Origin of the sequence: Hymenobacter sp. DG25B (assembly GCF_000801315.1) — a bacterium.
In the GTDB taxonomy this organism is placed as follows: domain Bacteria; phylum Bacteroidota; class Bacteroidia; order Cytophagales; family Hymenobacteraceae; genus Hymenobacter.
This window is the reverse complement of the sequence record NZ_CP010054.1, coordinates 228996-286040: the sequence shown is the minus strand read 5'-3', so window position 1 is coordinate 286040 and position 57045 is coordinate 228996. Positions and strand designations below refer to the sequence as shown.

The 57045-nt window shown below is 57.2% G+C and carries 50 protein-coding genes and 1 tRNA gene (2 of these 51 running past the window's edge); 27 read left to right on the top strand and 24 right to left on the bottom strand.

Translation table 11 applies throughout. The features are described 5' to 3' along the window. From PK28_RS01220 to PK28_RS18750, 5 genes are all read left to right on the top strand, one after another. Positions 1 to 796 carry the end of a M13 family metallopeptidase gene (locus tag PK28_RS01220; RefSeq protein ID WP_044510573.1) on the top strand. Its footprint begins 1307 nt before the window's first position, so only the last 796 of its 2103 coding nucleotides appear in the window; its start codon lies off the left edge, out of view; it ends in the stop codon at positions 794 to 796. A 59-nt stretch (positions 797 to 855) separates the two neighbouring features. After that, a complete protein-coding gene (locus tag PK28_RS01215) occupies positions 856 to 2979 on the top strand; it encodes a M13 family metallopeptidase (RefSeq protein ID WP_044510568.1) in 2124 nt (707 codons plus the stop codon). A 425-nt stretch (positions 2980 to 3404) separates the two neighbouring features. After that, on the top strand, positions 3405 to 5213 hold the full coding sequence (locus PK28_RS01210; protein ID WP_082016899.1) for an alpha-amylase domain-containing protein: 1809 nt from the start codon (positions 3405 to 3407) through the stop codon (positions 5211 to 5213). Positions 5214 to 5350: 137 nt separating this feature from the next. Then, positions 5351 to 5722: a BlaI/MecI/CopY family transcriptional regulator gene (locus PK28_RS01205; protein WP_044510566.1), complete on the top strand. Its 372-nt coding sequence runs from the start codon at positions 5351 to 5353 to the stop codon at positions 5720 to 5722. After that, positions 5719 to 7314 (top strand): M56 family metallopeptidase, encoded by a 1596-nt coding sequence (locus tag PK28_RS18750; RefSeq protein ID WP_048825411.1) that lies wholly within the window; start codon positions 5719 to 5721, stop codon positions 7312 to 7314. The genes PK28_RS01205 and PK28_RS18750 overlap by 4 nt, the downstream gene beginning before the upstream one ends. Positions 7315 to 7468: 154 nt before the next feature. Here the strand turns inward: PK28_RS18750 and PK28_RS01195 are convergent, their stop codons facing one another. Beyond that, positions 7469 to 7828, bottom strand: coding sequence for a VOC family protein (locus PK28_RS01195; protein ID WP_044510564.1), 360 nt, complete (start codon positions 7826 to 7828; stop codon positions 7469 to 7471). 203 nt (positions 7829 to 8031) lie between these two features. On the opposite strand from PK28_RS01195, the gene PK28_RS01190 reads away from it, so the two are divergent. Together PK28_RS01190 and PK28_RS01185 are read left to right on the top strand one after the other, a co-directional pair. Beyond that, entirely contained in the window at positions 8032 to 9669 is a 1638-nt protein-coding gene (locus PK28_RS01190) for an MFS transporter (protein ID WP_048825409.1), read from the top strand. Between the two features lie 149 nt (positions 9670 to 9818). Further along, positions 9819 to 10154, top strand: a complete 336-nt coding sequence (locus PK28_RS01185) for a hypothetical protein (RefSeq protein ID WP_044510562.1) — start codon at positions 9819 to 9821, stop codon at positions 10152 to 10154. Positions 10155 to 10260: 106 nt separating this feature from the next. Here the strand turns inward: PK28_RS01185 and PK28_RS01180 are convergent, their stop codons facing one another. Further along, complete coding sequence (locus PK28_RS01180) at positions 10261 to 10539, bottom strand: hypothetical protein (RefSeq protein ID WP_044510560.1); 279 nt, start codon at positions 10537 to 10539, stop codon at positions 10261 to 10263. Positions 10540 to 10709: 170 nt separating this feature from the next. On the opposite strand from PK28_RS01180, the gene PK28_RS01175 reads away from it, so the two are divergent. After that, positions 10710 to 11144 (top strand): SpoIIAA family protein, encoded by a 435-nt coding sequence (locus PK28_RS01175; RefSeq protein ID WP_044510557.1) that lies wholly within the window; start codon positions 10710 to 10712, stop codon positions 11142 to 11144. Positions 11145 to 11163: 19 nt separating this feature from the next. On the opposite strand, the gene PK28_RS01170 is transcribed toward PK28_RS01175, so the two are convergent. After that, on the bottom strand, positions 11164 to 12051 hold the full coding sequence (locus PK28_RS01170; protein WP_156126188.1) for a DUF5694 domain-containing protein: 888 nt from the start codon (positions 12049 to 12051) through the stop codon (positions 11164 to 11166). A gap of 264 nt (positions 12052 to 12315) precedes the next feature. Next, positions 12316 to 12717: a hypothetical protein gene (locus PK28_RS01165; protein WP_044510555.1), complete on the bottom strand. Its 402-nt coding sequence runs from the start codon at positions 12715 to 12717 to the stop codon at positions 12316 to 12318. A 508-nt stretch (positions 12718 to 13225) separates the two neighbouring features. Here PK28_RS01165 and PK28_RS01160 point away from each other — a divergent pair. Further along, the gene (locus PK28_RS01160; protein WP_044510553.1) at positions 13226 to 14356 is read left to right on the top strand and encodes a T9SS type A sorting domain-containing protein; all 1131 of its coding nucleotides are present in this window, start codon (positions 13226 to 13228) and stop codon (positions 14354 to 14356) included. Between the two features lie 150 nt (positions 14357 to 14506). On the opposite strand, the gene PK28_RS01155 is transcribed toward PK28_RS01160, so the two are convergent. After that, on the bottom strand, positions 14507 to 14911 hold the full coding sequence (locus PK28_RS01155; protein ID WP_044510551.1) for a hypothetical protein: 405 nt from the start codon (positions 14909 to 14911) through the stop codon (positions 14507 to 14509). Positions 14912 to 15925: 1014 nt separating this feature from the next. Between PK28_RS01155 and PK28_RS19480 the strand changes: the two genes are divergently transcribed. Both PK28_RS19480 and PK28_RS01145 read left to right on the top strand, forming a co-directional pair. Beyond that, positions 15926 to 16216: a hypothetical protein gene (locus tag PK28_RS19480; protein WP_052430506.1), complete on the top strand. Its 291-nt coding sequence runs from the start codon at positions 15926 to 15928 to the stop codon at positions 16214 to 16216. A 225-nt stretch (positions 16217 to 16441) separates the two neighbouring features. After that, on the top strand, positions 16442 to 17092 hold the full coding sequence (locus tag PK28_RS01145; RefSeq protein ID WP_044510549.1) for a hypothetical protein: 651 nt from the start codon (positions 16442 to 16444) through the stop codon (positions 17090 to 17092). Positions 17093 to 17161: 69 nt separating this feature from the next. Here the strand turns inward: PK28_RS01145 and PK28_RS19795 are convergent, their stop codons facing one another. After that, positions 17162 to 18988, bottom strand: coding sequence for an AAA family ATPase (locus tag PK28_RS19795; RefSeq protein ID WP_071885030.1), 1827 nt, complete (start codon positions 18986 to 18988; stop codon positions 17162 to 17164). Positions 18989 to 19090: 102 nt separating this feature from the next. Further along, complete coding sequence (locus PK28_RS01135) at positions 19091 to 21466, bottom strand: ribonucleoside-diphosphate reductase subunit alpha (protein ID WP_044510545.1); 2376 nt, start codon at positions 21464 to 21466, stop codon at positions 19091 to 19093. Positions 21467 to 21860: 394 nt separating this feature from the next. Between PK28_RS01135 and PK28_RS01130 the strand changes: the two genes are divergently transcribed. Next, positions 21861 to 22289, top strand: a complete 429-nt coding sequence (locus PK28_RS01130; RefSeq protein WP_044510543.1) for an endonuclease domain-containing protein — start codon at positions 21861 to 21863, stop codon at positions 22287 to 22289. A gap of 89 nt (positions 22290 to 22378) precedes the next feature. Here PK28_RS01130 and PK28_RS01125 read toward each other — a convergent pair whose 3' ends face one another. Next, positions 22379 to 23341 carry a ribonucleoside-diphosphate reductase small subunit gene (locus tag PK28_RS01125; RefSeq protein ID WP_071885029.1) on the bottom strand — a complete coding sequence of 321 codons (963 nt, stop codon included), beginning with the start codon at positions 23339 to 23341 and terminating at the stop codon, positions 22379 to 22381. Between the two features lie 460 nt (positions 23342 to 23801). Between PK28_RS01125 and rplU the strand changes: the two genes are divergently transcribed. Next, positions 23802 to 24107 carry a 50S ribosomal protein L21 gene (rplU, locus tag PK28_RS01120; protein ID WP_044510541.1) on the top strand — a complete coding sequence of 102 codons (306 nt, stop codon included), beginning with the start codon at positions 23802 to 23804 and terminating at the stop codon, positions 24105 to 24107. Positions 24108 to 24217: 110 nt separating this feature from the next. Beyond that, a complete protein-coding gene (gene rpmA, locus PK28_RS01115; RefSeq protein ID WP_044510540.1) occupies positions 24218 to 24529 on the top strand; it encodes a 50S ribosomal protein L27 in 312 nt (103 codons plus the stop codon). Between the two features lie 243 nt (positions 24530 to 24772). Here the strand turns inward: rpmA and PK28_RS01110 are convergent, their stop codons facing one another. The 6 genes from PK28_RS01110 to PK28_RS20050 all read right to left on the bottom strand — a co-directional run bounded on the left by PK28_RS01110 (position 24773) and on the right by PK28_RS20050 (position 29536). Further along, positions 24773 to 25552, bottom strand: a complete 780-nt coding sequence (locus PK28_RS01110; protein WP_044510538.1) for a cyclase family protein — start codon at positions 25550 to 25552, stop codon at positions 24773 to 24775. Between the two features lie 296 nt (positions 25553 to 25848). Next, on the bottom strand, positions 25849 to 26535 hold the full coding sequence (locus tag PK28_RS01105; RefSeq protein WP_044510536.1) for an alpha/beta fold hydrolase: 687 nt from the start codon (positions 26533 to 26535) through the stop codon (positions 25849 to 25851). A gap of 10 nt (positions 26536 to 26545) precedes the next feature. Then, the gene (locus tag PK28_RS01100) at positions 26546 to 26965 is read right to left on the bottom strand and encodes a hypothetical protein (protein ID WP_156126187.1); all 420 of its coding nucleotides are present in this window, start codon (positions 26963 to 26965) and stop codon (positions 26546 to 26548) included. An 80-nt stretch (positions 26966 to 27045) separates the two neighbouring features. After that, a complete protein-coding gene (gene hemW / locus PK28_RS01095) occupies positions 27046 to 28179 on the bottom strand; it encodes a radical SAM family heme chaperone HemW (RefSeq protein WP_044510533.1) in 1134 nt (377 codons plus the stop codon). Positions 28180 to 28283: 104 nt separating this feature from the next. Next, a complete protein-coding gene (locus tag PK28_RS01090) occupies positions 28284 to 28913 on the bottom strand; it encodes a class I SAM-dependent methyltransferase (RefSeq protein ID WP_044510531.1) in 630 nt (209 codons plus the stop codon). A gap of 71 nt (positions 28914 to 28984) precedes the next feature. Further along, a complete protein-coding gene (locus PK28_RS20050; RefSeq protein ID WP_082016898.1) occupies positions 28985 to 29536 on the bottom strand; it encodes a hypothetical protein in 552 nt (183 codons plus the stop codon). A gap of 150 nt (positions 29537 to 29686) precedes the next feature. Here PK28_RS20050 and PK28_RS01080 point away from each other — a divergent pair, with 150 nt between their 5' ends. Further along, positions 29687 to 30688, top strand: a complete 1002-nt coding sequence (locus PK28_RS01080) for a POTRA domain-containing protein (RefSeq protein WP_156126186.1) — start codon at positions 29687 to 29689, stop codon at positions 30686 to 30688. Then, the gene (locus tag PK28_RS01075) at positions 30664 to 31545 is read left to right on the top strand and encodes a BamA/TamA family outer membrane protein (RefSeq protein WP_082016897.1); all 882 of its coding nucleotides are present in this window, start codon (positions 30664 to 30666) and stop codon (positions 31543 to 31545) included. The genes PK28_RS01080 and PK28_RS01075 overlap by 25 nt, the downstream gene beginning before the upstream one ends. An 80-nt stretch (positions 31546 to 31625) precedes the next feature. On the opposite strand, the gene PK28_RS01070 is transcribed toward PK28_RS01075, so the two are convergent. Next, positions 31626 to 32789 (bottom strand): alpha/beta hydrolase, encoded by a 1164-nt coding sequence (locus PK28_RS01070; RefSeq protein ID WP_044510525.1) that lies wholly within the window; start codon positions 32787 to 32789, stop codon positions 31626 to 31628. A gap of 219 nt (positions 32790 to 33008) precedes the next feature. On the opposite strand from PK28_RS01070, the gene PK28_RS01065 reads away from it, so the two are divergent. Beyond that, positions 33009 to 33081, top strand: a tRNA-Met gene (locus PK28_RS01065). Between the two features lie 72 nt (positions 33082 to 33153). On the opposite strand, the gene PK28_RS01060 is transcribed toward PK28_RS01065, so the two are convergent. The 3 genes from PK28_RS01060 to PK28_RS01050 all read right to left on the bottom strand — a co-directional run bounded on the left by PK28_RS01060 (position 33154) and on the right by PK28_RS01050 (position 36373). Then, entirely contained in the window at positions 33154 to 34200 is a 1047-nt protein-coding gene (locus tag PK28_RS01060; protein WP_156126185.1) for a hypothetical protein, read from the bottom strand. Between the two features lie 17 nt (positions 34201 to 34217). Beyond that, entirely contained in the window at positions 34218 to 35462 is a 1245-nt protein-coding gene (locus PK28_RS19475) for an ABC transporter ATP-binding protein (RefSeq protein WP_082016896.1), read from the bottom strand. Between the two features lie 80 nt (positions 35463 to 35542). Beyond that, positions 35543 to 36373 (bottom strand): ABC transporter permease, encoded by an 831-nt coding sequence (locus PK28_RS01050; RefSeq protein WP_044510521.1) that lies wholly within the window; start codon positions 36371 to 36373, stop codon positions 35543 to 35545. A 42-nt stretch (positions 36374 to 36415) separates the two neighbouring features. Between PK28_RS01050 and PK28_RS01045 the strand changes: the two genes are divergently transcribed. After that, on the top strand, positions 36416 to 37477 hold the full coding sequence (locus PK28_RS01045) for a UbiA family prenyltransferase (RefSeq protein WP_044510519.1): 1062 nt from the start codon (positions 36416 to 36418) through the stop codon (positions 37475 to 37477). Between the two features lie 2 nt (positions 37478 to 37479). On the opposite strand, the gene PK28_RS19470 is transcribed toward PK28_RS01045, so the two are convergent. The 4 genes from PK28_RS19470 to PK28_RS20245 all read right to left on the bottom strand — a co-directional run bounded on the left by PK28_RS19470 (position 37480) and on the right by PK28_RS20245 (position 48157). Next, positions 37480 to 38436, bottom strand: a complete 957-nt coding sequence (locus PK28_RS19470; RefSeq protein WP_052430504.1) for a glycosyltransferase family 2 protein — start codon at positions 38434 to 38436, stop codon at positions 37480 to 37482. A gap of 12 nt (positions 38437 to 38448) precedes the next feature. Next, positions 38449 to 39657, bottom strand: a complete 1209-nt coding sequence (locus PK28_RS01035) for a glycosyltransferase family 4 protein (RefSeq protein ID WP_044510517.1) — start codon at positions 39655 to 39657, stop codon at positions 38449 to 38451. A gap of 263 nt (positions 39658 to 39920) precedes the next feature. Next, positions 39921 to 45431, bottom strand: a complete 5511-nt coding sequence (locus PK28_RS01030) for a YDG domain-containing protein (RefSeq protein WP_156126184.1) — start codon at positions 45429 to 45431, stop codon at positions 39921 to 39923. 182 nt (positions 45432 to 45613) lie between these two features. Next, on the bottom strand, positions 45614 to 48157 hold the full coding sequence (locus PK28_RS20245) for a beta strand repeat-containing protein (RefSeq protein WP_156126183.1): 2544 nt from the start codon (positions 48155 to 48157) through the stop codon (positions 45614 to 45616). Between the two features lie 309 nt (positions 48158 to 48466). Here PK28_RS20245 and PK28_RS01015 point away from each other — a divergent pair, with 309 nt between their 5' ends. Continuing rightward, positions 48467 to 49552: a glycerol-3-phosphate dehydrogenase/oxidase gene (locus PK28_RS01015; RefSeq protein WP_197070448.1), complete on the top strand. Its 1086-nt coding sequence runs from the start codon at positions 48467 to 48469 to the stop codon at positions 49550 to 49552. Further along, a complete protein-coding gene (locus PK28_RS20670) occupies positions 49468 to 50109 on the top strand; it encodes a glycerol-3-phosphate dehydrogenase C-terminal domain-containing protein (protein WP_197070447.1) in 642 nt (213 codons plus the stop codon). The genes PK28_RS01015 and PK28_RS20670 overlap by 85 nt, the downstream gene beginning before the upstream one ends. Here PK28_RS20670 and PK28_RS01010 read toward each other — a convergent pair. After that, complete coding sequence (locus PK28_RS01010) at positions 50106 to 50753, bottom strand: carbonic anhydrase (RefSeq protein ID WP_044510509.1); 648 nt, start codon at positions 50751 to 50753, stop codon at positions 50106 to 50108. The genes PK28_RS20670 and PK28_RS01010 overlap by 4 nt on opposite strands. Before the next feature lie 68 nt (positions 50754 to 50821). On the opposite strand from PK28_RS01010, the gene PK28_RS01005 reads away from it, so the two are divergent. The 5 genes from PK28_RS01005 to PK28_RS20665 all read left to right on the top strand — a co-directional run bounded on the left by PK28_RS01005 (position 50822) and on the right by PK28_RS20665 (position 54591). Continuing rightward, a complete protein-coding gene (locus PK28_RS01005) occupies positions 50822 to 51304 on the top strand; it encodes a tetratricopeptide repeat protein (protein ID WP_048825402.1) in 483 nt (160 codons plus the stop codon). A 282-nt stretch (positions 51305 to 51586) separates the two neighbouring features. Further along, positions 51587 to 52159 carry an energy transducer TonB gene (locus PK28_RS18745; protein WP_082016895.1) on the top strand — a complete coding sequence of 191 codons (573 nt, stop codon included), beginning with the start codon at positions 51587 to 51589 and terminating at the stop codon, positions 52157 to 52159. Between the two features lie 42 nt (positions 52160 to 52201). Beyond that, entirely contained in the window at positions 52202 to 52741 is a 540-nt protein-coding gene (locus tag PK28_RS00995; RefSeq protein ID WP_044510507.1) for a hypothetical protein, read from the top strand. Between the two features lie 259 nt (positions 52742 to 53000). Next, complete coding sequence (locus PK28_RS00990) at positions 53001 to 54401, top strand: L-lactate MFS transporter (protein ID WP_044510504.1); 1401 nt, start codon at positions 53001 to 53003, stop codon at positions 54399 to 54401. A 43-nt stretch (positions 54402 to 54444) separates the two neighbouring features. After that, complete coding sequence (locus PK28_RS20665) at positions 54445 to 54591, top strand: MFS transporter small subunit (protein ID WP_197070446.1); 147 nt, start codon at positions 54445 to 54447, stop codon at positions 54589 to 54591. 83 nt (positions 54592 to 54674) lie between these two features. On the opposite strand, the gene PK28_RS00985 is transcribed toward PK28_RS20665, so the two are convergent. Beyond that, positions 54675 to 55892 carry a molybdopterin molybdotransferase MoeA gene (locus PK28_RS00985; protein ID WP_044515958.1) on the bottom strand — a complete coding sequence of 406 codons (1218 nt, stop codon included), beginning with the start codon at positions 55890 to 55892 and terminating at the stop codon, positions 54675 to 54677. A 112-nt stretch (positions 55893 to 56004) separates the two neighbouring features. On the opposite strand from PK28_RS00985, the gene moaC reads away from it, so the two are divergent. Both moaC and PK28_RS20045 read left to right on the top strand, forming a co-directional pair. Beyond that, entirely contained in the window at positions 56005 to 56502 is a 498-nt protein-coding gene (gene moaC / locus PK28_RS00980; RefSeq protein ID WP_044510502.1) for a cyclic pyranopterin monophosphate synthase MoaC, read from the top strand. Next, positions 56495 to 57045: the 5' end (the start) of an NTP transferase domain-containing protein gene (locus tag PK28_RS20045; protein ID WP_231576193.1), read on the top strand. The gene runs 610 nt beyond the window's last position; the window shows 551 of its 1161 coding nt (coding positions 1–551); its start codon is at positions 56495 to 56497; the stop codon falls past the right edge of the window. Before moaC ends, PK28_RS20045 begins: the two co-directional genes overlap by 8 nt.

Sequence of the window (57045 nt, the reverse complement as noted above, 5' to 3'; positions counted from 1 at the left end):
AATCGGCTACCCCGATGAGTGGAAGGACTATTCGGCCCTCACCATCTCCCGCGACTCCTACCTGAAAAACCTGCTGGCCGCCCGCGAGTGGGACTACCGCCAGGAAGTGAAAAAGTACGGCGGCCCCATCGACCGCAACGAGTGGGGCATGACGCCCTCCACCATCAATGCCTATTACAACCCGCCGATGAACGAAATTGTGTTCCCGGCCGGGTACCTGCAGCCCCCGTTCTTCGACCCCAAGGCCGATGATGCGGTAAACTACGGTGCCATCGGGGGCGTTATCGGCCACGAAATCACGCACGGTTTCGACGACCAGGGCCGGCAGTACGACGCCGAGGGCAACCTGCGCGACTGGTGGACCAAGGAAGATGCTGAGAAGTTTACCCAGCGCGCTGAGGTAGTAGGCCGCCAGTATTCGGCCTTCTCGCCCCTGGATTCGGTATTCGTGAATGGCAAGCTGACCATGGGTGAAAATCTGGCCGACTTCGCCGGGCTCACGGTAGTGTATGGCGCTCTGCAAAAGCAGCTGCAGCAGCGCTACGGCAGCGGTCCGCGCCCTAAGTTCGATGGCTTCACGCCGGAGCAGCGCTTCTTCCTCTCCTGGGCCCAGCTGCGGCGCACCAACATCCGCCCCGAAGCCCTGCGCCAGCAGATCCTCACCGACCCCCACTCGCCGGGGCAATACCGCACTATTGGCCCGCTCATGAACATGCCCCAGTTCTATGAGGCCTTCGGCTGCCAGGAAGGCCAGAAAATGGTGCGCGCTCAGCAGGACCGCGCAAAGATCTGGTAACTATATTTAGCTCCTCATCACCTCTTCGTTCTTCACTTTCCTCTCTTCTTACCGTTCTTATGTTTCGTACTAGTGCTTTTCTTTTAACGCTGGGTACAGCTGCTGGCTTGGTGCTGTCGGGCTGTGCCAGCAGCACGCCGGTGGCCACGGCCACCGAACCCACAACGGCGCCGGCCACGGCTACCGCAGTTACGGCCTCGGCGGGCCCGGTGCTGCCCGGCGTGGGCCTCGACCCCGCCAACATCGACAAGTCGGTGTCGCCCTGCGACGACTTCTTCCAGTATGCTTCCGGCACCTGGCTGAAGAACAACCCTATTCCGGCCGCTGAGTCGCGCTGGAGCTCCTGGAATACGCTCATCAACCAGAATGAAGCCGTGATGCGCAGCATTCTGGAGGAATCGGCGGCCAATACCTCGGCTACCAAAGGCTCTAATCTGCAGAAGGTAGGCGACTACTACGCTTCTTCCATGGACTCCATGGCCATCGAGAAAGCCGGCCTGAAGTATCTGCAGCCCGAGCTGGCCCGTATTGCGGCCGTGAAGGATCTGAAAGGCCTGCAAACGGCTTTGGTACGGGCCCAGCGCCTGCAAACCCGTTCAGTATTTGGCCTGGGCGTGAACCAGGACCGCAAAAAGAGCGACGAGTACGCGCTGTACCTGAGCCAGGGCGGCCTCACGCTGCCCGACCGCGACTATTATCTGAAGGATGATGCCCGCTCCAAAGGCATCCGCACGGCTTACACCACTTACCTCACCAACACCTTCAAAATGTTGGGCGAGACGCCGGCTAACGCTGCCAAAAACGCGGCTACGGTACTGCGCATTGAGACGCGCCTGGCCAAAGCCAGCAAAGACCGGGTAGCCCTGCGCGACCCCTACGCCAACTACAACAAGATGACGGTGGCCGAGGCCAGCCGCCTGTATCCTAACCTGGGCCTCACGGCCATGCTGCCCTCTTTGGGCCTGAGCTCGGCTAAGGAAGTAATTGTGGGGCAGCCGGATTTCCTGAAAGAAGCCAATATGGCCCTCAAGCAGGAGTCCCTCGCCGACTGGAAAACCTATCTGCGCGCTCACCTCGTCAATTCGGTGTCTTCGGCCCTGCCCAAGGCATACGTGGATGAGTCGTTCCGCTTTCAGCAGGTGCTGAGCGGGGCCAAGGAGCAGCAGCCCCGCTGGAAGCGCATGCTGCGCGCTACGGATGGTGCCCTGGGCGAAGCCTTCGGCCAGCTGTACGTGGATAAGGCTTTTACCCCGGAAACCAAAGTGAAGGCCCAGGAAATGGTGGCCAACATCAAGGAAGCCATGGGTGAGCACATCCGTGGTCTGGAGTGGATGAGCGCCGCTACCAAGGAAGAAGCCCTGAAAAAGCTGAATGCCTTCACCGTAAAAATCGGCTACCCCGACAAGTGGAAGGACTATTCGGCCCTGAATATCTCGCGTGAGTCGTACCTGAAAAACATGCTGGCCGCCCGCGAGTGGGAGTCGAAAGACAACCTGAGCCGCTACGGCAAGCCCATCGACCGCTCCGTGTGGGGTATGACGCCGCCCACGGTGAATGCCTACTACAACTCGTCGCTGAATGAAATTGTGTTCCCCGCCGGCATCATGCAGCCGCCGTTCTTCGACCCCAAGGCCGACGACGCGGTAAACTACGGTGGTATGGGTGCCGTTATCGGCCACGAAATCACCCACGGCTTCGACGACCGTGGCCGGCAGTCGGATGCCCAGGGCAACCTGCGCGACTGGTGGACCAAGGAAGATGCCGACGAATTCACGAAGCGCGCCGACATGGTGGGCGCCCAGTATTCGGCCTTCCAGCCCCTGGATTCGGTGTTCGTGAACGGTAAGCTGACCATGGGCGAAAACCTGGCCGACTTCGGTGGCCTGGCCCTGGCGTACTCCGCTTTGGAAAAGCAGCTGCAGAAGCAGCACGGCAACGGCCCCCGTCCGCAGTACGACGGTTTCTCGCCTGAACAGCGTTTCTTCCTGGCCTGGGCGCAGGTGTGGCGCACCAATGCCCGCCCGGAGTACATCCGCCAGCAGGTACAGACGGACCCGCACTCGCCGGCGCAGTACCGTACCAACGGCCCGCTGATGAACATGCCCGAGTTCTACGAAGCCTTTGGCTGCAAAGACCAGGGTAAAATGGTGCGCGCTCAGAACGAGCGCGCCCGCATCTGGTAAACCGGCCCTAATAGGGTTCTGATTAGCAAAGCCGCCTGCAACTGCAGGCGGCTTTCTTTTTTCCGTTTAGTTCAAGTGAGGATGACTGTCAGTGGGAATAAAGGGGCTAATTAATTAAGCAGACGGTACTGCTGCAGGACCTTACTTTTTACTGCACTGAAAGAAGTTGCCTGGACATTAGAAAGAAGACAGAAATGCCCGTGGTAATTTGGTTTGCACATAAACCAGAATGGCGAATACTTTTTCAATAGCGAAATTTCGCATTTTATCCTAATTTCATAAAATATAAAACATTGATTTAAAAATAGTTAAAGAATTTATTGCTAATAAAAGCATATTAAAATTGGCCAAAATTCTATTTCATTTATAGTAAACTGACGAGCTAGTATTGTAACCATCTCTCTTACAACCAAACCCCCCCATTCATGAAAAAACTTGTTGCGGCGGCCCTACTAGGGCTGTCAGCCATGGGCACGCTTGTGTCCTCCTGCACCAAAGATGCGGCCGTACCAGCCGGGGCACCAGCGGTATTGGCAGCCCCCGGCACGCAGAATGCCGTAGCCACCAACGGCGTAATGCTGCAGGGCTTTTATTGGAACACGCCTACTACCACCGCAGCGGGCACATGGTGGCAAAACCTGGGCAGCAAAGCTCAGGAGCTGAGCGACGCCGGTATTACGGCCGTGTGGCTACCCCCGGCTTACAAAGGCGGCAGTGCCAGTGATGTGGGCTACGGGGTGTACGACCGGTACGACCTGGGCGAGTTCAACCAGAAAGGCACGGTGGCTACCCGCTACGGCACCATCAGCCAGCTACAATCAGCCATTACCTCCTTGCACGGCAAAGGAATTCAGGTGTACGAGGACATGGTGATGAACCACCTCACCTGGGCCGACGCGCAGGAAACGGTGAACGGCAACACCGTTTACACCAAGTTTAACTACCCGGGCCGTGGCGCTACCTACAGCTCCTATCGGTGGAGCTCGGCCAACTTTACCGGTACCCAGCAGGCCCCCAACAACGGCTGGTACCAGTGGAAAAGCTGGGACTTTCAGCCCTACGCCAATAACGATGCCTACGACAACCTGCTGGGCTCGGAAATTCAGTACAACGGCAACTCCGCCAACCAGACGGAAACCATCAACTGGGGTAATTGGATTACCACCAAGCTGAACCTGGACGGCTACCGCCTGGATGCCACCAAGCACATTTACACGCCCTACGTAAACCAGTGGCTGGATGCAGTGAAGGGTACCCGCTTTGCCGTGAGTGAGGCCTGGTTCCGCAACCTCACGGACCTGAACAACTACGCCGCCAGCACCGGCGGGCGCACCAGCCTCTTCGATGTGCCTCTGCACTACACGTTCCAGGACATGAGCAACGGTAATGGCGCCTGGGATATGCGCGGGCTGCAGTTTGCCGGTTTCACGGAGGCCAACGGGCCCCTGTCCGTATCCTTCGTGGATAACCATGATACCGACCAGCAGGGCGGCGCCCTGTACTCGCCGGTGGTGAACCTCAAGATGCTGGCCTATGCCTACATCCTGACCCGGGCCAAAGGCTACCCCTGCGTGTTCTACCGCGACTATTACGAGTACGGCCTGGGCGCCCAGATCAAAAAGCTCATCAGCATCCGCAAAGCCAACGCCTACGGGGCCGGCAATGAGTACACCAGCATCAACGATGCCGACCTTTATGCCTACTCCCGCGCCGGCGACGCCACGCACGCGGGCCTGCTGCTTCTGCTGAATGATGGCAGCGCCGCGCGCAGCAAAGGCATTACCACGCCCTTTAAAAGCGCCACCCTCACCGACAAAACCGGCAACAATACCAGCACTGTTACCACCGATGCCAATGGCTACGGCGTATTCCCGGTAAATGCCCGCAGCTACTCGGCCTGGGTACCCGGCACCGGCACCACCACGCCGCCCCCTACCAGCACTACCACGGCCGTTACTTTTAACGTGACCTACAGCAACACGGTAACGGGCCAGGACGTGTACATTATTGGCAGCACGGCCCAGCTGGGCAGCTGGAACACGGCTAACGCCATTAAGCTGAGCGGGGCCGCCTACCCCAAATGGAGCGGCACCGTAAACCTGACCAGCGGCACCGCCGTGCAGTATAAGTACATCCGGAAAGATGCCGCCGGCAACGTGTTGTGGGAAGGTGGCGCTAACCGCGCCTTCACGCCCTCGGGCACCAGCTTGACGCGTACCGACACCTGGCAATAGCCGGTTAATCATTAATTCTAAAAAGCCGTTTGCTGACCGCAAACGGCTTTTTTATTGCGGTTTACAAAAAAAATGAGATGGTGTAGCTTGGTTATTACGAAATTTTCGTAGAATTACGAAGAAATCGTAATCAGACTATGGAACGACTCACACAACCCGAAGAAGAAGCTATGCAGGTGCTCTGGCAGCTGGGCGGAGGCTTTATCAAGGACGTGCTAGAACGGCTGCCCGCGCCCCCGCCGCCTTACACCACGCTGGCTTCCACCATCCGCAACCTGGAGCGCAAAGGCTACCTGCAGAGCGAGAAGCTGGGCAACACCTACCGCTTCACGCCGCGTATTGCCGCCGAGGACTACCGCAAGCGGTTTATGAGCACGTTTGTGGGCGACTATTTCAAGAACTCCTACAAAGAACTGGTGTCGTTTTTTGCCCAGGACCAGAAAATCAGCGCCCAGGAGCTGCAGGAAATCATTGAGATGATTGAACGCCAAAAGCCCCCGCAGCCATGATGCCGGACGTGCTGGTTTATCTGCTGAAGGCCAACGCGGCCTTGCTGCTTCTGCTGGGCTTGTATTACGCGCTGCTCCGCCGCCTCACGTTTCACCAGCTTAACCGGGCGTATCTGCTGGGCGCGGGCGCATTTTCCCTATTTTACCCGCTGCTGGATGTTTCGGCGCTGCTGGTGCGGCCGGTGCAGCTGAGCGCGGTAGCACTGCCGGAATGGGCCCTGCTGGTGGGCGACGGTACCGCCAAGGCCATGCCCGCCGCTGCCGCGGGACCTGATTATGGGCTCTGGCTGCTGGGGCTGTACTGGGCGGGCGTAGCCTTCATGCTGTTGCGCCTGCTGCTGCAGGGTGCTTCGCTGGCCGGGGTGCACCGTGCCTCGCGCCCGGCCATGGCCGCCGGGGTGCCTTTCCGCCAGGTGGCTGCCGAGGTGAATCCGTTTTCCTTCTGGCAAACGATTTACCTGAACCCCGACCAGCACGGCGCTACAGAATTGCCGGCCATTCTGCTGCACGAGCAGGTGCACGTGCGCCAGTGGCACACGCTGGATGTGCTGCTGGCTCATCTGCAGCGTATTATGGGCTGGTTTAGCCCCGGCACGTGGCTGCTGCTGCGGGCCGTGCAGGAAAACCTGGAGTTCATTACGGATGAGGAAGTGCTGCGCGCCGGCCGCCTCGATGCCCGACAGTATCAATACAGCCTCGTGCGGCTGAGCACCCTGGCGCCGGGCCCGGCACTGGTAACGCCCTTCTCCTTTATCACTCTCAAAAACCGTATTCGCATGATGAATTCTCCCGCTTCTGCCCGCAAACAAGCCGCCCGCTATCTGCTGGCGCTGCCCCTGGCCCTGGGCCTGCTGAGCTTCTCAGCCCCGGAGGCTGCCTCTGCCATGCTCACGCCCACTGTGGCCGCGGCACCGGCCGGCGAGGATATTGAAAAGCCCACTACTATCAGTCACTTGCCCCCGGCGGCGCTGGCGCATATCGTAAAGGAATATCCCGGCTACCGTCTTATTGGCGTGTCGGAGTTGCGCGCGCCTGATGGGAGCAACCTGCGCTATAAGGCTGAAATTGCTGTTGGTCGTCGGCCCAAGCAACTGGTCTTTACGGAGAAGGGCGAGCCGGTAGCGGCCGTAGCGGCGCCGGAGCCCCTGTATTACGTGGATGGCAAGCTCATGCCCAAAAGCGAGGTGGATAAGCTGGATCCAAAAACTATCAGCAGCATGAATGTGCTAAAGGGCGAAACCGCCCGCAAAACCTTCGGCGACAAGGCCATTCATGGAGTAATCGTCATTATCACTAAAGAAAACATCAACTCCGCCGAAGTACAGCGTTTCATTAAAAAGCATAGCATAACGTTTAATCAGACTAATCCTGAAGATGAACAAATCCTAAATTCCATAGCGGAGGGCCGGGGTGTTCCTGCCGCAGTATTACGCGGTAAGCTGCTGATAATTAATGACCAGGAAGCTACGGCCGAGCAGGCCACCATGGGGAAAGAGAAGATAGAAATGGTGCTGTTGATGGATGCCGAGCAGGCCACGAAAAAGTATGGCCAAAAGGGCCGGCAAGGCGCTATCATCATTAAAACGAAATAGACTCCTTCCGGAATCCTATGCGAAAATCCCTCTGCCAACCAGTGGTAGAGGGATTTTTGGTGATTGGCGTCAGCGGCTTACGGCTTCTTAGGCAGACCAGACCAGAGAAGCTCTCAACATGCGGCTGGGAAGAGGCCGGAATACGGCCTGCCTACTACGGCAGCGCGAAATGCGGATTCTGAATAACACCCAGTAAGTTGGCAAATGGGTCCTGCACGGTGCCCAGCAGAATGCCGCCGCCCACGTCGTGCACGTCTTCGTGGGGCTGGGCGCCCAGCTCCACCAGCCGGGCAAAGGCCGCGGCGGCATCGGGCACGCCCCAGTAGGCTATGGGGCCCGCCTGCCCGGCTACAGGTGCGTCGGGCACCAGGCCCAGCTCGTAGCCGCCCACATTGAAGCCCACATAAAAGGGCTCGTCAAAATAGGGCTCCTGCCCCAGCGCGGCGCTATACCACGCTTTGGCTTTAGTCAGATTACCGACCGGATAGACAACGGTGCGTAAGCCTTGAAACATAGAAAAAGGGAAGTAGTGGAGCGTAAGCCCGTAAGATACCGGGTTTTTATGGCCTTCAGTAGGAAACCCACAGACCTGGCAAAGGGGTGCTCTGAACCCTTCCCGGGGCAGGCACCCCTTTGGTGGCGGCCTGCGTAGGAAAGCAATTCGCCCGTGAGCTGGTTCTGTACTGGAGCCGGTCGTCCTTGGCTCTCTGCTCTCCTATGCCTGCTTCGCTTTCCCCTTCTGTTGACGCGCCCAAAGCCACGCTCTGGACGCCCTTCACTTACTCGCTGTTTCGGGCCATCTGGATTGCCTCCGTGGTGTCCAACATTGGCACCTGGATGCAGAATGTGGCGGGCGTTTGGCTGGTGACTACCCTTACTACCTCGGCGCTGCTGGTAGCCCTCATGCAAACCGCCACCAGTCTGCCCTCCTTCCTGCTCAGCCTGCCCGCCGGTGCCATGGGCGACCTGATTGACCGGCGCAAGCTGCTGCTCTTCACCCAGGGTTTTATGGCGGTGGTGGCCCTGTGGCTGGGCACGCTGGCGCTTATGGGGGAGATATCGGCGCTGGGGGTGCTGGGCTTCACGTTTCTGCTGGGCATTGGGGCGGCCCTGAACGGCCCTATCTGGCAAACGGTAACCATTGAGCTGGTGCCCCGGCAGGCACTGCCTTTTGCCATCACGCTGAACGGAGTCAGCAATAACATTGCCCGGGCCGTGGGGCCTGCTATTGGCGGGGCCATTATTGCCTACTACTCGCCGGGGTGGGTGTTTCTGCTGAACGGGCTGTCGTTTCTGGGAACCTGGGCCGTGGTGTATAGCTGGAAGCGCAACCCCGAGGTAGCCACCGGGCCGGCCGAGAACTTTACGGGTGCGCTGCGGGCCGGGCTGCGCTACGTGCAGTACTCGCCGGCTATTTATGCCGTGCTGGTGCGCACATTTGCCTTTTCCTTCGGGGCCAGTGCCATGTGGGCCCTGCTCTCGGTGGTAGTGGCGCGCCGGCTGCACCTCAGCTCCGGGCACTACGGTATTATGCTCTCCTGGCTGGGTGCGGGCGCGGTGGCCGGGGCCTTTCTGATGGGCCGCGCGGGGCATCGGCTCAACTTCAACCAGCGGGTGCTGCTGGGCACGCTGGTTTTTGTGGGCACCAACGTGGCCCTGGCGCTGCTTACCTCGGTGTACCTGCTTTACCCGGTAATGTTCCTCTCCGGCATTGCCTGGCTGATGGTGATGACGAGCTTCAGTACCACCGTGCAGCTGCACGTGCCCAAGTGGGTGCAGGCGCGGGTGGTTAGTATTTACATGCTGCTGTTTCAGGCGGGGCTGGCGCTGGGCAGCGTGGCCTGGGGCGAGCTGGCCGACCGCACCAGCCTGGAGCTTTCCCTGCTGCTCACGGCCGGCTGGATGCTGGTGAGCATGCTGCTGGCGCTGCCCTTTCCCATGCGCTCAGCCGAGGGGCTGGACCTGGCCCCCGCCGAGCACTGGCCCGACCCCGAAGTGCAGGGCGACATTGACCCCGACGATGGTCCCGTGGTGGTCATGATAGAATACCACGTGCCGGCTGCCAGCTGGCCGGCGTTCCGGCAGGCCGCCACCCAGCTCACGCGCCTGCGCCTCCGCGACGGTGCCCTGCGCGCCGGCGTGTTTGCCGATGTGGCCCAACCTGAAAAGATTACCGAGTTCTTCTACGTGGCTACCTGGGGCGAGCATGAGCGCCAGCACCACCGCTTCACCCGCGAGGACGTGGCCGTGGAAGCCCGGGTGCGCCAGTTCCATACCGGTCCTGAGCCGCCCCGCGTCACCCACTTCCTGGCTTTCCCCAAAACTATAAATGTAGAAGTGGCTACGTCGGTGTAGGGGATGGGCCGGTGGCGTTTAAGCTCGACGAAAAAAAACATCAAATAACACTATAATTCACAGTTTGGTTCAAAAAGCAGGGGCGAAAACACACTTCCGGCATTAACTTTGTGACAGGAAGATCAACAGGTCTTCTACTCCCTTTCTATATGCCCAAACTCCTGCTTATTCTGCTCCTGGCTTTTCTGATGCTGGTAGAGCCGGGTCAGGTGGCGGCCGAGTCGGCCAGCGTTGCGCTGGCCGAAACGGCTCTGCTGTTAAGCCCTCCTAAAGTGCCGCGTCCTGTTTACCGACGCTACAAAGGCAATAGCCGCAGCAAGAAAAAGCGCCTGGGCGTGTTCCGCCGCTGGGCTGCTTACCGCAAAGCCAAACGCAAAAACAAGGGCGCACCAACCAGAAAAGCTGCTCCGGCCAAACGGGGTGTGATTCGGGTAGATGCCCCGGATATGAAGATGCCGGCGCCACCGCCTGCACCCAAGCCCTAAGCTTTACCGCTGGTAGCCATAAAAAAGAGCCGCCCTTCCCTTGAGAAGGGGCGGCTCTTTTTATGCGACGGCCGGGGTGGTACGCTGCTGGTAGCCAGGTAGGGCTTTACTCTGCGGCCGGCTGTTGGGAGGCCAGCACGGTTTCGGCCATGGCTTTCAGGTCCAGGTCATCTACCAGTCCATCACAGAGCGTGAGAATAGAAAACAGGTAGCGCTTTAGCTGTGCCGGGTCGGGGTGTGGTTGGCGCAGCGCGGCCTGCACCAGGTGCAACGATAAATCGGCGAGGAGAAGCTGCCGGCGGGCACCGGGAGCAGCCTCCTGGAGCGCGGCAGTTTCCGTGAGGGCGTGGGCCTGGTGAACCAGTTGCAGGATAGGCTCGTGCATGAGGAAAGGATAGTAATGGAGCCGGCAATTTTACCACCTGGCACCGGTTGTACCAAACCCTTTGTTCTGTTCCAGCCCAGCGGCAGCGCATGCTGGTTTTGCCGGTGGTCCGCCGCCGTAAGCTTCAGTCACTTGAAACCTTACCGGATTAGGTGATATTTTTGCCCCTCATGAGCAAGCTGAAGCCCGCCACTATCTATTTTGAGAATGCCGCCGGGCGCCTGCTGGAAGAGCCTGCTGGGTTTATGCGTACCATTTGGGGCAGCGGCCCCCGCCGGCCCGAAGATACCCGGGCTGTGTTTACGCACATGATGCTGGCCCTGCAGCGGCACGGCTGGAGCCGCATCCTGATTGACCAACGCCCGATGCAGCCCTTCACGGCGGAGGAGCAAACCTGGATAACCCAGGAGTGGATGCCCCGGGCGGTGTCCGAGGGCGGCTACCGCCACGGCGCGGTCATCGTTTCGCCCAATGTTATGGTGCGCCTGGCCACCGCCTATATTACCACCCAGGTAATGGGGCTGCCCCTGCAGTACCGCTCTTTCGAAACGGAGGCCGAGGCTCTGGCCTGGCTTCTGCAGCAGCCCGCCGCCCCGCAGCTGTAAGCTGCCCGCCCTGGGCCGGCTACTTGTGCCTGAGATACGCCGCCGGCACTACCCGGTAGGCGGGGTCCGTAGCGAAAATGCCTTTCAAAGACGCCACGTGCCGGCCCCCGATGATGGTAAGAATCCGGGCGCTGCCGGTAGCCAGCTGCGTGGTTACAATGTTGGAATACACCTTCAGGTCGCGGTTATAAAACACGGAAATGAACTCCGCCCCCACGTGGTGCGGGCTAATGAAGGCGGCATCTACCATGGGGTCGGGCTTTAGGGTGCCGTCGGTTACCCGGGCGGGGGTGCGGTACACCAGCGTGTGCAGCTGCTGCAGAAAAGCCGGACTGTTGAGAAAGGAGTACAGGCCGCCAAGCGTGATAGTGCCGCTTTCAAACTGCTCTACTACGGGCTTGTAAAACTGCCGGTGCTCTGCGGTGGCCTGCTCATACAGCGCCAGGTTAGTGCCCTGGTTTAGAATACTCTGCGAGGTGCCGCCCGGGGCGTTTACGCAATAAATGCGGCTGATGCCCAGGCGCTTGCCCAGCGCAAAGCCCAGCTGAAATACTTCCGAGCGCCCATCGGGGAGGCTATCCAGCATCAGCTGACCCTTCCGGTAGCGCTGGTACAGACTGTCGATGCGCGCCTGCTGCCCGGGTAGCTCTTCCACCATAATGGCATCGGGGCGGAAGCGCTGCAGCTGGTCCTGCAGGGCGCGCAACTCAGCCTGCCGCCGGGGCGTGAGCACATCCGTTTGGGGTTGATTTTGCTTGTAGAGTTGCCCCAGGTGGGGCGAGGCAAACAGCCATATTTCAGTGGGGCGCCCGGCAGTAGCCGTGGCGGGAGTAGGGGTGGGGGTATGCGCAGCCGTACAGCTAGCCAGGCCGGCCAAGCAGATCAAACCAGGTAATAATCGGGCCATAGGCAGGAATAGGGAAGGTGTATGGCCGGGAGGCGCTGCTTGCATCATCCGGTATCTACCCAGAGATGCTAAAAACGGACGGCAGGTTGCTAACTGCCCCGGAAATTTGCGGCCTCTTCCGCCTTTGCCTTGCTCTGCCAGCCGGCCTGCGCTACAGCTTCGTTCGAAACCCGCTTCCAGAACGGAAATAGCCCCCTCCCCGAGTTGTTGGGAAGGGGGCTATCAGCTACTTGGGCGTGCGCCGGTTAAGTGGGCGCCGGGCCGCTAGTCGGCCATGGCTGTCATCGATACGGAGCCCAGGCGGGCGGCGCGCTCCACCGTGGTGTGGATATCCAGGGTATAGCGGGTCACGTCTTTGCCCACTTTCACCACAAAGGCATATTCGCCATCGGGTAGCTCCTTCACGTTCAGCTTGCTCCCGAAGACGTGTTTGTTGGTGATCTTATCGTAGAGCACGGCGTTGTCGGCGAGGCGCACCACTTGCAGCTCGCCCTTTTGAAAGCGCGGGTTGCTCACGCGCACCAAGTAGGTAAAGTCGCCCACCTTATCCACGCAAACGGGCTGCGGACGGGCAGAGGACTGGGCCTGGGCGGCCTGGGCGAAACCCAGACTGGCGCAGGCGGCCACCAGAAGGAGGCGGGGAGCTTGTTTCAGGAGCGTTTTCATAGCGTGGTGTGGTAAAAAGGTTGGAAAAAACGGCTGCCCGCCCAACGGCGAAGCAGTATTTGTATGATGTATCATAGACACCGTTTTCCACACGCGGTTGCATATTATTTGTATATAATTCTCTGATTATAAGAAAGATGAATCAATAAAGGAACAATGCAATAAGGCGCCCGCCAACCCCGGTAGATGCCCTTTCAGCAGGCCGCTAAGCAACCGGCTGGGGTATCATGTTAAACACCAGTTATAAGTGAAAAACTCTCTTAATTATTGTATATTGAATATAATATTTATGATTAATACTTAGCTGGTTAGGGCCGGCTAAGGCCTGGGAAGTATTGTGCTGTTGCTATCCGCCGTTTCGCGCCTGCTCTGTTGAGCTTCTTTCTCTCTCCGTTCCCGGTTCGTGGTGTGCCTTTCCCCTCAGACCAGCCTGCGCTGGCTGCTGCGGGAGGCTTGTTGGCTGTCTTATTTCTATTTCTGCTTACCTAACCTGCTACGCCTATCCGCTATGAAAAACCTGTACTTACTTTTCCTGCTGGCTTTTGGAGTAGTTCCGCTGGCCTGGGGCCAGCAGCCTACTACTCCCGGCCCCGGGCAGCTGCTGCTGCACACTTGCCAGCCCGGCGGCGCCATGCAGCTGGTAGATATTCCCGCCACGTTTAAGTTTCCTCCCCGCACCGGCAGCGGGCGCGAGGCGCTTCCCCCGCAGGTGCGGATCATTTACCTAATCCCCACCGACCGGACCTACAACCCCACCTACGCCACGGCAATAGGCAACGCGGCCCTGCACGTGCAAAGCTTTTATCAGCAGCAAATGGGCAACACCAAAACCTTTACGCTGCGGGAGCCGGTGGTGGAAGTTTACCAGACCCCGCACGATGCGGCCTGGTACCAGACCAACCCCAATGGCAACAACTTTGCGCAGTTCTTCTATAATGTGGCCCAGGATGGGTTTGCGGCCGTGAACGGCATGTACTACGACCCGCAGAACGTGTACGTATTCTACATAGATGCCGAAGCGGCCTGCGGGCAGTGCGGTGGCTGCGGGGGTGGTGGAATAGTGGTGATGGATTCCAACGATTTCAAAGGCCTGCTCAACCTGCCTACCACCCGCTATTGCCCCACCGACCCCGAGCCGCCCCATTATGCGCCCTGCCTGTACGTGGGGCGCCTGGCGCACGAGATGGGCCATGCCTTTGGCCTGCCCCACCCTCCCGGCTGCGACGACGGCCTGCCCACCTGCGACTACAGCGACCTGCTGTATCTGGGCTATGTCGACTACCCCAACACCTACATTAGCCAGGCGGAGAAAGACACCCTCAACCAGAGCCCCTTCTTTACGCCGCAGCCTCTGAAAGTGCCGCCCACGGGCTGCGATGTGCTGACGAGTGCCCGCCGGCAGGCCGCTTCCATCATGCAGAGCATCAGCCCCAACCCGGCGCAGGGCACCGCCACGGTGCATTTGCGGGCCCTCAGCCGCAAAACCACGCTTACCCTAACCGATGCCCTGGGCCGGGAAGTGCGCCAATATCCGGTAGGTGCCCGGGCCACCGAGGCCACGCTGGACCTGCAGGGCTTAAACCCCGGGCTATACCTGCTGCGCACCGGCGCCAGCAGCCAACGCCTGCTGGTAAAATAAGTTGGGCCTGACGGGGCCGTGCGGCCGGTTTGCTGGTCACCTACTGGGAGTGAGTAGGTAGCACCCCTACAAAAACAAGGCAGGGTATCCGCTTTACGTGGATACCCTGCCTTGTTTTATGCCCATCCTGCTAAAGGAGTGGGAGGGAAGCTATTTGGTGTTCACAGCCGCTAGCGACACATTCTCCAGGTGTACTGTGCGCTCCGTTTCGGTTTGCAGGTTCAGCGAGTAGCGGGTTACGCCCTGGCCTACTTTCACCACCACGGCATATTCCCCATCCGTCAGCTGCTGCACGTTCAGCCGGCCGCCGAAGGTGGGCTTAAAGGTAGATTGGCTGTAGACAACGGCATTGTCGCTCAGCCGAACCACTTGCAGCCGGCTGCGTTGCCGCTGGGGGTTGCTGGCCCGCACTATATAAGTGAAGTCGTTTACTTTCAGCACACTGACGGCCGGCGCCTGGTTGGCAGTTTGGGCCTGAGCCGGCTGCGTAAAGCCAAGACCAGCGAAGGCGGCCACCAGCACCAGGCGGGAGGCTTTTTGGAGGAGTGTTTTCATAGCGTGGTAGGGTAAGGAGGTTGGATAAGGAAGCTGCGGCCCACGGCGTAGCGGGCAGCCCTTCCCGGTTGCCAGTAAGATTCGCAGCTCAGCTGAACGGTTGCCTGTGGGCTTATATATATTTTAATGATTATTGAAAAGATTCTATTAAAGCCGCTGTAAGCGGCTTTTTCACTGCCAACGCTCCCTCGCGGCCGCCCGGCCGCGGCCAGCCTCGAAAAAAAAATCACCAGTAAAAGCCGGATTTCTGCATTGCCCGGGTCAGGACTGTACGAAAACGGACAGTCTGCCTGATTACGGACGTTTTTTACGGAGTGGGTGTAGCTGATATTCGTTATAAATATGTGATAATCAATAACTTATAACATTGGCACGGGGCTTGGGTACTACTATACAGGTTCGCCGCAGTGATGTTCAGAAACGCACAGTACGGACCTGATCCAAACCAGCAATCATTCATCCACTCTCTTTCTCTTTTCAGCCATGTCACGCTTCACTTCCTCCTCCGCTCGTTCCCTGAAACCTTCTGCTTCGCTGTCGGCTGCTGCCCGCCGCCGTTTGGGACGCTTTGTTTACTAAGCGGCTCAGCGCCTGTCTTTTCTAAATCAAGTCAATTCACATTTTTCCTTTTTGAGTCATGAAACGTTTTGTTGCCTCCTCCGCCCTTTCTGTTCGTCCTGCTACTTCGCTTTCGGCTGCCGCCCGTCGTCGGTTGGGCCGGTTTGTTTACTAAGGCCAGGGTGGCTGCGGCCATGCGCCGCGCCGCGGCGCCTGCGTAGAACAGGAAATTACCAGATAGCCCCCTAAGGGGAATTAGCTCGGGTCTGATACCAACTTGGTTGGGTATCTGACCCGAACTGGTTTTAGGGCCGGGGCTAACCTATTCCGTTTTCCGGGGTGCTATGGGGGTTCCGGGAACTTTAGGGCGGGGACTGGCTAAAACGGCGGCGTTTTGGCGTGTTTTTTGAGCACTGTTGAGGTGCATTTTGCCTCCCTGTCCTTCACCGTTTGTGTATGCTGAAAATCTTCTCTCTCGCTGCCTTTTTGGTAGCAGCTATTCTGGGGCTTAGCGCTACGCCAGCCAGCGCCCAGGTTACCATCAACATTGGCCGCCCGGCGCCGCCCCCCGTCATTGTGGTGCGCGAAGTGCATCACCCCAAAAAGGCGAAAGGCCCTAAGCACTACTATTATCAGCCCCGCCCCGTGATGGTGGTGCCGGCCCGCCCCGTGTACTACGCCCCCCGCGGTGCCTACTATGGCGGCGGCCGTGGGCATGGAAAAGGGCACGGCAAGGGACGCCATTAGTAGCGGCCCGTTATCTATAAAAAAAAGGCTTCCACTGCGGTGGAGGTCTTTTTTGTTCCGGTATAGTGGCGGCTACGCGGCCTTGCTCAGCCTGGCAGCAGGTAGCCCCGGGCGGGCATCAGCCACCGCCACCCACCAGCCGGCAGGGCGCTTTGGTATTATATATTGATTTGATAATATCATCTTTTATCTTTCGCCAATACAACCTATTCCACACCACAAAACATGAAGAAATTCTATCTATCCGCGTTGCTCGCTCTGAGCATCTCATTCTCTTATGCGCAGGGCTTCGAAAGCGCGAAGCAAATCTTCGAAAGCCCCAAGTTGAAGACCGAAATTGCCAAGCACAAGACGGTAGCTATCCTGCCTTTCGAAACCAAAATCACCTACAAAAAGCAGCCGAAGAACTTCAGCGCCGAGGCAAACCGGGAGCAGGAGAAATCTATGTCGAAGTCCATCCAGGCTAGCTTGTACACCTTCCTGCTTCGCAAAGCCAACAACTACACCGTCACCTTCCAGGACGTAGACAAAACCAACATCCTGCTGAAGAAAGCCGGCGTAATGGATAAGCTGGATGAAATGACGCGCGACGAGCTGGCCAAAATCCTGGGCGTAGATGCCGTGCTGGGCGGCCGCTTTGAGCAGGAGCAGACCAAGTCAGATGGTGCCGCTATTGCTACGGCCCTGTTAATAGGCGGCATGGGCGGCAAAACCGGCACCGGCACGCTCTTCCTCCAGCTGAACGAAGGCAGCGACGGCGAACTGCTGTGGCGCTTCTTCAAGACCATGGATGATGGCATCGGCTCCTCCACCGACGACCTGGTAGAGCGCATGATGCGCAAGGTGTCGCGCAACTTCCCCTATGCTAAGTCTTAAGAGCTTTACACTTTAAAAGAAAAGGCCCGCAGATTTGCGGGCCTTTTCTTTTGAGGCATAAGTAAATACTCAGTTTTGTACGGTGCGAAAAAGTGCTAGAATGTCTTTTGGTATGAACTGAACTCTTTTGAGAGAAGCTGTTAATGCATCACGAGTAAGGTTTTTGCCAAACTCTTCATTAAATATTCCATACAGCTCCTTGCCTCTGCGTTGTAGAAACCATTGAGGGTATTCAATAACAAAGCCATTCGTAAACTCCACAGATATCTTTGTTGTCTCATGTGGTTTTAAATGAGGTATTTTGAGTTCAATATGTGATAGTAATGAATTTGCTATTTCTTGCACTTGTTGCTGGGTGAGGCCACGGAATTTTTCCTCGTCACCATTATGCAAACCATGTCTAATTATTGTATTAGGTATTGTTTTACCTGTTACTAATATTAATACAGGGTCAAGCATATAATTTTCAATACTATAACGCTCAAGCCTTATTATTCCTTCTGAAACTACATTGTCATTGTCCTTGTCAATTATACCTCTAATAGTGTTGCTGAGGCCTGCTGCACGTAACCCCTTGGACCAATGATGGACACTATTAACACCTGTACCAGTAACAAAAGATAAAGTAGCTTGACCTGCTAATGCCTTTTTATTAAGAAGTATACCGTAAAATGCCTCATAAAATGGTTTGTCATCTTTTCCTTCAATCAAAATTGTGCGTGTTGCGGGCATGACTAATACAATGCCTTCAGTCAGAGCTTCAATAATTTTTTCTTTTGATACAATAGGAATAATAGTAGTAGGGTCTTTCTTTAACTCATAAACTATACAATCAGATTCCTCTGGTGCTAATGCTACAGTTGAAGGGGAGTGAGTGGTCATAATGACCGTTACTCCATGTCGCTTGACAAGTACATCATATACAACCCGAAAGAACTGCTGGGTCATTGATGGATGTAGATGCGCATCGGGCTCATCTAACAGCAAAATGTCTTGATCAACTCCGCTCTCTTTAGCATAATACAGGAGCATCGCCAAAGACATCAATATTTTTTCTCCGGATGATAAGTCATAAAATTGCACTTCATATTCCTTAGTTATATGAGTGATATTTATAGTGAATGGTATACTCAATGACTCATTGAGTGGATCTTGAAGCACAAGAGCAATGCCCGCCGAATCAGGAGATGAAATTTTATATGGAAGATTAGAGGCTTCTATTGCCTCGTTAAGTATTTGCCATGGGGGAATGTTATCGAATGATACTAATCCCGCTTTCTCCCTTGCTAATCTTTTGTATTCGAAAAGAAAAAAAGTGAATCCTAGGCTAGCGCCATTTGCTGTGTGGTAATCCTCAAATAGAATGTGGTCTGGAAGATTTATGGAAATATCAAATGGTGTTATATCCTTTTCTTCTTTATTCAGGCTAGAACATAGAAATTGCCATATGCTAGGGGCTTTTGATTTGGCTAGATGATAAAAAGGACTGCTTGAATTTTTAGCTTCAATAAGCTCATTTAGTTGTTGCTCTTGTTCATATGTAAAATTACCATTATAGCTTGCTGGTGCCGATTTAGGTTTCTTAAAGCTATATATGGTATCAACTATTAACTTTAAGTCGCTATAGTTGACGCTTTGATTGCTTAGTGATATGTTGTTAAGATAATTTGCCCCTTGGCTGTATTTGTTAAATTTGAAATCATGGCCAAAGAAATTCTCAATTTCGGGTTGTCCATTCTTTTTTTTGCTAAAAGCATCATTGTATTCGGAAGAAATTACCTGGAGAAGCTGGCTTTTTCCTACGCCATTTAATCCAGTGATAATTGAAAGTGGTGCTATATTTTTCCATTCAAAAGGAGAAATAGATTTATAGGTTTTATTAAAAATTATTTCCATTTTTAAACACAATTGTCGATTTAAAATTGAATTACAACAAAAAAGGTGTGTCTGAAATATTTAAATATTTCAGACACACCTTTTAAAAAATGTCTTTTTCTTTTACGAACCACACGCCTCGCAGGCGTCCGGATTATCCAGGGAGCAGGCCATGGCGGCGGCCTGGTCGGCTACGTTCATGGGCTCCAGGGTTTCGGCGGCTTGCTTCTGCACCGTGAACTTGATGGCATCGGCGGCGGCTTTGGTGCGCAGGTAGTACATGCCGGTTTTCAGGCCCTTCTTCCAGCTGTGGAAGTGCATGCTGGTGAGCTTACCAAAGTTCACGTTCTGCACGTGCAGGTTCAGGCTCTGGCTCTGGCAGATGTAGGCGCCCCGGTCAGCGGACATATCAATAATGCGGCGCTGCGAAATCTCCCACACCGTTTTGTACAGGTCCTTGATGTGCTGCGGAATGTTGGGGATGTCCTGCACCGAGCCGTTGGCGGCAATGATGGCCGTCTTCATCTGGTCGTTCCAGATGCCCAGCTTCACCAGGTCCTTCAGCAGGTGCTTGTTCACCACCATAAACTCGCCGCTGAGCACGCGGCGCACGTAAATGTTGGAGGTATACGGCTCAAACGACTCGTTATTACCCAGAATCTGGGCCGTGCTGGCCGTAGGCATGGGCGCTACCAGCAGCGAGTTGCGCACGCCGTGCTCCATTACCTGCTGGCGCAGGGTATCCCAGTCCCAACGGCCCGAGTCGGGCGTTACGCCCCACAGATCAAACTGGAACTTGCCCTGGCTCAGGGGCGAGCCCTGGAAGGTTTCGTAGGCGCCGTCCTTCATGGCCAGGTCCTTGGAGGCCGTCATGGCCGCGAAGTAGATGGTTTCGAAGATGTCCTTGTTCAGTCCGCTGGCCTCGTCGCTCTCGAAGGGCATGCGCAGCGCAATGAACGTATCGGCCAGCCCCTGCACACCCAGCCCGATGGGGCGGTGGCGGCGGTTGCTGCGCTCCGCCTCGGGCACGGGGTAGTAGTTGATGTCAATTACCTTGTTCAGGTTCTTGGTGGCGTGGTACGTTACCTCGTACAGCTTGTCGTGGTCGAACATCACGGTGCCGTTTTCTTCTTTGAGGTAGCGCGGCAGCGCCAGGGAAGCCAGGTTGCACACCGCAATTTCGTTCTCGTCGGTGTACTCCATAATCTCGGTGCACAGGTTGGAGGACTTAATGGTGCCGAGGTTCTGCTGGTTGCTCTTGCTGTTGGCGGCGTCCTTGAACAGCATGTAGGGCGTGCCGGTCTCCTGCTGGCTTTCCAGAATAGAGAACCACAGCTCCTGCGCCTTAATGGTTTTGCGGCCGCGGCCTTCGCGCTCATACTTCTCGTAGAGGCGCTCGAAGTCCTTACCCCAGGTGTCGCCCAGGCCGGGGCACTCGTTGGGGCACATCAGCGTCCAGTCGGCGTTGGCTTCCACGCGCTTCATGAACAGGTCGGGCGTCCAGAGGGCGTAGAACAGGTCGCGGGCGCGGTTTTCCTCCTTGCCGTGGTTCTTCTTCAGATCCAGGAAGTCGAAGATATCGGCGTGCCAGGGCTCAATGTAGATGGCGAAGGCGCCTTTGCGCTTTCCGCCGCCCTGGTCTACGTAGCGGGCCGTGTCGTTAAACACTTTCAGCATCGGGATGATGCCGTTTGAGGTGCCGTTGGTGCCTTTGATGTAGGAACCGGTGGCGCGCACGTTGTGAATGCTCAGGCCAATGCCGCCGGCGCTCTGCGAAATCTGGGCGCAGTTTTTCAGCGTGTCGTAAATGCCCGTGATGGAGTCGTCCTTCATCGTGAGCAGGAAGCAGGAGCTGAGCTGGGGCTTGGGCGAGCCGGCGTTGAACAGCGTAGGCGTGGCGTGCGTGAACCACCGCTCGCTCATGAGGTTGTAGGTCTCAATAGCCGACTCCAGATCGTCCTTATGGATGCCAATGGCGACACGCATGAGCATGTGCTGGGGCCGCTCTACCACTTTGCCGTCTACGCGCAGCAGGTAGCTCCGCTCGAGGGTTTTAAAGCCGAAGTAGTCGTAGCTGTAGTCCCGGTCATAGATGATGGCCGAGTCCAGGGTAGCGGCGTGCTTGTGAATTACTTCCCACACGTCTTTGGCAATGAGGGAAGCGTTTTCGCCGGTTTTGGGGTCCTCGTAGGTGTACAGCCGCTTCATGGTGCTGCTGAACGACTTGGAGGTAACCTTGTGCAGGTTGCTCACGGCAATGCGCGCCGCCAGAATAGCGTAGTCGGGGTGCTTGGTGGTGAGCGAGGCGGCAGTTTCCGCGGCCAGGTTGTCCAGCTCTACGGTGGTTACGCCGTCGTAAATGCCATCAATGACCTTTTTGGCCACCTCCACCGGCGATACGAACATCATGTTAAGCCCGTAACAGAGCTTTTCAATGCGTGCCGTGACTTTGTCGAATTTCACGGATTCGCGGCGACCGTCGCGTTTGAGTACCAGCATAGACGTAGCAGGTTATGAGGTTGGATAGGATGGGGCTGCTCTGCGCAGAGCCAGCCGAAGGTTCTAACAAGAGGCGCAATCCGCCGCTCACGGAGCAGATTGATTCCGGAAGTTATTGGTCTTCCACGGGCAGGACAAACGTTCTTTTCAGAAGTTTTCCACATTGCCTTAAATCAGTGCAATTCAGCAGGTTTTTAATATCGGCGTGGGGCTATGTTGCCGGGGAAGGAGAGGAGAAATTCAGGTTGCGCGGGAGTGGGGAATTTGGTACAACAGGGTAGGGCGGGAGGGGCAAATGCTAGAAAACTAAAAGCTAGTTCCCCTCCTCAGATGAGGAGGGGCTAGGGGTGGTTGACCAATCGTTGTTTATTTTGGACATCTAACTCTGTCTGCCATGTCGGATACTCGCCACGTTCATAATCACCCGCATCAGAAAAGCACCCGGCGGGAATTGCGGAACAACCTTACCCCTGCCGAGGCCACCTTGTGGCGGGCACTTCAGCGCAGCCAGCTAGGCGGCCGGAAATTCCGCCGACAGCACAGCATCGGACCCTATATCGTTGACTTCTACTGCGCCTCTGAAAAGCTGATTGTGGAACTGGATGGTGCCGGGCATTACACGGCAAGCGGCGAAGCACACGATGTGGAAAGAACAGCTTACCTGACGGGGCTAGGGCTGCGGGTGTTGCGGTTTGAGAATCAGCTGGTGCTGGCGCAACTGGATGGTGTGCTGGCAGGAATTGCAGCGGCTTATGGTACTGATGATGTTGTTCAACGATTATCAACCACCCCTAACCCCTCCTCAGCTGAGGAGGGGAACTAGTTTTTAGTTTTCTTAGCTCTAGCTGTAGAATGAAAAAGCCCCGCGGCAGAATTGTCGCGGGGCTTTTTTTGCTTGTTGAATTGGATGGCTTAAAAATCCTCGTCCAGCGAAAAGGCGTTTTCGGTACGCTCACTCATGACGCCGGCTTTCTGGTACTCGGCTACGCGCTTCTCGAAGAAGTTGGTTTTGCCCTGCAGGGAAATCATTTCCATGAAGTCGAAGGGGTTGGTGGCGTTGTAGATTTTGCTGTAGCCCAGGCTTTGCAGCAGGCGGTCGGCCACAAACTCGATGTACTGCGACATGGCCTTGGCATTCATGCCAATCAGGTTCACGGGCAGGGCATCGGTTACAAACTCCTGCTCAATGGTTACGGCGTCGCGGATGATGGCGTGCACGCGGGCCTCGGGCAGCTTGTTTACCAGGTACTTCTCGTAGAGCAGGCAGGCAAAGTCGCAGTGCAGGCCCTCGTCGCGGCTGATGAGCTCGTTGCTGAAGGTGAGGCCCGGCATGAGGCCGCGCTTCTTCAGCCAGAAAATGGAGCAGAACGAGCCCGAGAAGAAAATGCCTTCTACGGCTGCGAAGGCAATGATGCGCTCGGCAAAGTCTTCGGAGTTAATCCACTTCAGGGCCCACTCGCCTTTCTTCTTCACGCAGGGAACGGTTTCCAGCGCGTTGAAGAGGCGGTCCTTTTCCTTGGGGTCTTTGATGTAAGTGTCAATCAGCAGGGAGTAGGTTTCCGAATGGATGTTTTCCATCATGATCTGGAAACCGTAGAAGCAGCGCGCCTCGGGCATCTGCACTTCCTGCATGAAGTTCACGGCCAGGTTCTCATTCACAATGCCATCGGAGGCAGCGAAGAAGGCCAGCACGTGGCTGATGAAGTGTCGCTCCCCATCGTTGAGGGCTTCCCAGTCCTTCTGGTCCTGGCTCAGGTCGATTTCCTCGGCCGTCCAGAAGGAGGCTTCGGCTTTCTTGTACATCTGCCACACCGTATCGTGCTGAATGGGGAACAGAACAAAGCGGTTGGGATTTTCGACGAGCAAAGGTTCCATAGCAGGCAAGGTTTGAGTAGCGAATTAAGACCGGAACAGCCGGGGAAGTCGTGGTTTTCAACTTCGTGGCAACCGGAATGTTTTGGAATATCCGGCGGGCAGTTGCCAACCCCGGAGCATCAAATATAAACCGCAGTTTCGGGAGCCGCGCCCCCCGAACCCGTTTTTTCTCTGTTAATTTTTGTGTATGCCCCGAATGTTGTCCACAACGGCAAAAGCTGGAAAATACCCCGAGAAATACCAAAAAGCAGGGATTTTACAAAAGTTATCCACAAATGAGGTGTGGACAATCATAATTATCCACAAAAATGTTATTCGCGTGCTCTGTGCGGGAGCCTCCTAAGTAGGGCGGAGGGGGCCGGGACGGGTTGGGCTAATGATGATTAACGAGTTAGGTTTGGAATTGTAGATTCGTACTTGTACTTTTGCCTTCCATTTTTCAGAAACCGCGAAGACGCCGATGTACGCAATCGTCAACATAGCTGGCAAGCAGACCAAGGTCGAAGCCAATAAATTTGTATACGCTCACCGACTGGCCGGCAACGTCGGCGACAAGGTGGAGTTGGGCAAAGCCCTGCTGACCGATGACAACGGTACGCTGACCATCGGCGCGCCCTTGCTGGACGTAGCCGTAACGGGTACTATTCTGGAGCACGTAAAGGGTGATAAAGTCCTGGTGTTCAAGAAGAAGCGCCGTAAGGGATACAAGAAGCTGAACGGTCACCGTCAGCAGTTCACCAAAGTAATGATCAACAGCATCGGCTAAGGAAAGCGGTAAGCTAGCGGCCTCTGGCCAGTAGCTTTCTCTTCCCGGCTGGGCTTTCCTCAGACCATCAGCTAGCAGCCAACCGCTGGTAGCTAAAAGTTCAAAATACCATGGCACATAAGAAAGGCGTAGGCTCTTCCAACAACGGCCGCGAGTCGCATTCCAAGCGTCTGGGCGTGAAAATCTTCGGTGGCCAGGCCATCATTTCCGGCAACATCATCGTGCGTCAGCGTGGCACCAAGCACCACCCTGGCCAGAACGTGGGTATTGGTAAGGACCACACCCTGTTCGCTATGATTGATGGTACCGTGCAGTTCCGCAAGGGCCGCAAAGACCGTTCGTTCGTATCGGTAGTACCTGCAGAGGTAGACGCTGCTGAGGTGCACACCTCAGCTACGGAGTCGGCTGAAGACAACAAGTAAGCTTTTTTAGCTTCGCTCTTTCAGAAAGGGACTGTCCGCAAGGGCTGTCCCTTTTTGCGTTGCGGTGAGAGGTGGATTTCTATTTGACCCTTAAATAACTCAGTTAACCTTTAACATCTGTCATCCTGAGCCCAGCGAAGGACCTTCTCACGTGTGAACATTTGTCGTAACAACGACTCGTTCAGCGGTGAGAAGGTCCTTCGCTTTGCTCAGAATGACAGAGGATGATGGAGTTCAGGGTCTTTATGCCGAGGTGCTGCTTAAGGCGTAGAGCACGGGTTTGCTGGGGCTGGCATCCAGCTCCAGGCTGGTGATTTGCAGGTTGAGCAGGTAGAGGCCGTCTTCTACTTCATCGGGAACGAAGATGAGCTCCGTGATGGTGGCCTGCTGTCGGGTGGTGTGCGGGTACTGCCAGAAGGCGTGGTGGGCCAGCAGCTGGCCGGCATCTTCTTCCCGGTCTACGCTGGGCAGATCAAGCAGCAGGTGCTCGATGTGGTGCTCAGCCAGGTAGTGCGCCAGAGCGGGCTCCAGATAAGTGGGGTTGGTACCGGAGTACTGGCGGGTGCGCTTGGACTTGTGGTTGGGGAGCGTGCGCAGAATCAGGGCTTCGGGGCGAATGGCGGCATCAGATCCGGAGTTCAGCTCGCGCAGCACGTCAGATAGCATGACCACCTCGTCGCCGTTGGGCTGGGGGCGGGGCTGCACCGATACCAGCCGGGCCACGAACAGAAAGCGGCGCAGGCAACGGTTGAGCGTGGCTGCCGGATCGGGGGAGATGTGGCCGTAGCATTCGGTGTGGGTGCCGTTGCCGTGGGGCGTTACGTGTACGCGCTTGTAGTTGGTGCTACCCCCATCGGCCACGCTGCCCACAAAGCTGCCCACCCGAATAACATCAAACTGCACCGGCTCGGCCCAGAAGCAATTCACCTGGTTTTCGCCGGGAGCCAGCGGCAGGGAAATATCCAGCGGGGCGGTGGGGTTGAAGGTGAAGGTGCGGTTTTGGTAGGGGTAGGTGGCGAGCATAGGAGCGGTGGCGGAATGAGGAAGCTGCAAAGTAACAGAACGTCATGTCGAGCGCAGTCGAGACATCTCGCTAGTGTGGTATACCACTGCAACGAAGTGGTAGAGATGCTTCGACTGCGCTCAGCAGGACAGTTACTGTGGCAACATCAGCACGCGAGATGTCTCGACTGCGCTCGACATGACAGTCTTTTTTTGTAAAGATGTTCTTTGCCCAGCAATGACGGGAGCGAGATGCTTCGACTGCGCTCAGCATGACGACCGAGTTACTTGATTATTCTAACTCTCAACAGCCTCAATTACAGAATTATCGGAAGCGGGGCTTCGGCGTTGGTGCCGGTGGCTTGGGCTTCGGCCAGCCGATTTAAAATATGGCTGATTTCGTGGGCGTGGCTGAGAATCATGAAGTGGCCGCCACCCTGGATAAGATAATCTACGGGAGCGGGGCCGGGTGGGAATACCCGGTCTTTCGTGCCCAGAATCTGCAGGCAGCGGCCGGTATCGGTGCTGTCCCAGTGCAGGAGCCGGTCGATGGCCCAGCGGGTGTAGCGGGGCTCCATGTCGTTGAGAATCTCCTTGAATAGCTGATATTCTTCGCCGTTCCGGACTCCAAAATACCACTGACCCGCACGGGGAAACAGCTTCAGCAACTGGGGCGGAACCAGCTTATATACCCTAGAGGCCCGGATAGCACGCAGCAACGGGGGCAGGCAGCTGGCATCGGGGATGCTGGATATCAAAACGGCCTGCGCCAGCGGCCGCAGGCGACAGAGCTCCAGCGCCACCACTCCGCCAAACGACACGCCCACCACCAGACAAGGCTGCGTGGAATCCACTAATTCGGCTATGCGGGCCACGTAATGCGGCAGACTCTCGTCCTGCAGAGGCGTGAGCCAGGGCAGCACCTGTACCGGACCCCGTAGCAGCGGCAGCAGGTTGCGAAAAACCCGCTCATCGGCGCCCAGCCCAGGAATCAGGTACATCATAGCGGCAGGCTTATGACTCGAGGCGCAGGTAGATATCTTCGAGGTAAAAGATGTTGTGCGGCATGGCTTCCTCGTCGTCCTCGTCGGTGTCGGCAGGGTAGGTGCAGGAAAGCTTCAGGGCCACATCGGGCAGCACCACAGGCGGAACCTCTTCGGTGTTGTACTCCAGCAGGCAGGGCCAGTCGGTTACGGTGGCCAGGGCATCGGCTACCTGTTCCTGCAGGGCCTCGGCGCGCGGACCAGCCAGGCGCAGAATCACATCAAGCGCCTGAAACTCCAGGCCCAGGTGGAAAAAATGCAGGTCGTCGTCGAACACCGTGGTAGCCCACAGGGTCACGTCGTTGGTGTTGTCGAAGACAATGGCGGTGAGCTGAACGTGCTCGACAAAGAAGTCGGCATCATCCACGAGGGCATCAATCAGGCGGTTCATTGCCTCAATGTACGGGAAAACCGGACGCGACGTACGGCCAATTTTCCAGGGATTGAAGGCCAATGCGTTGCCCCGCCGGCTTACTCCTGAAACAGCTCCAGCGTAATCTGGTCGGCCAGCAGCTTGCCTTGGTCCGTGAGCTGCAGCACTTCCCGATGGATGGTGGCCTGCCCGGTGGCCTGGAGCTGTTGCAGGTAGGCCGCGTGGGTGCCGAGCAGGTCTACGCCCAGGTGCTGGCGCAGGTGGCGCAGGTCGCAGCCCTGGGCGGTGCGCAGGCTGGTCATCAGGTACTCGTTGGCGCGGTTGGTGGGGGAGAGTATTTCCACGGTGGCGGGCACCTGCAGGCGCTCCAGCACGGCAGCCACGTATTGCGGGTTGTTGGCCACGGTATACTGCCGGCTGCTGCCGTTGAAGGAGTGGGCGCTGGGACCCAGGCCCAGGTACGGCACCCCGCGCCAGTAGGCGGAGTTGTGGCGCGACTCGCGGCCAGGCTGGCAGAAGTTGCTGATTTCGTACTGCTGGTAGCCGTGGGCGCGCATCTGGGTGAGCAGCAGCTCAAACTGCTGGGCCACAAACTCATCGGGCGGGGCCTTAAACGTGCCTTTTTTCAGCTGATGCCCGAACACCGTGCCGGGCTCAATGGTAAGGGCGTAGCAGGAAAGGTGCGGCACCTGCAGGGCAAATGCCCGGGCCATGTCCTGCTCCCAGATGCTATGGTCGGGGGCGGGCACGCCGTAAATCAGATCCACTGATATATTCTCGAAGCCGGCGTCCTGCGCCAGCCGCACAGCCGTTTCCGATTCGACGGCGGAGTGGGCGCGGTTCATCAGCCGCAGGTGGGGCTCGTGGAAGCTCTGCAGGCCGATGCTGAGGCGGTTGATGGGGGAGGCGGCCAGCTCCCGCACTTTCAGGGCCGTGAGGTCGTCGGGGTTGGCTTCCAGGGTAATTTCTGCCCCTTCTGCTACCCGGAAATGGCGGTGAATTTCCTCCAGAATGAAATCCAGCTCAGCGGCCGTGAGCAGGGAAGGCGTGCCGCCGCCGAAGTAGATAGTGTCCAGCACGGCATCCGGCCCCAGGTAGTCGCGGCGCAGGGCTAGTTCCTGGCCAATGGCTTCTACCAGGCGACTTTTCAGCGCCAGGGAGGTGCTGAAATGGAAGTCGCAGTAGTGGCAGGCCTGCTTGCAGAAGGGAATATGGAGGTAGAGTCCGGGCATGAAGCAATCCGCAGCGGCCAGGCAGGGTGCCTGGGGCGTTGCGGGGTACAAAGATAACGCTTGGGCCGGGGAGAATGGGGGCGGCAGGGTATAGGCGCTTCGCCTCATTTGCCGGCAAGAATCAGCAGATCCGTGGTGACGGCACCGTTCTGGCCGGGCGTCGTCAGGCGCTGCACTTTGATGTTCCTGAACCCACTTTCGGTAAGGGCTTCCAGAAGATAATCGGCCTGATGGAAATACATGTACAAAGCCTCGCCGGAACTGGAATACTGCAGGCCCGATTTGCTATAGTCATCCTCCATGGTGCTGATATACAGCGTGCCATCTTCGGTCAGCAGCACGGCCGCATCGTGAATGAGCTTTACAGCTTCTTCTTTGGAAAGATAGGGCAGGAAAAAGCCGCACATTATGGCATCATACTGCCGGCCAAGCTGGCTGATATTCCGGCCGTCCAGTAGTTGAAATTCCACCGTGGGGTTATTCTGCCGGGCCAGCGCCAGCATGTTCGGGGCCAGGTCTATACCCAGGAGGCGGAAATCGGGGCGTTGGCCGAGCAGGTACTGGGTGATGTTGCCGGGGCCGCAGGCAATTTCCAGAATGGCTGGGTTGGGCTTAGCCACGCGGCGGCAAAAAGCGTCGAAGGAAGCATGATACTGCTCCTGTTGCATGTACTTGGCCTGGTACTGATTGGCCAGCTTATCGAACAAGGCGACGGCAGCGGCGTTGTGGTCCATAAGGTGGAGGCGTTGAGGATGGTATATAAATGGGTGCTTACTGGGCTGCCAGCTAAACCCGCTCGCCGAGGCTAGGAATTCATTCGGCTGAAGTGCATATACCAGTTCCACTCCCAGGATTCACCGTTGTCAGCAGAAAAAGCCTGACTCCACACCGGGTTTTCTTTGTCCCGGGCATCCCACCGGAACACAACCAGAATTTCCCGGCCATCAAAAATGTCCTTGGCGAAGAAATGGGCAACGTCCTGATCGAAGGAGCCAACCACGGGCGGGTCTAACCGGCCGGCGTTGGAATCAGCCCAATAGATGCTCCAGAGCCGGGTAGTAGGGTTGAAAAGTCTGACCGACATTCCTTCAAATGGCACACCATCAAACGTAGCCAGGTAGTTGTCGATGTTTCCCAGGCCCTGTAAAACCCGATGCATCTCCTGCGTCGATTCAAACTCTACCCATTCAGTACAGTTCGCTAACCGGGATTTCAACTTGCGGTTATGCAGCTTCCACTGGCCTTCATAAAAATCAAAGTCATGTTTGGAAGAGGTAGCCGAGGCGGTAATGAGCAGTTCGCCGGTGGAGGTAAAGCTTACTTCAGGAATTTCAATAGGATTGATGGCTCGGGGCATTTTTAGTAGTTGAGAATAGGATGGCTACAAAACGCGGCAATATAGTCTAGTCCTCACATCAGCTGCCTGTCTGGATACAGATTCAGTATTTCCCGGCGCTGTCTTGTTGTTCCTGGCACGAAACCGCCGGTTTTGCGTTTACTTGCCGTCATGGCTGCGCGCTTACTGCTTTTTCTGGGATGCTGCTGGCTGCTATTGAGTAGCCCCGGCAGCGCGTGGGCGCAAATTTCGCCGGCAGCACCCAACGTGCCGGGACTGGCTACTCCACCACTGCCTCCTAAAACCACTCCTGACACTACCCGCCAGCGGACCGCTGTGCAGGCGCGGCCACGCACATTGGTGCTGGAAACAGAAGCCGCCGACCAGCCCGTGATGCGGCGCTACCGCTACCGCCGCCTGCTCCCTGATTCCCTGGCCGTGCTGCGCGAAGTGCGGGCCCTGGTGCTCAGCCTGCAGAACGATGCCTACCTCACCGCCTCCGCCGACACGCTGCAGTGGCAGGCTGATACCGTACGGGTGCGCCTGTACGTGGGGGAGCCCTTCCGCTGGGCCCGTCTGCGCAACGGCAACCTCGGCGACGCCCTGCTAACCCGCGCCGGCTACCGGGAGCGGTTCTTCACCAACAAGCCCTTTGTGCCCGCCGACTGGGTGCGCCTGCAGCAGCGTATTCTCTCGGAAGCCGAAAACCAGGGCTACCCCTTCGCCACCGTGCGCCTGGATTCCCTGCAGTTCACGGACCGGGAAATAGCCGGCCGCGTAGTGCTGGACCGCGGTCCGGTGGTGTATTTCGACTCCCTGCAGCTAGTGGGCGCCACCAAAACCCGCAAGCAGTTCCTGATGCGGTACCTGCAGATTCTGCCCAACCAGCCCTACAGTCAGCAGCGCGTGGATGCCGCTACCCGCCTGTTGAAACAGCTGCCGTATCTGCGCGTGAAGGCGGCGCCCGAGGTGCGCTTTGCCCAAAGCAAGGCCCGCGTGTACCTGCTGCTGGAAGACCGGCCCGCCAATCAGTTCGATGCCATTGTGGGCGTGCTGCCCAACCCTGCCCCGGGGCCCACGCAAAAGCGCGTGCAACTCACCGGCGACGTAACCATTAACCTGCGCAACCTGCGCGGGGCGGCAAGCAGCTGGGCCTGCAGTGGCGCAAGGTAGATGCCCTCTCGCAGCTGCTGGATGCGCAGTACGTGCACCCGGGGTTCTTCGGCACGCCACTGGAAGTGAGTGGCAGCTTCAATTTATACCGACAGAACGAGGCGTTTCAAACCATCCGGCCACGGGTGCAGGTCACCTACCCCACGGCCAATGCCGGGCGCATTGCTTTTTTTACCGAGCGACGTGGCTCCCGCCTGCTGGCCGATTCCACCTTCCGCCAGCGCACCACGCTGCCCCAGAACATCGACACCGAATACAATTCCTACGGCCTCGATTACAGCTGGAATACGCTGGATGACCTGTACTTCCCCCGCCAGGGCCTGCTGGTAGCAGCACAGGCCGCCATCGGTAACAAGCGCATCTTCAAAAACTCCGAGTTGAATGACACGCTCTACCAACGCCTGCCCCTGCGCACTACGCAAACCACCCTGGGCCTGCGCGCGGAGCAGTATTTTCGGGCGGGCCGCAACGGTGTGGTGCTTACCCGGGTGCGCGGCGAGGCGCTGCTCAACCAGCGCCTGTTCCTCAACGACCTGTTCCGCCTGGGCGGCCTCAATACCCTGCGCGGCTTCAACGAGCTGAACTTCTACGCCAACCGCTACGCCGTGGGCACCGTGGAGTTCCGGCAGTACACCGGCCAGGATGCGTACGTTTTTCTGTTCGCTGATCAGGGCGTGTTGCAGCAGAATGTGGTAGGCGCCCAGTCAACCAACAATCCCACCGGCTTGGGGGCTGGCCTGAGCTTTCGCACCGGGGCCGGCGTATTCCAGTTTGTGTATTCCGTGGGCCGGACCCGTGGGCAGATATTGTCCTTAAATGCCTCCAAAATTCACTTCGGTATTACCAGCCGGTTTTAGCCTGAACTTCTATCCGGGCAAAGAAAAACCCGCTGCGGTGGTCCGCGGCGGGTTTTCAGTAAGCTATAAGCGGCTCGACTTTACTTTAGAGCCGCTTTCAGGTCGCTGGCGGCCAGGTCCTGGGCTTCGCGGGCCTGCGGCACTACGGCATCCATGCCAAAGAATTCGTGCGTCACGTTGGGATAGAGTTTGTAGTTAACGGAGACGCCGGCCGCCTCCAGTTTGTCGGCTAACGTCTTGCCTTCGCTCATCAGGGGGTCGATGCCCGCACCAATAATGGTAGTTGGCGGCAGGCCCTTCAGATTAGCATCAACCAAGTTAATCATCGGGTTTTTACCATCGGCCGCGCTACGTAAATAGTACTTGAAGAACCACTCCATAAAAGGCTTGTTTAGCGGCTTCGACATGACGTGTTCCTTGTAAGAAGGGGTGTTCACGTCGTAGCCGGCTATGGGGAAAACAAGCACCTCATACTTGGGCATTTGTACGCCTTTGTCGCGGGCCATCATGCTTACGGCAGCAGCCAGATTGCCGCCGGCGCTTTCACCCGCCACTGCCACCCGGTTGGGGTCGCCTTTAAAGGAAGCCGCATTCTTCAGCACCCACTGGTAGGCAGCAAAGGAGTCGTTGTGGGCCGTAGGGAATTTGTGCTCCGGGGCTTGCCGGTAGGCCACCGATACTACAATGGCGTTAGTTTTGGCAGCCAGGGCTCGCGCCGAGGCGTCATACGTGTCCAGGTTGGCAATTACCCAGCCGCCCCCGTGGTAGTATACAATAACGGGCAAGGTGCCCGTAGCGCCCCGAGGGGTGTAGATGCGGACTTTCACGCCCGCTTGCACCATCTGGCTCATTGTATCTACGCCGGTATGGGTCATGGGGATGTTGTATTTCGTCATCACGGCCTGCAAAGCGTCCTTAAAGGAAGGTGCCTTGCGTACCTGGGCTGGGGTTAGCTTATGCGGCGGGGTAGGGCCGCTTAGGCTGTCGAGCTTCTCTATAACGGCCAGCATTTCCGGCGCTATGTTAGGGGCCCAGGCGGGAGGCGGCCCGGTAGGTTTCACATCGGCCATGCCGGCGGTATTCCCCGCGTTGGTTGTGGCACTATTATTTGCGTCAGGGGTAGTAGTAGTCTGGTCCGCAGTGGATTTGGTGTCCGTGCTGCAGGATGTGAAAGCCAGACCGGCCACCAAGGCGGGGGTTAGCCAGAAGATTTTTTTCAGAGAGGTAGTGACGGGTTGTTTCATTCGGTTGTGGCGAAAAGGTTAGTGAGAAGCTCAACAGGAGTAAGCTTCTACGTAAAATTTTTAAGAATAAGTTGTATAGAACGGCAATGGTGCTCGATGGGATACAACACCAGCAAAAAAATGCTCCTGAGTATCAGGCGAAAAGCCTGCCCTTGAGGTATTCTTTGGGTTTGGCTGTGCTTTTTCCAAAAAGCCTCGTACATTTGCAGAACCAAACAGTGCGGGGTGGAGCAGTTGGTAGCTCGTTGGGCTCATAACCCAAAGGTCACTGGTTCGAGTCCAGTCCCCGCTACCTAAAAGGGCGTTTCCAATACGGAAGCGCCCTTTTTCTTTTTCAAGGGTACGCATGGAGTTACACGTACCTTTAGCTGACACTGGCCTGATAGCGCGCCAGGGCTTCCAGGCAAAAACTAGTTGTTATTTCTTCCGAGCCCCATCCTTGTAAGAGTTTCGGCCCGCCGTAGTAAAACAGCCACCGTGGCCACTCTCCGTAGGTGCTCTGGCTGTTCAAGATATAGTGAATAGCCCGGTGCAGCTCAGGGCCCTGGTAGTTTAGGTTAATCAGGGTAGTAGCCGCAATGGCCGTGTCGAATAAAGATTTACCCAACTGTCCGCTTGGTTGAGCTGTGGCCCGAATCCGCTCCAGGATGAGTGGCCGGGCAGGCGCCAGCTTCTGTACCCCCTGCTGATATACGCGCGAGAGTAAATAGTAGATTGTGAACGGGTTGCGGTACCATTTGTCGCAATCTGCCTCCCGGCCCTCAGCAATAATCCGCAGCAGCTCCGTGATAATAGGCTGGGTTTCTTCTACATCGCCCAGGTAGTAGAGTATATTGGTATTGATACCCATATCCACATCAGCCCGGGTGCATTCGTTGGCCCGCCAAAACAGCAGGCTGGTGATGGGATGCAGCACCTCCCGGGCCGCTACGCGCCAGTGGGTGCGGTTGGGTTGCCAGCGCGGACGCACCAAAAACCAGGTATAAAACAAGCCCTGTCGGGTCCGGTTAGCCAGCAGCAGAGGGATGTTAGTAGGGCTAGGACAGTTGATGCCGCGGGCGCGCATGAATGCTGATGCGTAAGCCAGGCTGTCGGTGTCGTAGGGCACCATGGAGTGCCAGGGATGACGGTTGGAAAAAACGGGCCATACGCCACCCCGGTGCATCTGGTACTGGAGGTAGCGGGTGGCCTGGGTAAGCATCTCTTCCGTTTCCGGTCGGCCGCTCAGCGGTAGCAGACACGAGGCCACAACCATGGTGGCGAATACGGTGCTGTCAGTAACGCACCAGCCCTGCATCGGCTCATCGGCGGCAATGTAGCAGCAGAACTCCCCATTAGGATACTGGTGCTGTTGTAAATAGCTCAACCCCAGGTTTATGGATTGAGCAATCCGTGCGGGTGCGATATCCATCGTAGCAAGTTGGTTAGTTAATGCGTCCATTCCACATCAAGGGTAACAAGCTGCTGAAGCATTTTATGCACGTTTTTGCTGAGGCTGGTAGTGTCTTCTACCGATAGGCGAGCGGGTGCATTGTCCCAGCCAAACATAGCCAGGGGCTGCAGGGCCTGCTGTTCAAAGATGGCCGCCCGCACCAGATACTCGCCGGCCGTGAGCGGTAGGCGAGGAATGCGGCCTTCCAGCGTGTGGCGTCCCGCCGGAATCGTCATTGGCTCGGGCCGGTAAGCCCCACTGATGCAGATCTGGCCATCGTTGGTGTAGAGATAAAAGGCCCAGTTAACATCAGAGAGCGGGTGCAGCGTTTGGCACGTAATCCGCACCAGGGCTTCACTACCGGTTGTGATAGGGCCGTGCGGGGCGCTTAGCTGCACCGCCTCAATCACCACGGGCCGCTGCTCGTTCACCGTTGCCAGCTGCGCATCGGCTACCGGCGCAGTGGCAACAAGTTGTTGGGTAAAATAGTAGTCGAGGGCCTCTGTGGCGGTGCCCGCGAAGGCAACCTGCCCTTTTTCCAGTACCAGGCCCCGCTGGCACACCGCCTGAATGTGATGGGGCTGGTGCGACACGAGAATGAGGGAGCCGCCGCCGGCCAGATAGCCCATCATATGGTTGATGCACTTGCGCTGGAAGTCAAAGTCGCCTACGGCCAGCACTTCATCCACCAGCAGCACATCGGGGTGCAGGTGGGCCGCCACGGCATACGCCAGGCGCGATAACATGCCGGAGCTGTAGAACTGCACCGGCATTTCAATAGCTTCGCCCAGCCCCGTAAACTCAATGATGGCGGGCAGCAAGGGCTGTACCTGCGCCCGAGGCACCCCCAGCAGCGCGGCCCGCAGAAAAATATTCTCGCGGCCCGTCAGCACCGGGTCCAGGCCCACCCCCAGCTCAATCAGCGCGCCCACGCGGCCCAGAATCCGTACGGAGCCGGCATCGGGCTTAATGAGGCCATTGAGCAGCTTAAGCAAGGTGCTTTTGCCGGCCCCATTGGCCCCGATGATGGCCAGGGCCTGGCCGCGGTGCAGCTCAAATGAGACATTCTGCAGGCTCCAGAACTCGGCCCGGCGCAGGTGGCGCACACCGGTACGCCGCACCGGCCAGGCTTCGGCAGCAATATCGCGCAGGCCGTACCAGAGCGAGGTGCGCAGCTGGGTACAGAATTTCTTGGAGAGGTTACGCACGGTAACCACCGGCGGAGAAAGAGCAGGGGTCATGCGGCAGGTAGAAACGGCAAGGAGAAGTCAGAAAAGTGCGTGTCCGGGGCAAAAAGCGCTGCTGGCTTGGGTGGCCAGCCTTAGAGGCGGGCAATGAGGTGGGGCTGGGCCAGGCGGTAGGCCAGCCAGGCACCGCCAAAAACAACCCCCGCCAAAACTGTGACCAGCCAGAAGCCCGGCGTAGGGATGGCTGGCCCTGCCAGCAGCCAGTTGCGGGTAGTGGTGAGCAGCGGCGTCACCGGATTGAGCTGCAGCCAGAAAGCAAAGCGCGGGGGCAGCGTGTACACAACAGGCGTAATCAGAAACCACAGGTTAATAATGACGCTCAGGGCATTTGACACATCGGCGTAGAGCAGGCCCAATAGTGCCAGCAGCCACCCCAGCGCCAGCCCCAGCACCAGCAACGCCAGCAACCCCAGCGGCACCAGCGCCAAGCTCCCCGTCAGTGGTGTCTTAAACCAGAGCATAACGCCCAGCAGCACCGCCAGCCGAATGAGGCTGTTGAACACGACCACGGCGGCCCCCGCTGCCACAAAGGCCTCGTGCGGCACGCGCACTTTGGCCAGCGTAGACTTGGCATTGGATAGCTGTTGCAGGGGGCAGTTGAGCGCATCAACAAAGCCCTGCCACAAAAGCACACCAGCCAGCACAAATACCGGGTAGGGTATGCCCATGGTTTGCACGTTCAGCACCCGGGCGCGGCCCAGGAATACCCAGACCAGGCCCGCAATAAGCGGCGGCAGCAGCATCCAGGCATAGCCCAGCAAACTCTGGCGCACCTGTAGCTTGAGGTTGCGCACAAACAGCTGCCAGCTGATGTGGTATACCACCCGCAGGTCGTCGCGCACGCTGCGCAGAAAGGCCCGCGGGGCATTGAGCGACGACTGAGAAGTGTAAATAGTTTCTTTCATTTGATGTAAAGGTGGCGAGAAGCTGCTGATTAGCCGGTTACCATGATGCAGCTGCAGGAGAAAAGTGTGCCCCGCCAGAGGCAAAGTGTGGTGGCCGTGGCCCGGGCCGATGAATGGTGGGCCTATAAGTTTTCGCCTTTGTTAGCCACGTTCTATGCCTCGGCCTGCGTGGCCGGCGTGGCTATCTGGCCGTTGCTGGGACACCTGCTGCTGCTCTTGCTGGCACTTACCATAGGCGCCATCTACGTTAGCCTGCTCAACGACTGGACTGACCGGGCAGATGACCTGGCCGGCGGGAAGCACAATCGGCTGGCTGGCCGCTCAGCGCTGTTTATTAGGCTGGTCTTGTTTGGGTGCATAGGGATAGGGGTTTTGTTTGGCTGGTACTTCTGGCAGCTTAGTAAACTCAGCAGTTTGCTTTATCTGGGAGCCTGGCTTGCCTATACCCTGTATTCGCTTCCGCCCGTGCGGCTAAAAACCAAGGGGCTGGCCGGTGTGCTGGCCGATGCCAGTGGCGCGCACCTCTTTCCGCAGCTCCTGACGGTTTCTCTGCTGCACGATTGGGCGGCGCGGCCCCTGCCGGGCCTGTGGTGGCTGGCCGTGGGTGCCTGGGCACTGGCCTGTGGCTTCCGCAATATTCTGTGGCATCAGCTTACTGATGTTGTGGCGGATGAGCAGGCCGGTGTAGCCACCCTGGTAACCGTGCGGGGCGCCGGTATTGTTAAGAAACTAGGCGAGCGTGGCGCTTTTCCCATTGAAATAGGGGCTTTGGGGCTGATGTTGTGGGTGAGCGGGCAGGGCTTGCCCTTGGTATTGCTGGCGCTTTACGGGGCACTGGAGCTGTTTCGGTTTCGCCTCTGGAACATACGCCCCGTAGTGCTGGAACCGCATCGGCGTATTATCCTCAATGAGTTCTATGAGGTGTTTTATCCCTTGTCATTTTTGCTGCTACAATGCTGGCGCTTCCCCACTGATGGCTTGGTGCTAGGGTTGCACCTACTGCTATTCTGGCGGCACCTGTGGCCCACATTGCGGGAAGTGGGCTGGGCGGTACTGCTGATGGGGCGCAAAACCGGGAAGGTACTCAGGCAGGCGGTGGGCTAGCATCAGGCAGGGAGTATCAGCCGCTTTTTGAGATAATTCCAGAAAGAGCCAAGCATGGTCTGCGTCATGGCTACCGGAGCCAGGCAAACAGCCGTGGCCAGGTGCCGCACCAGCGCCCGCTTGGAGGCGGCGCGCTTCCAGTCCAGGTAAGCAAAACGGAAATAATACTCTGCCAGCCTTTGTCGGAAAACAGTTTTCTCCCGAAAGCTGAGCTGGTGCTGAAAGCGTTGCACCAATAGCCGCTCATCATGAAAGGCCAGTTCCGGAATCACCAGAAGATGGTCGCGACCATCATAGATATTCTGATCGTGCACGCGCTTCAGCCACCGCGGCGTCATGGTAAAGGCCGCCCGGCAGGGCTGGTTGATGACCATATCCAGGATCAGGCACCAGTCGTCGGCAATCTGCATCTGCTCGTTCCAGGGCTGGCTGAGCGTGGCCCGCCGGATGACCAGGGCTGAGGACGGGGCCGGGCAGGTTTCAATAAACAGCCGGCGCGTCTGGGGCGCATCCAGCAGCCACCAGTCGTCCTGCGGCCGCGTACAGTAGGACTGCTGGTTGCGGGGCAGCGCAAAAAACCGCATAAACCCGTTGCTGCCGTTCGTGGCATTCCAGTTCAGGAAGACAAAATCCAGTTGGTGTTGCTGCAGCAGGGCCATGCTGGCGGCCAAAAACGTCGGCTCCCATATATCATCCGAGTCGAGAGAAGCAAAAAACTCGCCCCGGCTGTAACGCAGCCCGGTGTTGCGGGCCGCTGCCTGGCCCTGGTTGGGCTGGTAGTGGTACTCAATACCGGCCATAGTCGCCAGCAGCTCCCGGGTGCCGTCCGTCGAGCCATCGTCAATAACCAGAATCTGCTTATTGGGATATGTCTGATTCTGGGCGCTTTGAATAGCTGCGCCCACCATGTGCAGCCGGTTATAGGTGGGTATAATAATAGAAACGAGGGGAAGCGGCATGAATATAATTCGTTAAATAACAGGCTGTTTATGAGAAACCAGCCGTAGCAATTCCCGGCCAAACCGGGCGGCGGCATCCTGCGGTACGGTGGCGCGGGCGTGGGCCGCTGCCTGCCGGCCCAACTGCGCCCAGCGGCCCCGTTGCGTCCAGGCGCGCTCCATTGCTTGGTCCAGCGCTTCTACCGTAGCGGCGGCCGCTAAGAAGCCGGTTTCATTATCCCGCAGCATTTCGGCCATGCCGCCCGCATTGGTGGCAATGGCTACCCGGCCGCAAAGCATGGCTTCTACCAGCGCCAGCGGCAGTCCCTCGTGGCGGGAAGGCAGCACCAGCGCCTGGTGCGTGCGCCAGATGCCCGGTACATCGGCTACGTGCCCGGCAAAGGTTATCCGGCTTTCCAGCTGCAGCAAGCGGGCCATGTCTTCCAGGGCGCGCTGGTCGCCGCCCCGGCCAAAGAAGGTTACGTGCAGCGGCCGCGCCCGCCATTTTTCCTGGCCCAGCACTTGTAATAGTATATCCAGTCCTTTGTCCAGCACTTCCAGGCGGGCCACGCAGGCCAGCTGCACCAGCCCATCAGGGCCCGGTTCGGGAGCGGGTGTTTCGCCATCAAAAGGCACATTAAACGGGTTCCAGACCACGGCCGCATCCGGCAGAAGCATACCCAGCTGGCATTGGGTAAGCTCCAGGTTATGCCGGGAAACAAAGTACTGGCCGCGCGCTGCCCGGTAGGCCTGCTGAGCAGCCGTGCGCTCATGCCAGGGCGGAAAAAATATATCGGCAGCCTTCTGGCAGAGCAATACAAAGGGTAAGCGCTGGGTGCGGCACACCTCGGCAAAACAGGTACCGTCGAAATTAGAGCCTTGGGCAATGACCGTAAGCTGGGGCTGCAGGCGCTCCAGAGCTTGCCGCAGGGTTTGCTGCCCTACCTTGCGTGGCGTGTATTGGCGATGATACGGCAGAAACCGGTTCGCCAGCCGGTTGGGCAGCGTCAGCTCCTGCGCTAAGTCCGTAATGGTGCACCCTGCCGTCCGCAACTGTATGATGCGAGGGTGTTGCGGATCGATGTTCGTTTTAAAGATATGAATGCGGTGACCATTGCCAGCCAGAAACAGGGCCGTTCCTGCCCATAATTCCTCGCTGCCTCCCCAAACATCGGGGCAGGAACTAACAATAGCGAAACGTAAGGATACCTGCCCCAAGGAAATGGACGCTGGGCTTTTCATTTGTACGAAAGCGGGAAATAGTAAGAATGCCAAGATACGACTAAGTGGGCTAACCAGGAATAAATCTTAAATCATCATGCGCACTGGAGAAGTGTGGCCCAGGCTGACGCCCGGCCTCGTGTCACGCAAAAAAGCACGGCCTGACTGTCTGGAAAGACAATCAGGCCGTGCTTTTTTGCTCTCTGGTTGAGGAAACCATCAGGCTTCTGCCGGGGCACCTGGCGGCGCAATACCGTAGAGTGGCCCCGGCAGGAGCCCAACAGTTATTTGCGCACCATCAGGCGGGCGGTTTGCACAGTAGAGCCGGTAATAAGGCGCGCAAAGTACAGGCCTTCGGCCAGCTCACTGCCGTTCAGCTCCACGGAGTACAGGCGGCCTGCTTCGGCCTGGCCGGTCTGGAGGCGCTTCATTAGCATCCCCTTGGCATCGTAGATAGCCAGCTCATAGGAGCCAGCTTTGCTCAGGGCAAAACTGAGGGTGGCTTTGGTGGAAAAAGGGTTGGGGTAGAGGCCCAGGGGCGTTGCGGCGGCATTGGTCAGCTCCGCCGCACCGGGCATGGTGGCCAGCGTAGTGCTCTGAGCGGAGCTTACAGCACTGAGCGTAGAAGTGCTGCGTACGCTGATTTTTCCGCCTTTCAGGGCCTGCATTTCCGTTTTGGCCCCGGTCCAGTTGTTGGAGAATACCAGGCCACCAGTAGACGTGCGCAGCGTAATGCCAATCTTATGTGCCCCTCCTGTTAGAACGGACTCAAAAGCCTGTACCGACAGATCCAGGCTACTGCCGACGCCCTTAGGATTGAGCGGATCGGTGATATCCGTCAGGTTAGCTTTCGTGTTAAAGTCGCCCTGGTTGCCCGCGGTGGACGTAGTGGTGCCCAGCGTATTAATGGCGTTGCTCTTGATCTGATACGTCTTCCAGATACCGGATTCCAGGCGCCGGAAAATAATATTGGCCTGCCCCTGCACGTTTTTGCCCGTTTTGTTCCACTTCATAGTGAAGCCAAAGTTCATGCGGGAGTTAGCCGGTGCAGCATAAGTGCCCCCTGACTGTGCTATGATGCTGCTGCCACCACCATTCACAAAATCCTGACCAGGTACGGCAATGGTAATTAGGGTGCAATCCGTAGTACGACCTTTATAATAGTCGCCTTTAGCTACCGTGATTAAATTAAGGGTTTTTCCCCCGCTGCCAGCTTCACCGCTCGAGAGAGTTATACTCTTAGCACCGGTGCGGGCCACGCCCACGGTTACATCAGGGCTGTTCAGCATGGAAACCAGGTAATCGGCAGGGCTACTGCTGGGGCTACTGAACAAGGCCGTTGTTTCCGTGCCCGTGCTACTTACCTCCATAAAGGCGGCCCGGGCATTGGTAACATCACCCCGGAACGTATCGTCCTTATCCGTAAGCGTGGCTATGTATTCTACATTGTTTGCGGTTAAGGAAGTAGGACTGGAGGTGCTGAAGTATTCCAGGCCGGAGTACACCACATCGGCCGCTTCCTGAGTCACGGTCAGGGGGCAGGCATTCTGGCTGGTGATACCGGTGATATTGCTGGAGTTGGGCGTGAAGATGGCCGAAACAGTATAAGTGCCGGGCTTCTGCAGGATAATAAAGGATTTGGTAACCGTGGCCGGGCCGTTTGCCGCGCTGCTCCAGTTAGCCGGATAGGTGCTGGAGCCTAATGATTCCGGCGTGGCACTTGGCGTGCCGTCTTTGGTCAGCTTAAACTCCACCGTGCCACCCGTAGCGTTGAGCACTGACTGCGCCGTGGTAGATGTAATAGTGGCAGTGAAAGTAACCTGGTCGGAGTACTGAACCGGGCCGTTACTCACCACCGTTATGCCGGAGGTGGCGCTGAAAATACTGGCCGTGGTACTAGTAGTAGTGTTAGGCGTATAGTTGCCCGCATCAGTACCGGTAATGCTGATACCGGTTACGGTAACCGTTTTGCCCGTGCCTGTGCCTGCATCGGCAAAGGAAGCACTGGTATAAGCCGTCGTCAGATCATCATCCTTCACCCGGTTGTCGGAGAGGGATGCGGTAGCGCTGGTGTTGCCATCAAACGGCTTATTTACCCCGGTGGCAGTAATCGTGAGGTCTCTGGGCGTGATGTTGGCCTGCGCCGTTGGGTTGGCAGCTGGCAGGTAGTAGTTTTCGGCATCGGTGCCAATCAGAAGAAAGGCGCTGCCGGTTACCGTTTTTCCATTGCCCACATTTTTATCGGCGAAGCAGGCACTGCCTCCGGAAAGGGAAACCTGATCTGCAACCCCTGCCGCAACCTGTACCCCCTGCACCGAGCGGCCCGTGATAGTGGCCTTCGTAGTACCGTCATATTCTTTGTTGGCGGCCGTGAAGTTTGGCGTCAGCTCGGCCGCCGTGATGTTGGCCGTGGTACTGGCGGTAGTGGCCGTAAGGTTGTAGTTGCCGGCTGCGGGGCCGCTCAGGGCCACAGCAGCGGTTACAGGCTTGGCCATGCCCACATTCTTGTTGTTGAACTGTGGGTTGATTACGTCCACCGTTACTTTATCATCTCCTATCAGCGCTGTGGGCGGCACACTGCCGGTGGCCGTAGCGCCGGTAGTAGCATTATACACCCTGTTCTGGGCCTGGATAGAAGCCGTTAGCGCTTTGGCGGTAATGGCGAAGGTACTGCCGGGAGCCAGGCGGAGGTCGTAGTTGGTGCCCAGGCTCAGGCTGCCCAGACCAATGGCGTAGGCATTGACGGATTCACCCAAGGCCCGCGCCAGCTGCCCGGAGAAATTGTCGTCCGCTACTTTTGAGCCCGTGGTGATGGAATACGCCAGCACGGGGTCTAGAGGGGTACCATATACTTTGCTCTGGCCGGCATTGGCCGTTACCTCAATAGAACGGGCGTTGATGGTAGCCTCATCTGTAGCCGTGGCCCCGGTGGCCAGCGCATAGTTACCCGACTGGTCGCCGCCAAGCGTCAGGCCGGAGGCAGTTACCGTGTGCGTGCCCTTATCCTTGCTGGCGAAGCTGGCTGCTGACACGTTCAGGTTAACCAGCGTTTCCCCCGGTATCATGCCGGTTACGGTCTGGCTGCTGAGGGTAGCGGTGGTAGTGCCATCATATACCTTATCATAGGCTACAATATGGGGCGTCAGCTGCAAGGCGGTAATAGCGGCCGTGGTCGTGGCTGTCTCATTGGCGCTATAGTTCCCGGCATCGTCTCCGGTCTTGCTAACCGTGGCAGTTACCGTTTTGCCGGAGGCCACATTCTTATCGGCAAAGGCCCCGTTCACTGAATTTACCGTGACCTTATCACCGGCTACCAGACCACTGGCGGCACTCAGGAAAGCGGCCGTTTTGGCCTCCGTGCCGCCATCATACACTTTGTCTTCGGAGCTGATGCTGATGGCAAGCTCCTTGGCTGAGATGCTGCCTATGCCAGCCTCGGCCGTAGTAAAGGGCAGGGAATAGTTAAGCGCGTCTGCTCCATCAATAGCCAGGCCGGTTACCGTAACGGCTTTGCCGGTACCCACCGCTTTATTATTGTAGGAGCCCGCTCCGGGCATATTTAAAGCAACGGCATCATCCGCCATTGCTCCAGACAGGCTATAGTTGGCGGCAGCCAGCGTAGCCACGGCGGTACCATCATAGGATTTGCTGACTGTGCCTACCAAAGCAGCAGAGAGAGGTTTTGGGGTAATGCTGGCTGTTACGGTGGCAGTAGCTGCCAGGCTATAATTGTCTTTGTCGTCTCCGGTCAGGCGTAGTTGCGCGGTTACAGTTCTGCTACCGGCGCTGGCATTGTTGAATGCACTCGAAACTACTTCGGCCGCTACTTCATCAGAGCCTACAATTTCTCCCAGGGAAGCAATGGTGGTGTTAGGGGCTGCAGTGGTACGGTCATACACCTTGCCGGGGTTGGCAATGGTAGCGCTCAGGAGCTTGCGGGCAATAACCAGCGTGCCGGTTTGCACTTCCAGATCCTGTGCAGGAGAAGAACCAGCATCAACCAGCTTGTAGTTCGGATTCGTGAGGGTTGCTTCTACGGCGTAGCTGCCGGCTTTCTTTACATTCTCGGGTAATACGGCAGTTTTGGTGGGGCCATCTACCTGGAAATAGTTTACTGCTACGCCTGCTAAACCGGCCGGCGAAGTAGTAGCCGTGGCCGCATGTGCGCTGCCATCATAGGTGATGTTCAGGCCGGTGAGGGAAATAGTGGCATTGGCCTTCCCGATGTTGATGGCGACACTGGCATTTGCTTTTTGGTAGTTAGCGCCGGCATCAAACCTCCAGTCGGCGGTGCCGCCTGGCACGTTCGTAAACGTTTGACCTAAATCCAGGCTGCTGCTTAAATCCACTCCGTTTACGCCGGTGGCTGAGCCGGAGGCGCCGTGCGCCTGCCCATCATAAATACCCTCGTAGCCGGTTACCTGAATGGTAGCAATGGCCGGCGTGATGGTTAAGGTACCGGGGGTATTGGTTATGGAGTAGTTGTTCAGGGTGCCGGCCGGCTCACTGGATAAGGTGGCCGAAATAGGGTAGCCGGCGGCTACTACGTCACTATTATCAGCAGCTGTTGTGCTGTAGGCTACCGTAATGTTGTCGTCTCCTTGTACTCCCTCCATAGTGCCGGTGAGGGGTGGGTTTGCTGCACCGTACACTCTCATTTTATCAGCAACGGTTACCGTGAGAGGGGCTTTGTTGATGGTAATGGCGACCGTGCCGCTTTCATCTTCATAATTGGGGTTGCCCTCAAAAGTCCAGTGGGCCGTTCCCCCGGGGGCATTGGTGAAGCTGTCCCCCAGCGTGAGGCCCTCCAGGACTACGCCGCCTACGCCCGTGACCGAGCCACTGGCCTGGTGGGGCTGCGCATCATATGTACCCTCGTAACCGGTAACGGAAACCAGGGCCTTAGCTTTTTGCACGTTGATTTTTACTGTTTTCGTTGCCGGCGTATTGTAATTGCTGGCATCCGTTGGCGTAAAGTTCACCGACAGGGTCTGATTGTCTCCGGCATTCAGAATGGTACCGGCTGCTGGCGTATACATGAAATCACCGGCTACTCCCCCGGATGCGGCGTTCAGCTGCGTGGCACTCAGCGCCGTGCCATAGATAATATAGGCGGGGTTTTCCCAGGTAATGAGGGGCGTGGCCTTTTTCACGTTGATGGTAGCCGTAGCCGTGGCCGTGGTATAGTTTACCGCATCCTCGGGGGTGAAAAGCACCGACAAGGTCTGCGCATCACTGGCATTAAGTTGGGTGCCGGCCGATGGGGTATAGGTAAAATCACCGGGCACATTGGCCGTGGCGTTTAGCTGCGTAGGGCTGAGCGCGGTACCATAGATAATATCCAGTGGGTTAGCCCAGGTAATAGTGGGCGTGGCTTGCGTAATGGTTAGGTCAGCCGGTATAAATGCTAGTACATAGTTATTGCTAAGCGCTAATGAGCTTTGGGTAATGGCGTAGCTCCCAACGTTTTCACCCTCTGCTCTGGATAAGCTGCCCTGGAAAGCATCCGGGGCTACCAGGGAGCCAGAGGTAATTTGATACGTCAGGCTCGGGTCATCGTCGCCATACGTCTTGCTCTTCGTATCGGCTGTTACGGTTATAGCACGCTTCCCAATGGTTAGCGTTTTACTATTGTCAGATGCCGCGGTGTAATTAGCGCTTTGCTGATACGAAGCATACACATTGTAGTCGCCGGCATAGGTGGGTTCTGCTACGGGGTTACCGCTCTGCTGGTAGACCACCGTGGCCGCGCCCAGGTTCTCGCCATCTACTCCGCTAACAGTAACGCTTCTCACGGATTTAGGAGCACCATTAAATTCATAAGGTCCGCCTACGGTTACGTTTACTGTCGGCGTAGCCCGATTGATAGTTATAGCGGCCGTGTTGCTGGCCGCGCTATAGTTGGTGTCGCCCGCGAAGGAGGTCGTAACGGTATAGCTGCCGGCGGCAGAGGGAGCCGTGTCATCATCATAGCTGTTTAGCGCTTCGCCATTGGGGTGCCCGTATAGTGCAGGGTTACAGGTAGCTCATCGGCTGGTGAGCCAATACCCGTTGCGGAGCCACTGCCGGCATGTTCGTGCCCATCATAGGTAAACGTTCCGCCTATAGCTATTACAGTTGCCTCCGCAGGGGCAACTGTAAGCGTGACGGAGGCAGAGGATGCGTTATAATTCGAAGTTTCGGCGGCGCTCACCGACAGAGAATGTTGTCCGCCGTCGAGGATAGTGCCCAAATCTGGGGTGTAACTAAGAGTGCCTGCTGCAGTAGCATTCAGCTGAACAGCGCTGAGTGCAGTTCCATAAACAATAGGGTCAGGGTCAGACCAACTAATTATTTGATTTGCCTTCTGAACGACAATTGAATTCGTACCGCTAGTAAAGGTGTAGTTGCTGTTACTAGGGGTAAATTCAACGCTGAGGTTATATGGTTTGGGCTGTGCGTTTAGTATGGTGGCTGGGGTCACAGTTATTGTACCCTGCTTATACAGGTAAGTGCCAGTTACCTCCGTGCCATTGAACTTCGCTATAGCATTCAACTTGCCACTCAGCGTAGTGCCGTAGGTAATAGCTGTAAGGGCTTCCCAGTTAATATTAAGTGGCGCTTTACTAATATCGACCAACACCGTTCCACTGGTATCATTATAGTTGTCTCCACCTGCAAAAAACCAATTAACTGTACCACCAGGGTAGTTGACGAAGCTAGGACCGATAGTAAGTGAACTAGTTAAGTTAGCGTTATTAACGCCCTTCGCGGTACCGTCACCGGTATGTGCCATACCATCGTAGACTCCGCTAAATCCAGTGATGGATATAGTGGCATCAGCTTTAAGGGCAGCTACGGAAGTACTGACCTCCGGTGCAGCATTAAAGTTGTTATCTCCTGCTTGGTTGTATTTAACTACTCCAGTCCCGACACCACTGCCCATAGTATAAGCAGCCCCCGAGTTACTTAATGTCCCCGAACTAGAATAGGTGATAGGAAGACCAGAACTGGCGGTAGCAGTAACATTAAAACTGCTGCCATAGATAGCGCTGGCTGGGGCAGGTGTTGTGATAGTAATAGTCTGGTTCGCCTTACCAACTGTCAAACTACCCGTTCCATTGCTTTCTGCATAATAATCATCTCCAGAGAAGGACGCACTTATAGCACTGCTGTAGGAGGTATTGCTGGCATTAATGCCAGCAATACTTACGTTAGATAATGTGGCTACACCGGAGCTATTGGTAGTAGCAGAACCTACTGGACTACCGCCATTCAAGCTGAAAGTGATGCTTTTTCCGCTAATGCCAGCAGCCCCGCTTTTTAAAGTCGCTATTAAGGTCGTCGTCCCCCCATATACACCAGATGCGGTTCCTACTGTAAGCGAACTAGGAAGAGTATTTACATCAAATGCATTTGAGGATCCTGTTTTTCCATCACTTGTTGCTGTAATGCGTCCATTGCCAGTTCCAAGTATTGTAACAGGGCTATTTGGTAGTTTTCCGGCGTTAAATGCGGGTGAGTTTGTTGGGGATATCGAACCTACTGTGCTACTAAGAGTAGCGGTGCCATTAAAGCTTGTTGCAGTGTTATTGAATTGATCCTGAGCAGTAATACTGACATTAAATGCCTGTCCTGAAACTTGCGGATTTGCAACAGTGGCAAGGGCAAAATGATGTAGCGCACCAGGAATTTCAGTCAGGGTACCATAATTGGTTGCCGAGTTAAGCGCCGTATAGACCGATGTTCCCGTCTTGGTAATATTGCCAGAAGCTAGCGGAGAGCCAGAAGTAGGCCTTACACGTATATTTTGCCAGGTAAGAGTGTTAGGGTCACCACCATTCGAGGCAGGATTAATATTAATAGTAAGCGTGGTTGTGGTTACTGTAACGGGAATCGAATTCCCTGAAGGCGTGTTATTAATATTTTTAGTACTTGTTTTATCGCCTGTTACTTTAACACTTGGAGGGGTTCCCGTTATATCAAAAATAAACCCGGTAGGAGCATTCAGAATGATCGATCCTGCTTTGATATCACCTTTAGTGCTCTCTTGCATGATCGGCCCGGTTAGTGAAATATAGCTTCCCTCAACATTATCAGCAGATATTGCTTCACCACCAGTGGCGGGGGTGATAGTGACGGCCCCATCCGTAAATACTGTAACAGCCTTCCAAGCCGTCTGCTGCCCTACCGCCGTCACCGTAAACTTCACCCCCAAATGCCGCTGCTCAATGGCATAATCAATCTGCCAAGTGCCATCCTCCCGCACCGCCACATCATACACGTGGTAATCCGGATAATCCGGCTCCTCCTTAAACTCCACGTGCACCTGCTGGTCAGCGGTCCAGCCGCTGCCAGTAATGTGAGCCGTTTCGCCCGGCGCATAGTCGTCCTTGTCTGAAACGACGGTAGGCGCATAGCCCTCCGGGGCTGTTGTCTGCGCGAAGCCTGTGGTTATGCCCGTAAGACTAAGCAACCAAAACAGCAAGAACCCGTAGATCCTAAACCCTGTTTTGGGTTTGGTGAGTAAATAAGTGGCCATACAATAAGGGGGTTGGGTAGGTGTGTAAAAGCAGAAGTATGGGTGCCATCCCCTCTGAAAATGAGGGGCTTATCAAAATGTATTCTCTTGCTCTGTTTTAATTGTACTATTATAATATATTATTGTGTGTTAAAACTAATTAGGATTATTATAAAAAAAAATTGAATAGGTAAATATTATTTATTAATAATCTGATTTAGTATAATTATTACCGGAATTAGGTAGCCTGATTAAGCCTCCCATTAGTTTGTTTTATAAGTGTAACTGCAAGCCACAGTTCAGTATCTTATGCCGGAGTAAGTCTGTCCTATGCCGCTTCAGCATCCCTTCCCCGCCCAAACCCCTGCTTATGATGTCATCATCATAGGAGCCGGCATCAACGGCGCGGGCATTGCGCACGATGCCGCCCAACGGGACCTGCGGGTGCTCCTGCTGGATAAAGGAGACATAGCCAGTGGCACCACCAGTTGGTCTACCCGCCTCATACATGGTGGGCTGCGCTACCTGGAGCATGCCGAGCTGGGGCTGGTGCGGGAGTCGTTGCGGGAGCGGGAAACGCTGTTGCGCATTGCGCCGCATCTGGTGCACCCACTGCCTTTGCTTATTCCCTTGTACCAGGGCGCCCGGCGCGGCCCGTTTATTATGCGGGTGGGCATGGTGGCTTATGATGTGCTTTCCTGGGATAAGTCGCTGCCCCGGCACCACATGCTTTCCCGCGCCGCCACCGTGGCCCGCGCGGCGGGCTTGCGTACCGAAGGCTTAACTGGCGGGGCGCTGTACTACGATGCCCAGGTGACGTTTCCCGAGCGCCTCACCCTGGAAAATGTGCTGGCTGCCCAGGCGCTGGGTGCCCACGTGCAAACTTACACCCGCGTCGACCGCCTGCTCGCAACAGAAGGCCAGGTGCGCGGCGTAGCCTGCACCAACCTACTCACCGGCGAACAGTACACGGCCCACGCCCCGCTGATAGTTAATGTTGCCGGCCCTTGGGTAGATGCCGTGCTGGCCGGCCAACCGCTGGCCAACCACCCGCTGGTGGCCGGCACCAAAGGCACGCACCTGGTAGTGGCCCCCTTCCAGGGGGCACCGGCAGTAGGGCTTTATGCCGAAGCCCAGACCGATGGCCGCCCGTTCTTTATTCTGCCCTGGAACCATCTCTACCTCATTGGCACCACCGATACGCGCTACACCGGCAGCCTGGACCAGCTGGCAGCCACCCCGGATGAAATAGCCTATTTGCTGGCCGAAACCAACCGCCTGTTCCCCGGGCGCAGCTTACTTCGCAGCAGGTATTGTATACCTATGCCGGGGTGCGGCCGCTGCCCTCGGTGCCGGCCGGCCGCGAGGCCGGTATTACCCGCCGGCACTTTGTGCACCCGGACTCAGCGGGTATAAAAGGCCTGTTCTCAGTAGTGGGCGGCAAACTCACCACCTACCGGAGCCTGGCCGAAGAAGTGGTGAATCTGTTATGTCAGCGGCTGCCTACATCCTGCGCCGCCTGTGCCACCGCCCATACCCCCTTGCCCGGGGCATTGCCAGCGGCAGAAACCGCCAACTTTCAGCAGCAGCTGTTCCGGGATTTTCCGGCCGTGCCCGGCGCCACTCTGCAGCGCCTGGTGAGCATTTACGGGCGGCGCACGGCTCTGCTGCTGCAGTTGGCCGCCACCGCACCTGACCTGCTCCAGCCCCTGACTCCAGACTCCCCGACATTAGCGGCCGAAATCGTGTTTGCCGTGCAGCAGGAGCAGGCCCAAACCCTCCCCGACTGCCTGCTGCGGCGCACCATGCTCGGCCTGAATGCCGCCGCCGGGTTAGATGTGCTGGAGGCCGCGGCCGCAGTAGCCCGCCGGCACCTGGGCTGGGCGGAAACGCGGGCTACTGCCGAAGTAGCCGCTTACCAGCAGTATGTGCAGCGGTTTAACCCGCGCCGCCTGGTGGCCTCCCCGGCTTAGTGGTGAGGCTGGCCCGTGAGATTGTAAATTTGCTGAATCTGCTGCAGGCGGGCTTTAAAATCGATTTTTAAGTCGATAAGCTGCCCGTTGTGCAAATCAAAAATCCAGCCTTCCACCTCCGGGTACCCTTTTTCCAGGTAGCTCTGCTGCACCTCGGCCGTTTTAATGACGTTGATACACTGCTCCAGCACGTTTAGCTCGGCCAGGCGTTGGTAGCGGGCCGTATCATCGGGTATCTGGTTCAGCTCCGGGGCGTGCAGGCGGTACACGTCGCGGATGTTGCGCAGCCAGGGGTTCAGAATGCCCAGGTCCTTGCTTTCCATGGCGGCCCGCACGCCGCCGCACTGGTAGTGCCCACACACAATAATGCGCTTCACCTGCAGGTGTTCTACGGCATAGTTGATGACGGATAGCACGTTCAGGTCGGTGTTAGACACCACGTTGGCAATATTGCGGTGCACGAATACCTCGCCCGCATCCAGGCCCATAATCTCATTGGCCGGCACCCGCGAATCGGAGCAGCCAATGAATAAATAGTCGGGCCGTTGCTCGCGGGATAGTTTCAGAAAGAAGTCGGGGTCTTGCGACAGTTTCTGGGCAACCCATTGCCGGTTGTTCTCGAAGAGTTGTTCGTAGGTGGTCATAGGGTGCCAAAATACGTATACTCGCCCTGAACCCTGGCCGGGGCCGGCCAATTTCTATTGGCGCGTTTATGTCGCAGTCCCTGGATAACTTGTTTGAACTGCTGCGGAAGGCATCTGCCCCGGTGGAAATTGCCGCCGTGCAGCATGCTATTTGGGAAGTGTGGCTGGATTCCGGCAACGCGGCGCTCAATAAGCACCTGGAAGAAGGGATGCGCGCCCTGGCGGCCGAGGAATATACCCGGGCCATTGCAGAGTTTACCCATTTAATTGAGCAGCGCCCCACTTGGGCCGAAGGCTGGAACAAGCGCGCCACCGCCCATTATTTGCGGGGCGGCTACCGCGCTTCCCTGCTCGATATTCAGGAAACGCTGCGCTTGGAGCCCCGCCACTTTGGCGCCCTGAGCGGTTGGGCCGCCATGCTGCAGCTGCTGGGCGATGAGCGGGGCGCTCTGCGCATTCTGCAGCGCCTCTCCCGCCTATGCCCGCAAATGCCCGGCCTGCAGGCGCGCATCCGGGATTTGCGCGACCAGCTGCCCGAAGCAGAAAACTAACGGCTTCCCAAAATCAGCGCATATCCCGTCCTGGCCGGCCCGTTTCCACAAAATCTTCCCGATTTGTGCGGGGCTAAGTAGCTGTATGCTTGCGGGGTTAAATTCATTTTTTGTATATTTCCCGGATAAATGGCCGAACATGTTCTGGTCATTTAGTCACGTCATTTCAGTAGTTGAAGACTGAAGCCACTGATAATTTGCAGGAAAGCGCTTTTTGGAAGTTGGTAAGAAATAGAATAAAACAAATAAAAATTTTCCCCGCCCATCCTTTTACCTCGAGCTATGGCCCGTTCTTTACTCCTTCTTCTTTTCTTTTTGTGTTGCCTTAGCCAAAGTAGTCTGGCGCAGCGCGTTCGTAAAACCGAATACGAAAGCGGAATGATAGAAAAGGGCAATAAGGTGGGCGTATGGGAATACTACGCCTACACCCGCGATGGTACGCAGGTGCTGGCGCAGAAGTACGACCACACCCAAAACAAGCTGATGTATTACCGCCCCGTAGAAGACCGGGTGTATCAGATTAAGGAAAACAATGCCTGGGTTAACGGCCGGGTAGATCAGCCCCCGCTGTTTATGGGCGGCGATGCGCTGCTGGGTACCTACGTCAGCAAGCTGAATTACCCCACCATGGCGCAGGACAAGAATGTGCAGGGCAAGGTCATTGTTACGTTTGTAATTGATACGCTGGGGCGCGCCTCTGATCATCATGTGCTGCTGGGCATTGGCGCCGGCTGCGACGAAGAAGCCCTGCGGGTAGCCAAAAACATTCCGCAGCAGTGGATTCCGGCCCGCCGGGGCAGCCACGCGGTACCCGTGGTGTACGAAATGCCCTTTAACTTTCGCCTGAAGCCGTAAGCCGGTATATCCCCGCGCCCCGTTAGGCCGTATGTTAGCGCTATGAAAACGAACCTATTCCGCTTTCTGCCTGCTGCGGCTCTCTGGGGTACACTGGTACTCACCTCTTCCTGCGACTCAACGCCCCGTGAGCGGCAGGAAGCCGTGCGCCAGGAAGTGCGCGAGTTGGATACCCTGGCCGACCGGGCAGCTCAAAAAGCAAAAACCGCAGCCAGTCGGGCTAGCCGCTGGGATTCTGCCTCCCGCGCCCGTAACCGGCAGCCCCTGGATGCCGGCGCCACCAGCGCTTTCACGCAGCAGCTGTTGGGCTCCTATGCCAATATTGAGCAGCTCACGGTAGATAATATAGAGCCCGCCTACACGCAGCTGCTGCGCCAGACGCGCGCCCTGCGCCGGCAATGGACCCAGCGCGACTGGGACTATGCCACGGCTATCTATCAACGCCTCAATAACCAGCTGCGGCAAATCCGCCTGGACCTGCGCGCCCGCGACGAGCTCCGCATCCGTGCCCTGCAGGCTGAGTTTGTGACTATGGAAACCAGCCGGGATGTGAAAGACCTGGGCAAAGTGGTAGCCGAATAAACCCGCTCAGAAACAACGCAGAAAAGCCCCACCCCCGGCGGGGCTTTTTCGTGCCCCTATGCCCCGGGGTGCCGGCGGCCTGCATAACCAGGATTTTGTACGGTTGTTTAGCTATAGCAAATGAGCAAAAAAATGGGGCATTTCATTGATAACCAGTTAAAAAACGCGCTACTTACCTGCCTTCTTATCGAATGACCCGGCTTCGTAAGACAGGCTACCGCTCGTACCCGGGCATCCCACCATTTACACCCTCCTCTTCATGGCAGAAGCTTCTTTTCTGGACCGCAGTCGTAGCGTTGCCGGTCCCGGATACAGCCGCTGGCTGGTGCCGCCCGCGGCCCTGGCCATTCACCTGGCTATCGGCCAGGCCTATGCTTTCAGCGTCTTCAAAAAACCCATGGGCGCCCTCATCAGTGGCAACGTGGATGCTCCCGCCCCCACGGACTGGACACCCGGCCAGCTGGCCGTTATCTTCTCCATTGCCATTGTGCTGCTGGGTCTTTCGGCCGCAGTGTTTGGCAAGTGGCTGGAGCGGGTAGGGCCGCGCAAGGCCATGATGGCCTCGGCCTTATGTTTTGGCGGCGGCTTCCTTATCTCCGCCCTGGGCGTAAGTCTGCACAGCATCTGGCTGGTGTATTTCGGCTACGGATTTGTGGGAGGCATTGGGCTGGGCATCGGCTACATCTCGCCGGTAAGCACCCTGATTAAATGGTTTCCCGACCGGCCCGGCGTGGCTACGGGCATGGCCATTATGGGCTTTGGGGGCGGTGCCATGATTGGCTCCCCGCTGGCTGTAGCCCTCATGGCCCACTTCAAAACCACTGCTCCCATGGGCGTAGCCCCCACATTCATCACCATGGGCCTTATCTACCTGTTGTTCATGATGTTTGGGGTGTTTACCATTCGGGTGCCGGCCGAGGGCTGGAAACCAGAAGGCTACGTGCCCAATGCCCAGCACAGCGCCCTCATCACTACGGCCAATGTAGACGCCGACACCGCCATTAAGACGCCGCAGTTCTGGCTGCTATGGGTGGTGCTGTGTATGAACGTAACGGCCGGCATCGGGGTGCTGGAATCCGCCTCCCCGCTCATTCAGGACTCCTTCTCCGATGCCGCTATGGGCGCGGGCAAGGGCGTAACGGCGGCGGCGGCGGCCGGTTTTGTGGGCCTGCTCAGCCTGTTCAACCTGCTGGGTCGCTTCTTCTGGTCATCGGCCTCGGATAAGATCGGGCGCAAGCCCACTTACATGATTTACTTTGGCCTGGGCATAGCCCTGTATGCGCTGGTGCCTACCCTGGCGGCCAATGCCTCGCTCACCCTATTTGTAGTAGCCTGCTGCGTGATTTTGAGTATGTACGGGGGCGGTTTCTCTACCGTGCCGGCCTATCTGCGCGACTTGTTTGGGACGATGCAGGTAGGCGCCATTCATGGGCGGCTGCTCACCGCCTGGTCTACGGCGGGGGTGTTGGGTCCGCTGCTGGTCAATTACTTACGGGATAGTCAGAAGGCCAAAGGACTGGTGGGCGCGGCCGCTTACCAGAGCGTGTTTTACACCATGGCAGGCCTGCTGGTGGTGGGTTTTCTGGCTAATCTGATGATAAAGGCCGTGGATGCCCGCTACCACGTGAAAGAAGCGGCCGTGCCCAAAGCAGTGGCCTGATTTCTCCCGCATGTTCGTCTTTTACTTCTAAGCCACTTTGCTGATGGAAACCAGAATGAACCCGGCCCCGGCGGCCGATGCCACCCCTACCTCTAGCGTAAAGCTGGCGTTGGCCTGGCTATACGTGGGAATCCCCCTGCTTTGGGGTGTCTCGCAAACCTTCATAAAGGCATTGGACCTGTTTAACTAAGCGTTGCCCATTAATACAAAGTGCCCCGGATAAGCTTATTCGGGGCACTTTGTATTAACAAGTGGTTTCTAAACATCGTTGATTTAGCGAAACCGCCACACCGGCAAAACGCTGCCGGCTGCAAAATACTCAGTCTCCGCCGGCAGTTCCAGAAAACCGTCGCTGGGGAGCAGGCTGGCCAGGTCGCCGGAGCCCCCGGCCCGTTCCGGGGTGGCCAGCAGGCGGCCGTCGGGCCCGCTACTCAGGCTCACCAGTAAGAAGTGCGTCAGGCGTGGCCGGAATGTTACTTCCTGGGTAAGCACCGCATAGGTTGGCGGCGGCGTAGCGGCGGCTGGTTGCTGCACGGCCTGTAGCCACGGCTGGGCGTAGCGGTAGTAATTCACGAAGGTGGATACCGGATTACCGGGCAGCGCGAATATGACGGCTCCTTGCGGGTGCCGGCCAAACCAGAACGGCTTGCCCGGCCGTTGCTGCACTTCATGAAACAGCTCTTCGGCCCCGGCTTCCTGCAGGGCCTGCGGCAGAAAATCGGCTTTGCCTTTGGATACACCCCCACTAAGTAGCACGGCATCGTATTCCCGCAGCAGCGGTGGCAAACCTGCCTGCAGTGCCGCCAGATCATCATCAAAATGAAAAATGCTGACCAGGGCACCGGCCTGTTGGGCGGCAGCCTGCAGCATATAGGCATTGGAGCGCCGGATCTGGTGCGGCAGGGGCGTATCGGCAATGGCTACCAGCTCATCACCGGTACTGACCACGGCTACTTTGGGGCGGCGCGTAACGGCTAATGTGGTGGCGCCAATGGTAGCGGCTACGGCCAGCTCGGCCGGGCCCAGCAACGTGCCGGCGGGCAGCAGCAGGTCGCCTTGGCGGCGGTCGGCGGCGCGGGGGTGTACGTTGTGGCCGGGGGCAGGCGGAGGCACTTGTAGGGTGGCGGTGCGTGTTCCGTTTGTAGAGTCCGTCAGGATCAGGTCCTCGTAGCGCACCACGGTATCGGTGCCGGGCGGCAGGGCGGCGCCGGTCATTATTTCGATGGCGGCACCGGGCTGCTGCAAGGGCAGGGGCGGCTGGCCGGCCAGCTGGGTGCGCTCAATGGGGAAGGTGAGCTGCCCGGCAGCTACGGCGGCAAAGGCCACGGCAATACCATCCATGGCTACCCGGTTGAAGGGCGGAAAGTCGCGGTCGGCGTACAGCGGTTCGCGCAGCACCCGGCCCAGCGCCTCCGGCAGTGGTATCGTTTCGGCGGGCAGGGGATGCACGGTGGCCAGTACGCGGCGGGTAGCTTCGTCAACAGTGAGCATAAAGCAGGTAATTTGCAGCAACGAGCCCAGTGTATGCCGTATACCTTTTCTATGGTTTTCGGTTATTTCTGTACCCTGGCGCAAGCTAAAGCTTCCGCCCCATTTCCTTTCAATGGCTGATACTCCTTCCAAGCTTACCCACCTGAATGCCGCCGGGCAGCCCGCTATGGTCGATGTGGGCGCCAAGGCCGTGACGCGGCGCGTAGCCCGGGCCCGCAGCCGCGTGCTGGTAGGGGCCGATATTCTCCGGCTGGTGCAGCACGGCGACCTGCCCACGCGCAAAGGCCCGGTGTTTCAAACGGCTATTCTGGCGGGCATTATGGCCGCCAAGAAAACCTCTGATTTGATTCCGCTGTGCCACCCCATGGGGCTGGATGATTGCCAGGTGCACATCCGGGTTTATGAGCCGGACACTATTGTAATTGAGTGCGTAGCCTCCGTAACCGGGAAAACCGGCGTGGAAATGGAGGCCCTGACCGGTGCCTCGGTAGCGGCCCTCACGGTGTACGATATGTGTAAGGCCCTCTCGCACAACATCATTATCCAGGAAACCCGCCTGCTGTCCAAAACCGGTGGCAAACAGGATTTTCACTATTCCGACGATGAATAACGCCGCTGCCCACACCAAACACGCCGCCATGGCCCGGCCCGCCGTGGGCGAGTTCAACCGCCACGAGCTGGCTATTCTGGGCGCGCCCTGCGGCGTTATCAAAGCGCTAACCACGCGCCTGTTGCCCAGTCTTACCCCGGATCTGCGGGTGGCGTATGTAGATGCCGACCACGCCGCCGGTGACGCGGAGGCGGAAAACGTACTTAGCCCCGTGCTGCAGGCCGGGGCCACCGAGCTGACGGATAAGATTCACTTCCGCCGCCTGGACTTGCCCCAAAACCTGGATCGGTTTACCCAGCAGCAATGGCTGGGCGAGCAGAGCCTGGTGCTGGTAAACGGCAACCACTTTCGGGCCCAGCAGCAGATAGCCATCATTGACCCGCGCAAACCCCTGGACCGCAAGCTGGACCGCCTCACCGACGTGCAGTTGTTTTTACTCTCGGAAGGCGAGACGGAAGTGCCGGCTTACCTGCGGGAGCACACCGCGGGCCGGGCGGTGCCGGTGTTGGCTTTAGTGGATACTGCCGGTATTGCAGCCTGGGT

Coding starts and splice junctions, on each gene's coding strand:
- PK28_RS01215 (WP_044510568.1), top strand. CDS start 856: ATGTTTCGTACTAGTGCTTTTCTTTTAACGCTGGGTACAGCTGCTGGC.
- PK28_RS01210 (WP_082016899.1), top strand. CDS start 3,405: ATGAAAAAACTTGTTGCGGCGGCCCTACTAGGGCTGTCAGCCATGGGC.
- PK28_RS01205 (WP_044510566.1), top strand. CDS start 5,351: ATGGAACGACTCACACAACCCGAAGAAGAAGCTATGCAGGTGCTCTGG.
- PK28_RS18750 (WP_048825411.1), top strand. CDS start 5,719: ATGATGCCGGACGTGCTGGTTTATCTGCTGAAGGCCAACGCGGCCTTG.
- PK28_RS01195 (WP_044510564.1), bottom strand. CDS start 7,828: ATGTTTCAAGGCTTACGCACCGTTGTCTATCCGGTCGGTAATCTGACT.
- PK28_RS01190 (WP_048825409.1), top strand. CDS start 8,032: ATGCCTGCTTCGCTTTCCCCTTCTGTTGACGCGCCCAAAGCCACGCTC.
- PK28_RS01185 (WP_044510562.1), top strand. CDS start 9,819: ATGCCCAAACTCCTGCTTATTCTGCTCCTGGCTTTTCTGATGCTGGTA.
- PK28_RS01180 (WP_044510560.1), bottom strand. CDS start 10,539: ATGCACGAGCCTATCCTGCAACTGGTTCACCAGGCCCACGCCCTCACG.
- PK28_RS01175 (WP_044510557.1), top strand. CDS start 10,710: ATGAGCAAGCTGAAGCCCGCCACTATCTATTTTGAGAATGCCGCCGGG.
- PK28_RS01170 (WP_156126188.1), bottom strand. CDS start 12,051: ATGGCCCGATTATTACCTGGTTTGATCTGCTTGGCCGGCCTGGCTAGC.
- PK28_RS01165 (WP_044510555.1), bottom strand. CDS start 12,717: ATGAAAACGCTCCTGAAACAAGCTCCCCGCCTCCTTCTGGTGGCCGCC.
- PK28_RS01160 (WP_044510553.1), top strand. CDS start 13,226: ATGAAAAACCTGTACTTACTTTTCCTGCTGGCTTTTGGAGTAGTTCCG.
- PK28_RS01155 (WP_044510551.1), bottom strand. CDS start 14,911: ATGAAAACACTCCTCCAAAAAGCCTCCCGCCTGGTGCTGGTGGCCGCC.
- PK28_RS19480 (WP_052430506.1), top strand. CDS start 15,926: ATGCTGAAAATCTTCTCTCTCGCTGCCTTTTTGGTAGCAGCTATTCTG.
- PK28_RS01145 (WP_044510549.1), top strand. CDS start 16,442: ATGAAGAAATTCTATCTATCCGCGTTGCTCGCTCTGAGCATCTCATTC.
- PK28_RS19795 (WP_071885030.1), bottom strand. CDS start 18,988: ATGGAAATAATTTTTAATAAAACCTATAAATCTATTTCTCCTTTTGAA.
- PK28_RS01135 (WP_044510545.1), bottom strand. CDS start 21,466: ATGCTGGTACTCAAACGCGACGGTCGCCGCGAATCCGTGAAATTCGAC.
- PK28_RS01130 (WP_044510543.1), top strand. CDS start 21,861: ATGTCGGATACTCGCCACGTTCATAATCACCCGCATCAGAAAAGCACC.
- PK28_RS01125 (WP_071885029.1), bottom strand. CDS start 23,341: ATGGAACCTTTGCTCGTCGAAAATCCCAACCGCTTTGTTCTGTTCCCC.
- rplU (WP_044510541.1), top strand. CDS start 23,802: ATGTACGCAATCGTCAACATAGCTGGCAAGCAGACCAAGGTCGAAGCC.
- rpmA (WP_044510540.1), top strand. CDS start 24,218: ATGGCACATAAGAAAGGCGTAGGCTCTTCCAACAACGGCCGCGAGTCG.
- PK28_RS01110 (WP_044510538.1), bottom strand. CDS start 25,552: ATGCTCGCCACCTACCCCTACCAAAACCGCACCTTCACCTTCAACCCC.
- PK28_RS01105 (WP_044510536.1), bottom strand. CDS start 26,535: ATGATGTACCTGATTCCTGGGCTGGGCGCCGATGAGCGGGTTTTTCGC.
- PK28_RS01100 (WP_156126187.1), bottom strand. CDS start 26,965: ATGAACCGCCTGATTGATGCCCTCGTGGATGATGCCGACTTCTTTGTC.
- hemW (WP_044510533.1), bottom strand. CDS start 28,179: ATGCCCGGACTCTACCTCCATATTCCCTTCTGCAAGCAGGCCTGCCAC.
- PK28_RS01090 (WP_044510531.1), bottom strand. CDS start 28,913: ATGGACCACAACGCCGCTGCCGTCGCCTTGTTCGATAAGCTGGCCAAT.
- PK28_RS20050 (WP_082016898.1), bottom strand. CDS start 29,536: ATGCCCCGAGCCATCAATCCTATTGAAATTCCTGAAGTAAGCTTTACC.
- PK28_RS01080 (WP_156126186.1), top strand. CDS start 29,687: ATGGCTGCGCGCTTACTGCTTTTTCTGGGATGCTGCTGGCTGCTATTG.
- PK28_RS01070 (WP_044510525.1), bottom strand. CDS start 32,789: ATGAAACAACCCGTCACTACCTCTCTGAAAAAAATCTTCTGGCTAACC.
- PK28_RS01060 (WP_156126185.1), bottom strand. CDS start 34,200: ATGGATATCGCACCCGCACGGATTGCTCAATCCATAAACCTGGGGTTG.
- PK28_RS19475 (WP_082016896.1), bottom strand. CDS start 35,462: ATGACCCCTGCTCTTTCTCCGCCGGTGGTTACCGTGCGTAACCTCTCC.
- PK28_RS01050 (WP_044510521.1), bottom strand. CDS start 36,373: ATGAAAGAAACTATTTACACTTCTCAGTCGTCGCTCAATGCCCCGCGG.
- PK28_RS01045 (WP_044510519.1), top strand. CDS start 36,416: ATGATGCAGCTGCAGGAGAAAAGTGTGCCCCGCCAGAGGCAAAGTGTG.
- PK28_RS19470 (WP_052430504.1), bottom strand. CDS start 38,436: ATGCCGCTTCCCCTCGTTTCTATTATTATACCCACCTATAACCGGCTG.
- PK28_RS01035 (WP_044510517.1), bottom strand. CDS start 39,657: ATGAAAAGCCCAGCGTCCATTTCCTTGGGGCAGGTATCCTTACGTTTC.
- PK28_RS20245 (WP_156126183.1), bottom strand. CDS start 48,157: ATGGCCACTTATTTACTCACCAAACCCAAAACAGGGTTTAGGATCTAC.
- PK28_RS01015 (WP_197070448.1), top strand. CDS start 48,467: ATGCCGCTTCAGCATCCCTTCCCCGCCCAAACCCCTGCTTATGATGTC.
- PK28_RS01010 (WP_044510509.1), bottom strand. CDS start 50,753: ATGACCACCTACGAACAACTCTTCGAGAACAACCGGCAATGGGTTGCC.
- PK28_RS01005 (WP_048825402.1), top strand. CDS start 50,822: ATGTCGCAGTCCCTGGATAACTTGTTTGAACTGCTGCGGAAGGCATCT.
- PK28_RS18745 (WP_082016895.1), top strand. CDS start 51,587: ATGGCCCGTTCTTTACTCCTTCTTCTTTTCTTTTTGTGTTGCCTTAGC.
- PK28_RS00995 (WP_044510507.1), top strand. CDS start 52,202: ATGAAAACGAACCTATTCCGCTTTCTGCCTGCTGCGGCTCTCTGGGGT.
- PK28_RS00990 (WP_044510504.1), top strand. CDS start 53,001: ATGGCAGAAGCTTCTTTTCTGGACCGCAGTCGTAGCGTTGCCGGTCCC.
- PK28_RS20665 (WP_197070446.1), top strand. CDS start 54,445: ATGGAAACCAGAATGAACCCGGCCCCGGCGGCCGATGCCACCCCTACC.
- PK28_RS00985 (WP_044515958.1), bottom strand. CDS start 55,892: ATGCTCACTGTTGACGAAGCTACCCGCCGCGTACTGGCCACCGTGCAT.
- moaC (WP_044510502.1), top strand. CDS start 56,005: ATGGCTGATACTCCTTCCAAGCTTACCCACCTGAATGCCGCCGGGCAG.